The sequence below is a fragment of the Conexibacter sp. CPCC 206217 genome (genome assembly GCF_030646165.1).
GTDB lineage: Bacteria > Actinomycetota > Thermoleophilia > Solirubrobacterales > Solirubrobacteraceae > Conexibacter.
The window spans coordinates 452823-509349 of the sequence record NZ_JAUTDO010000002.1 but is presented as its reverse complement, the minus strand read 5'-3'; the positions used below and the strand labels follow the sequence as shown (position 1 = coordinate 509349).

The 56527-nt window shown below is 71.8% G+C and carries 52 protein-coding genes (2 of these 52 only partly in view); 37 read left to right on the top strand and 15 right to left on the bottom strand.

The genetic code is table 11. From position 1 onward, the window contains the following. Positions 1-2501, bottom strand: the 5' portion of a protein-coding gene (locus Q7L65_RS07070; protein ID WP_304719776.1) for a carboxypeptidase-like regulatory domain-containing protein. Its footprint begins 829 nt before the window's first position; 2501 of the gene's 3330 nt are visible here — the first part of the coding sequence; its start codon is at positions 2499-2501; the stop codon falls past the left edge of the window. 233 nt (positions 2502-2734) lie between these two features. Here Q7L65_RS07070 and Q7L65_RS07065 point away from each other — a divergent pair, with 233 nt between their 5' ends. Together Q7L65_RS07065 and Q7L65_RS07060 are read left to right on the top strand one after the other, a co-directional pair. Next, a complete protein-coding gene (locus tag Q7L65_RS07065; protein WP_304719775.1) occupies positions 2735-3046 on the top strand; it encodes a hypothetical protein in 312 nt (103 codons plus the stop codon). Then, positions 3043-4032 (top strand): hypothetical protein, encoded by a 990-nt coding sequence (locus Q7L65_RS07060; protein WP_304719773.1) that lies wholly within the window; start codon positions 3043-3045, stop codon positions 4030-4032. The genes Q7L65_RS07065 and Q7L65_RS07060 overlap by 4 nt, the downstream gene beginning before the upstream one ends. A gap of 242 nt (positions 4033-4274) precedes the next feature. Here Q7L65_RS07060 and Q7L65_RS07055 read toward each other — a convergent pair whose 3' ends face one another. From Q7L65_RS07055 to Q7L65_RS07040, 4 genes are all read right to left on the bottom strand, one after another. Beyond that, positions 4275-7982 carry an amidase family protein gene (locus tag Q7L65_RS07055; protein WP_304719771.1) on the bottom strand — a complete coding sequence of 1236 codons (3708 nt, stop codon included), beginning with the start codon at positions 7980-7982 and terminating at the stop codon, positions 4275-4277. Positions 7983-8988: 1006 nt separating this feature from the next. Continuing rightward, the gene (locus Q7L65_RS07050) at positions 8989-9777 is read right to left on the bottom strand and encodes a FadR/GntR family transcriptional regulator (protein ID WP_304719770.1); all 789 of its coding nucleotides are present in this window, start codon (positions 9775-9777) and stop codon (positions 8989-8991) included. Positions 9778-9784: 7 nt separating this feature from the next. Further along, positions 9785-10768: an alpha-ketoacid dehydrogenase subunit beta gene (locus Q7L65_RS07045; protein ID WP_304719768.1), complete on the bottom strand. Its 984-nt coding sequence runs from the start codon at positions 10766-10768 to the stop codon at positions 9785-9787. Beyond that, positions 10752-11759, bottom strand: coding sequence for a thiamine pyrophosphate-dependent dehydrogenase E1 component subunit alpha (locus tag Q7L65_RS07040; protein ID WP_304719766.1), 1008 nt, complete (start codon positions 11757-11759; stop codon positions 10752-10754). Before Q7L65_RS07040 ends, Q7L65_RS07045 begins: the two co-directional genes overlap by 17 nt. A gap of 135 nt (positions 11760-11894) precedes the next feature. Between Q7L65_RS07040 and Q7L65_RS07035 the strand changes: the two genes are divergently transcribed. From Q7L65_RS07035 to Q7L65_RS07010, 6 genes are read left to right on the top strand one after another with little or no spacing between them, the layout of a single operon-like run. Next, positions 11895-13208 carry a dihydrolipoamide acetyltransferase family protein gene (locus tag Q7L65_RS07035; RefSeq protein WP_304719764.1) on the top strand — a complete coding sequence of 438 codons (1314 nt, stop codon included), beginning with the start codon at positions 11895-11897 and terminating at the stop codon, positions 13206-13208. After that, complete coding sequence (locus Q7L65_RS07030) at positions 13205-13981, top strand: SDR family NAD(P)-dependent oxidoreductase (RefSeq protein WP_304719763.1); 777 nt, start codon at positions 13205-13207, stop codon at positions 13979-13981. Before Q7L65_RS07035 ends, Q7L65_RS07030 begins: the two co-directional genes overlap by 4 nt. Continuing rightward, positions 13978-15198 (top strand): M20 family metallopeptidase, encoded by a 1221-nt coding sequence (locus tag Q7L65_RS07025; protein ID WP_304719761.1) that lies wholly within the window; start codon positions 13978-13980, stop codon positions 15196-15198. Before Q7L65_RS07030 ends, Q7L65_RS07025 begins: the two co-directional genes overlap by 4 nt. Positions 15199-15221: 23 nt before the next feature. Further along, positions 15222-16031 carry an SDR family NAD(P)-dependent oxidoreductase gene (locus Q7L65_RS07020; RefSeq protein ID WP_370552530.1) on the top strand — a complete coding sequence of 270 codons (810 nt, stop codon included), beginning with the start codon at positions 15222-15224 and terminating at the stop codon, positions 16029-16031. Beyond that, positions 16028-17215, top strand: a complete 1188-nt coding sequence (locus Q7L65_RS07015) for an acyl-CoA dehydrogenase family protein (RefSeq protein ID WP_304719759.1) — start codon at positions 16028-16030, stop codon at positions 17213-17215. The genes Q7L65_RS07020 and Q7L65_RS07015 overlap by 4 nt, the downstream gene beginning before the upstream one ends. 11 nt (positions 17216-17226) lie before the next feature. Next, positions 17227-18312: a phosphotransferase family protein gene (locus Q7L65_RS07010; RefSeq protein ID WP_304719758.1), complete on the top strand. Its 1086-nt coding sequence runs from the start codon at positions 17227-17229 to the stop codon at positions 18310-18312. Between the two features lie 69 nt (positions 18313-18381). On the opposite strand, the gene Q7L65_RS07005 is transcribed toward Q7L65_RS07010, so the two are convergent. After that, entirely contained in the window at positions 18382-19410 is a 1029-nt protein-coding gene (locus tag Q7L65_RS07005; RefSeq protein WP_304719757.1) for a zinc-binding dehydrogenase, read from the bottom strand. Beyond that, positions 19407-21038: a class I adenylate-forming enzyme family protein gene (locus tag Q7L65_RS07000; RefSeq protein ID WP_304719756.1), complete on the bottom strand. Its 1632-nt coding sequence runs from the start codon at positions 21036-21038 to the stop codon at positions 19407-19409. Before Q7L65_RS07000 ends, Q7L65_RS07005 begins: the two co-directional genes overlap by 4 nt. Positions 21039-21282: 244 nt before the next feature. On the opposite strand from Q7L65_RS07000, the gene Q7L65_RS06995 reads away from it, so the two are divergent. The 3 genes from Q7L65_RS06995 to Q7L65_RS06985 are packed head-to-tail and all read left to right on the top strand — an operon-like array spanning position 21283 to position 24411. Further along, positions 21283-22197, top strand: coding sequence for a fumarylacetoacetate hydrolase family protein (locus tag Q7L65_RS06995; RefSeq protein WP_304719754.1), 915 nt, complete (start codon positions 21283-21285; stop codon positions 22195-22197). Further along, the gene (locus Q7L65_RS06990; protein WP_304719753.1) at positions 22194-23606 is read left to right on the top strand and encodes an amidohydrolase family protein; all 1413 of its coding nucleotides are present in this window, start codon (positions 22194-22196) and stop codon (positions 23604-23606) included. The genes Q7L65_RS06995 and Q7L65_RS06990 overlap by 4 nt, the downstream gene beginning before the upstream one ends. A 46-nt stretch (positions 23607-23652) precedes the next feature. Beyond that, positions 23653-24411 carry a GntR family transcriptional regulator gene (locus Q7L65_RS06985; protein ID WP_304719752.1) on the top strand — a complete coding sequence of 253 codons (759 nt, stop codon included), beginning with the start codon at positions 23653-23655 and terminating at the stop codon, positions 24409-24411. A 21-nt stretch (positions 24412-24432) separates the two neighbouring features. Here the strand turns inward: Q7L65_RS06985 and Q7L65_RS06980 are convergent, their stop codons facing one another. Genes Q7L65_RS06980 through Q7L65_RS06970 form a run of 3 tightly spaced genes read right to left on the bottom strand, consistent with a single transcriptional unit; the run spans position 24433 to position 26407 of the window. Continuing rightward, a complete protein-coding gene (locus tag Q7L65_RS06980) occupies positions 24433-24825 on the bottom strand; it encodes a nuclear transport factor 2 family protein (protein ID WP_304719750.1) in 393 nt (130 codons plus the stop codon). After that, positions 24822-25595, bottom strand: a complete 774-nt coding sequence (locus Q7L65_RS06975) for an IclR family transcriptional regulator (RefSeq protein ID WP_304719748.1) — start codon at positions 25593-25595, stop codon at positions 24822-24824. Before Q7L65_RS06975 ends, Q7L65_RS06980 begins: the two co-directional genes overlap by 4 nt. Before the next feature lie 32 nt (positions 25596-25627). Further along, positions 25628-26407: an SDR family oxidoreductase gene (locus Q7L65_RS06970; protein WP_304719747.1), complete on the bottom strand. Its 780-nt coding sequence runs from the start codon at positions 26405-26407 to the stop codon at positions 25628-25630. A 161-nt stretch (positions 26408-26568) separates the two neighbouring features. Here Q7L65_RS06970 and Q7L65_RS06965 point away from each other — a divergent pair, with 161 nt between their 5' ends. The 10 genes from Q7L65_RS06965 to Q7L65_RS06920 all read left to right on the top strand — a co-directional run bounded on the left by Q7L65_RS06965 (position 26569) and on the right by Q7L65_RS06920 (position 36748). Continuing rightward, on the top strand, positions 26569-27129 hold the full coding sequence (locus tag Q7L65_RS06965) for a cupin domain-containing protein (protein ID WP_304719745.1): 561 nt from the start codon (positions 26569-26571) through the stop codon (positions 27127-27129). Between the two features lie 8 nt (positions 27130-27137). After that, on the top strand, positions 27138-28061 hold the full coding sequence (locus tag Q7L65_RS06960; protein ID WP_304719743.1) for a zinc-binding alcohol dehydrogenase family protein: 924 nt from the start codon (positions 27138-27140) through the stop codon (positions 28059-28061). Continuing rightward, positions 28058-29137: a DUF3500 domain-containing protein gene (locus Q7L65_RS06955; RefSeq protein WP_304719741.1), complete on the top strand. Its 1080-nt coding sequence runs from the start codon at positions 28058-28060 to the stop codon at positions 29135-29137. Before Q7L65_RS06960 ends, Q7L65_RS06955 begins: the two co-directional genes overlap by 4 nt. Beyond that, on the top strand, positions 29134-30198 hold the full coding sequence (locus Q7L65_RS06950; protein WP_304719740.1) for a zinc-binding dehydrogenase: 1065 nt from the start codon (positions 29134-29136) through the stop codon (positions 30196-30198). Before Q7L65_RS06955 ends, Q7L65_RS06950 begins: the two co-directional genes overlap by 4 nt. Before the next feature lie 194 nt (positions 30199-30392). Then, on the top strand, positions 30393-31592 hold the full coding sequence (locus tag Q7L65_RS06945) for a substrate-binding domain-containing protein (protein ID WP_304719739.1): 1200 nt from the start codon (positions 30393-30395) through the stop codon (positions 31590-31592). Between the two features lie 45 nt (positions 31593-31637). Continuing rightward, positions 31638-33155 (top strand): sugar ABC transporter ATP-binding protein, encoded by a 1518-nt coding sequence (locus Q7L65_RS06940; RefSeq protein WP_304719737.1) that lies wholly within the window; start codon positions 31638-31640, stop codon positions 33153-33155. Further along, a complete protein-coding gene (locus Q7L65_RS06935) occupies positions 33155-34270 on the top strand; it encodes an ABC transporter permease (protein WP_304719736.1) in 1116 nt (371 codons plus the stop codon). Before Q7L65_RS06940 ends, Q7L65_RS06935 begins: the two co-directional genes overlap by 1 nt. Beyond that, complete coding sequence (locus Q7L65_RS06930) at positions 34270-35316, top strand: alcohol dehydrogenase catalytic domain-containing protein (RefSeq protein WP_304719734.1); 1047 nt, start codon at positions 34270-34272, stop codon at positions 35314-35316. The genes Q7L65_RS06935 and Q7L65_RS06930 overlap by 1 nt, the downstream gene beginning before the upstream one ends. Positions 35317-35668: 352 nt before the next feature. Continuing rightward, positions 35669-36079: an ester cyclase gene (locus Q7L65_RS06925; protein WP_304719733.1), complete on the top strand. Its 411-nt coding sequence runs from the start codon at positions 35669-35671 to the stop codon at positions 36077-36079. 234 nt (positions 36080-36313) lie between these two features. Next, complete coding sequence (locus Q7L65_RS06920) at positions 36314-36748, top strand: hypothetical protein (protein ID WP_304719731.1); 435 nt, start codon at positions 36314-36316, stop codon at positions 36746-36748. A gap of 103 nt (positions 36749-36851) precedes the next feature. Here the strand turns inward: Q7L65_RS06920 and Q7L65_RS06915 are convergent, their stop codons facing one another. Both Q7L65_RS06915 and Q7L65_RS06910 read right to left on the bottom strand, forming a co-directional pair. Next, on the bottom strand, positions 36852-38072 hold the full coding sequence (locus Q7L65_RS06915; protein ID WP_304719729.1) for an acetyl-CoA C-acetyltransferase: 1221 nt from the start codon (positions 38070-38072) through the stop codon (positions 36852-36854). A gap of 34 nt (positions 38073-38106) precedes the next feature. After that, entirely contained in the window at positions 38107-38835 is a 729-nt protein-coding gene (locus Q7L65_RS06910) for an SDR family NAD(P)-dependent oxidoreductase (RefSeq protein WP_304719727.1), read from the bottom strand. A gap of 177 nt (positions 38836-39012) precedes the next feature. On the opposite strand from Q7L65_RS06910, the gene Q7L65_RS06905 reads away from it, so the two are divergent. The 14 genes from Q7L65_RS06905 to Q7L65_RS06840 are packed head-to-tail and all read left to right on the top strand — an operon-like array spanning position 39013 to position 51591. After that, positions 39013-39909: a branched-chain amino acid ABC transporter permease gene (locus tag Q7L65_RS06905; protein ID WP_304719726.1), complete on the top strand. Its 897-nt coding sequence runs from the start codon at positions 39013-39015 to the stop codon at positions 39907-39909. Next, the gene (locus tag Q7L65_RS06900; protein WP_304719725.1) at positions 39890-40618 is read left to right on the top strand and encodes an ABC transporter ATP-binding protein; all 729 of its coding nucleotides are present in this window, start codon (positions 39890-39892) and stop codon (positions 40616-40618) included. The genes Q7L65_RS06905 and Q7L65_RS06900 overlap by 20 nt, the downstream gene beginning before the upstream one ends. Next, on the top strand, positions 40615-41382 hold the full coding sequence (locus Q7L65_RS06895) for an ABC transporter ATP-binding protein (protein ID WP_304719724.1): 768 nt from the start codon (positions 40615-40617) through the stop codon (positions 41380-41382). The genes Q7L65_RS06900 and Q7L65_RS06895 overlap by 4 nt, the downstream gene beginning before the upstream one ends. A gap of 40 nt (positions 41383-41422) precedes the next feature. Beyond that, on the top strand, positions 41423-42592 hold the full coding sequence (locus Q7L65_RS06890; protein WP_304719722.1) for an ABC transporter substrate-binding protein: 1170 nt from the start codon (positions 41423-41425) through the stop codon (positions 42590-42592). 22 nt (positions 42593-42614) lie between these two features. Beyond that, the gene (locus tag Q7L65_RS06885; RefSeq protein ID WP_304719720.1) at positions 42615-43511 is read left to right on the top strand and encodes a branched-chain amino acid ABC transporter permease; all 897 of its coding nucleotides are present in this window, start codon (positions 42615-42617) and stop codon (positions 43509-43511) included. Positions 43512-43519: 8 nt separating this feature from the next. Continuing rightward, complete coding sequence (locus Q7L65_RS06880; protein ID WP_304719719.1) at positions 43520-44701, top strand: hypothetical protein; 1182 nt, start codon at positions 43520-43522, stop codon at positions 44699-44701. A gap of 4 nt (positions 44702-44705) precedes the next feature. Further along, complete coding sequence (locus Q7L65_RS06875; RefSeq protein ID WP_304719718.1) at positions 44706-45128, top strand: Zn-ribbon domain-containing OB-fold protein; 423 nt, start codon at positions 44706-44708, stop codon at positions 45126-45128. Continuing rightward, entirely contained in the window at positions 45121-46749 is a 1629-nt protein-coding gene (locus Q7L65_RS06870; protein ID WP_304719716.1) for a class I adenylate-forming enzyme family protein, read from the top strand. Before Q7L65_RS06875 ends, Q7L65_RS06870 begins: the two co-directional genes overlap by 8 nt. Then, entirely contained in the window at positions 46746-47411 is a 666-nt protein-coding gene (locus Q7L65_RS06865) for a 3-oxoacid CoA-transferase subunit A (protein WP_304719715.1), read from the top strand. Before Q7L65_RS06870 ends, Q7L65_RS06865 begins: the two co-directional genes overlap by 4 nt. Next, on the top strand, positions 47408-48082 hold the full coding sequence (locus tag Q7L65_RS06860) for a CoA-transferase (protein WP_304719713.1): 675 nt from the start codon (positions 47408-47410) through the stop codon (positions 48080-48082). Before Q7L65_RS06865 ends, Q7L65_RS06860 begins: the two co-directional genes overlap by 4 nt. Further along, the gene (locus Q7L65_RS06855; RefSeq protein ID WP_304719711.1) at positions 48075-48488 is read left to right on the top strand and encodes a nuclear transport factor 2 family protein; all 414 of its coding nucleotides are present in this window, start codon (positions 48075-48077) and stop codon (positions 48486-48488) included. Before Q7L65_RS06860 ends, Q7L65_RS06855 begins: the two co-directional genes overlap by 8 nt. Continuing rightward, positions 48485-49579, top strand: a complete 1095-nt coding sequence (locus Q7L65_RS06850) for an iron-containing alcohol dehydrogenase (RefSeq protein ID WP_304719710.1) — start codon at positions 48485-48487, stop codon at positions 49577-49579. The genes Q7L65_RS06855 and Q7L65_RS06850 overlap by 4 nt, the downstream gene beginning before the upstream one ends. After that, positions 49576-50256: a GntR family transcriptional regulator gene (locus Q7L65_RS06845; RefSeq protein ID WP_304719709.1), complete on the top strand. Its 681-nt coding sequence runs from the start codon at positions 49576-49578 to the stop codon at positions 50254-50256. The genes Q7L65_RS06850 and Q7L65_RS06845 overlap by 4 nt, the downstream gene beginning before the upstream one ends. Before the next feature lie 21 nt (positions 50257-50277). Beyond that, entirely contained in the window at positions 50278-51591 is a 1314-nt protein-coding gene (locus Q7L65_RS06840) for a cytochrome P450 (protein WP_304719708.1), read from the top strand. Positions 51592-51616: 25 nt separating this feature from the next. Here Q7L65_RS06840 and Q7L65_RS06835 read toward each other — a convergent pair whose 3' ends face one another. The 3 genes from Q7L65_RS06835 to Q7L65_RS06825 form a co-directional block, all read right to left on the bottom strand. Next, positions 51617-51892 carry a hypothetical protein gene (locus tag Q7L65_RS06835; protein WP_304719706.1) on the bottom strand — a complete coding sequence of 92 codons (276 nt, stop codon included), beginning with the start codon at positions 51890-51892 and terminating at the stop codon, positions 51617-51619. Positions 51893-52255: 363 nt separating this feature from the next. Then, positions 52256-52633: a type II toxin-antitoxin system VapC family toxin gene (locus Q7L65_RS06830; protein ID WP_304719705.1), complete on the bottom strand. Its 378-nt coding sequence runs from the start codon at positions 52631-52633 to the stop codon at positions 52256-52258. Beyond that, entirely contained in the window at positions 52630-52827 is a 198-nt protein-coding gene (locus Q7L65_RS06825; protein ID WP_304719704.1) for a type II toxin-antitoxin system VapB family antitoxin, read from the bottom strand. Before Q7L65_RS06825 ends, Q7L65_RS06830 begins: the two co-directional genes overlap by 4 nt. Positions 52828-53718: 891 nt before the next feature. On the opposite strand from Q7L65_RS06825, the gene Q7L65_RS06820 reads away from it, so the two are divergent. Together Q7L65_RS06820 and Q7L65_RS06815 are read left to right on the top strand one after the other, a co-directional pair. Beyond that, positions 53719-55689 (top strand): GAF domain-containing protein, encoded by a 1971-nt coding sequence (locus tag Q7L65_RS06820; protein ID WP_304719702.1) that lies wholly within the window; start codon positions 53719-53721, stop codon positions 55687-55689. 198 nt (positions 55690-55887) lie between these two features. Continuing rightward, positions 55888-56527, top strand: partial view of a hydantoinase/oxoprolinase family protein gene (locus Q7L65_RS06815; protein WP_304719700.1) — the beginning only. Its footprint extends 1469 nt past the window's final position; the window shows 640 of its 2109 coding nt (coding positions 1-640); its start codon is at positions 55888-55890; its stop codon lies off the right edge, out of view.

Below are 56527 nucleotides of genomic sequence, written 5' to 3'. Positions count from 1 at the left end.
TTCAGGTCGATGTCGATCTGGCGCTGCGCGGAGGCGACGTGGCCGCCCGCGTCGATTGCCGTGCACCCGGCCGTGTGGCGGCCTTCGAGGCTGGCGTAGAAGGTGCCGCTGATCTGCGTCGCCGTTCTCGTGCGCGCGAAGGTCTTCGCGACGCCGTCGACGTCGCACGCGAGCGTGCCGATGTTGGCGTCGGTCACGGTCACGTGGACGGCGACTCTCGAGACCGTCCACCAGTCGCCTCTCACGAGCGGATCCGGTGTCAGCTCGAACGTGATCGCCGGCGCGGCGCGGTCGACCGCGATCGGCCCGAGCGGGCCGACCGCCACGCAGTTGCCGGCGGTGTCGCAGATCTCGCGGGCGTCGGTGTAGGCGTTCGCGTTCTCGCTGCCGGCGGGCACGTTCGTCGACAGTGTGAAGGCGCCGTCGTCCGGACGCAGCAGCCCGCTGCCGTCGTCGTTGGCGGTGCAGGCGATCGCAACGTCAGCGGTGTGCCAGCCGCTCGGGGCGGCGTCGCAGGCCACGACTGGTGGCTCCGTGTCGGACTGCAGAGCCGGCACGACCAGCGGATCGGACCAGGCGTCGACGGAGGGAGCGACGAATGAGCTGGTCGAGTAGCCGCTCCCGCTCGGCGGTTCGAGGCGACCGATGCCGCCCAATGCCGTGACGCCGCCGCCGGGCAGGCGGAAGACTGCGGTGCCGTCGGCACCGGTGGTGAGTTGCGGCGGCCGGATGCGCAGCGCCGTGCGGGCCGGCGAGGCCGGGTTCGACGGGGTGACGACGAACGCCGGCAGTCTCACCGGAATGCCGGGGACGGTGTCGCCGAGTCTGTCTGCGACGAGCGCTCGCACTTCGACGGTCCGTTCCTGCCAGCCTGCCCATCTGAGCGACAGGTCCCGGTCTTCCCTCAACTCGAGCGCGGAGTTCTCGAAATAGGCGTCGCTGCCTTCCGGCCCCGTCCAGCTGCCGCTGAAGGTGTACGTCCCGGGCGCGACCGTGAAGGAGAAGGCGCCGTCTCTGCCGGTCGTGGCGGTCTCGTCGCCGAGTGTCAGCGTCGCGCCCTCGACTGCCTCGCCGCCTGGGACGAGATGGCCGCTGAGCGTCACCTGCTCCGGCGGAGTCGCGTCGAGCACGATCGTCGTGACGCCGGTCACCAGCTCGAACTCCTGGTTGGCCAGGCCGCTGCCCTCCGGCGGCACGAGGGTGGCGAAGGGCGACGCGTCCGGTGCAAGGCCGGGAAAGATCCGGAAGGTGGCCTCGCCCGATGCGTCGGTCGCCGCTGACGTGCCGTTTTGGGACATCCAGCCTGTTCCCGCGCCGCCGAGCTCGAATGGCCCGCTGCGACCTGGCGTGATGACCGTCGCGCCGGCGACCGGTCTGCCCGCAGGATCGACGACGCGGATGGTCGCCGGCTCGCGGGCCGGGAGTGTCAGTGCCACCGTCTGATCGGTCTCGAAGTCAAAGGGGACTTCGCTGAGTGTCCACGCGTCTGGATCGTCATTGCCGCTGTCCATCGTCAGGACCGTCTCGCCCTGAGGGACGTAGACCTCGAAGCTGCCGTCAGCCGTCGTGTAGTCGTCGAGGCGGAGTCTGCCGCCGATACGAGCGTCCGCAAGTGGTTGGTCGCCCTCTCTGAGCGTTCCAGTGAGGCGCACGTGGTACTGCGGAGTCACGTAGACCGATGCATTTCTGTGAACGGGCGAGATCGAGAACTGGGTCTCGCGGTAGCGCGGCGATCTCGGCGTGACGAGCCCGCTGAGCCCGGCCGAGGCGCTGCCGACGAAGACCGGGAAGATCGCGTCACCGTCCACGTCGACGGAGGCGAGCAACGGATCGCTCTCCAGCCGGCCGCTCAGCGAACCGCCGGCGAGCGGCGTCTGGACCGACAGCGAGGGAAACGAGACGCCCGCGCCCGCGAGCGGCGTCTCGTCGCTGCCCCGCACGTGCAGCGTCAGCGACGTCCGCTCCGGCAGCTCCAGCGACAGGTCGCGATCGCCGTCGAGCGTGAATCTGTCGCTCTGCAGCGACCACCCGTCGCCGTCCAACTGCAGGTCGTAGGCGCCGAGCCAGACGTACAGGACGAAGCGGCCGTCGGCACCGGTCTCCGTCGTGAACCCGCCGAGCGCGACGGCGACGCCGCTCAGCGGACCGTCCGGATCGCTGACGGTCGCGCTGACGCGCGCCCATCCCTCCTGCACGAGCGTGACGTCGAGTTCGCGGGATCTCGACAGGTCGAGCGCTCTGAACGTCTGCGCATACGTCCAGAGCGGGTACGAGAAGGTCACGTCATAGCTGCCGTCGGCGACGGCGAGGGTGTAGCCGCCGAACGCGTCGCTGGTCGCGGTCGCGACGGTTCTCCCGCTGGCCGCGTCGACCGCGGTGACCGTCGCGCCGGACTGCGGTATCTCATGACTGTCTCTGCCGTAGTACACCGTCCCGCTCAGCGTCGCCGCCTGCGCAGCCCCTGCCGCGCACGCCAGCATCAGCACGCTCGCGATCGCCACTCCAACTGCACGCGTAACCGGCCCCGATCCTCGCATCCCCGTTCCCCTGATCGTCGTGTGCTGCACTTCCCGGCGGGAATCTAGTGGAATGGTGAGAGGCCCGAGCCGGCTGGTCTCGCCCGGGGTGCTGACCGCGACCCATTCGCGTCAATAGTGAATCCGGACCATCATTTGACTAGGAAGCGAAGTTCAGCTTGTCTTCCCGCCAACCGACCGGGGCAGAGGGGGCGAGGGTGCAGCCGATACGACTCGACGTGCGTTGGAGAAGCGGGCGCACGGTGACCGTGCTGTTGGAAGGGACGCCGATGCTGGAGGTCCGCACCGTCGAGAGACGGCAGCCGGTGCGCATCGGACCGCAGCTGGCACGCAGCGACATCGTCGACAAGGGGGCGTTCTACGAGGTGCTCGCCCGCTCAACTCGCGTGGTCGAGGACGGCGGCGTGGTCGAGATCGGGTACTTCGATCCGCTGCTGCCGGACCTGTTCGAGCTGCTGGCGATAGAACCGCCGCCGCCGCCCGCGATCGCGATCGAGCTGGGTCGATGAGCGGGAGAGCGCCGGCCGCGGCGGACGCGCCGCCGGCCGAGGAAGCGGCGCCGAAGGGACCCGAGCCGCTCTTCGACGACGCGATCGAAGCGGCCGAGGGGACGCGTAGAGCCGCGTTGTGGGTCGCCTCCGCGCTCGGGGCGATCCCGAGCATCGCGATCGTCGGCGCGATCGTGCGCGACCCGGGGAGAGGCGGCTTCGACGAGCTGGAGCTGATCTTCGGCGTGTTTGCGGCGGCCGTGGGCGCGTTGGTCGGTGTGCTCGGTCTGGCGAACGTGATAGCGCCGGTCGCGCTGAAGGAGGGCGACCTGAAGGGCTTCTTGCTTGCGCCGATACCTGGTGCGGGCTTCGAGACGTATGACGAGCTGCGGAAATCCACGGCGAAGCTGCGAACGCGGACCGCCGATGAGGCCTACACGGTCGCAACGTTGAAGGACGACGCGGCCACGGCACGCGCCGTCGCGGTAGCCGCGGCCGCCGACGCGTCTGTGGCAAGCGAGACGAGAGCGGAGCTGGCGCTGAAGTCCGCCGAGGCGGAAGCAACAGCGACGAGCGGCGAGACGACGCTGGCCACGATGCGGCAGCAGCTCGACGACCGCTACGCCGTCCGTCGCGCGGCCTACCGGCTGAAGGCCAGCCAGCGTGTGGGGGTCCGCTTCCGCTGGGCGTGGGCGACCTCTTTTGCAGCGGTCCTGCTCGTCGCAACCGGTGTTGCGCTGCTCGGGCTCGCGCCGCTTCCGGATCCGGAGTCGAGAGCCGCTCCCGCGCCCGTCCTGATGCAGCTGACGCTTGAAAGAGCGGGCCAGGACCGTCTCGGCTGCAGCGTCACTTCGCTTCAGGCGCTGCGCATCGGCGGCAGCGACGAAGCCCCGAAGGTGATCACGCTGCCACGCGACGGCTGCCCCGCACGGACGCTCACGTTCACGACGACGAGAGACACCGGCCTCGGTCGAGCGAAGCCCGTCGATCCGATCGAGGAGGACTGATCGAGGCCGGCGGGGTCGGCTCTGGGGCGAGTCATGGACCGGCGCAGGGCGTGCCGTGCGACGTCGCGACCGATCCAGCGCGGTGGTGGGTGGTTTCGCGGCGCTTGCGCGAGCGCCGGATATCGGCGGTTTCGGGTGGTTTCTCTCGCGATCAGCTGCCCGCGCTCACGGCGCTGTCGATTGCTGCCCGCGACGTCAGGACGCCGCGCGCCGGCCGTAGCCGGCGCGCGGCGGGGCGCCTCCTACATCCTCAACGTCACTCGCGCGCGGTCGGTTCGCACGACTCTGCCGCTGCGCATCCGCAGCGTCAGCTGTGCGCCGATTGACCGACCTCTGAGGTTGCGGCTTCTGAGCGCTCTGCGCGCTCTCGCCGTCGGTCTCAACAGCACCGAGAAACGTCCGCCTCTGCATCGGACGGTCGCGCTGGCGAGCGTGAACGAGCGGCGTCTGGCCGACAGCCCGGCTCGTCTGGCCGCTCTGCCACCGACCGTCAGCGCGATCGTGCCGCGCCCGACTGCGACGCATCTGCCCTGGATCCGTACGCCTCTGCGCAGGAAGCCCGCAACGGTCGATCTGTACGTGTTGCGACCGATCACTGCGCTCGGTCGCGGGGCCGGTCTGCCGGTCGGTGGGGCCGGCGGCGCGGGCGCAGCCGGGGGCTCCGGCGGGGCGGGCGGCGCGGGTGCAGCCGGGGGCTCTGGCGTGTCCGGCGTGTCGGGCACTGAAACGAACTCGCCTGGCGCGCAGGAGCGCGACCCGAACTCGCCGCCGGGCACGCAGCGCCACATGCTCGGGTTGATGAAGCTGGGCGGGCGCCGCATCAGCGACGCCTGCTCGTAGGCGTAGCCGTAGCCGATCAGCCTGTCCTCCGTGTACGGCGTGCTGATGAACGAGACGTTCACCGGGTCGCGCCCGATCGAGTCGTCGTAGCCGGCCGGGATCGTCAGCAGCGGGTAGCCGCCGACGGACGCGAACGCGCGCAGATCGCGACCCGGGAAGAAGAGCGCGTCGAAGTCGTCGCTCCCGTCGCCGGGCGTGCCGTTCTCGAGCGTCTCGTCGATACCGTCGTTGGCCTGCTGGATGCCGAGGTCGCGGGCGGCCTCGTACGTCGCTCTCGTCGTCGGGTCGGAGAGGTCGACTGCCTCGCCCGCCGTCAGCAACTCCTGCCCGTACTTGAGCGCCTCCGCCGGGTGCGCGGAGTTGTAGGCGACGATGTCGGCCAGGGTCTGGATCGGTGCCGTCGTCGGGAGCCGGTCGAGGTAAGCGTTCATGTCGCGCTTGAGCTCGTAGCCGAGGATCCCGGGTGCCGAGGGCAGCGCCGGGGTCGGCACCTCCTCGACGTCGGCCCCGAGTCTTCTCAGCACCGCGATCGCCTCGTCGTAGCCGACGGCGTCGGAGTCGATGACCGCGATGTGCGCGCCGTCGAGCGCGTCTCTGTCCAACGCGGCGACGTAGTCCGGCAGCGTCGGCGGCTGTGCCGTGCTGCCCGGGCTGTCGCCGGTCGTGGCCGGGTCCTCGGGATCCGGTCCGGCGATCCCCTCCAGCGTGTAGGCGGCATCGGCGACGGTGCGCGTGATCGGGCCGGCCGTGTCCTGCGTCGATGAGATCGGCACGATCCCGGTGCGACTGACGAGACCCTGCGTCGGCCGCAGGCCGACGACGCCGTTGGCGACCGCGGGACTGACGATCGAGCCGGAGGTGTCGGTGCCGATCGTCGCGGCCGCCAGGCCGGTCGCCGCGGCGACCGCCGAGCCGTTGGAGGAGCCGCGCGGAGTGAGGAGGCCGTTGTTGGGGTTGAGCACCTGCCCGCCGAGCGTCGAGTAACCGCTCGGCGCCGCGTCGGACATGTAGCCGGCGAACTCGTTCAGGTTGGCCTTGCCGAGGATCACGGCGCCGGCCTCGCGCAGCCGTCTGGTCAACGGTGCGTCACTGTCAGGGTAGGAAGTCTGCAGCGCGATCGAGCCGGCGGTCGTCGGCATCCCGACCGCGTCGACGTTGTCCTTGAGCAGGACCGGCATGCCGTGCAGCGGGCCGCGGATGCTGCCGGCTCTGCGCTCGGCGTCGAGCTGTGCGGCCTCCTGCAGCGCCATCGGGTTGATCGAGCGGACGGCGTTGGTGGTCGGGCCTGTCGCGTTGGAGTGGGCGATCCGGGCCATGTACGCCTTCGTCAGGGTCACGGAGTCGAGCGTGCCTTGCTGCATCCGTCTCTCCAGCTCCGGGATGCCGGCCGTCTCGATCGAGAACGGCAGCTGCGGCTGCTCGCCGATCAGCTCCAGCAGCTCGGCACCGGGGTTGCAGTCGCCACGACCGGCGAAGGCGCTCAGCGGCGAGGTTCTCGCGCAGCGGAAGAGGTTCGTGTTCAACTCCGACGGCGGCCGCCGCAGTCTCGTCGTCTGCTCGTAGGCATAGCCGAGCGCGAGCAGCCTCGCCTCGCTGTAGGCGGTGCCGACGAAGGAGATGTTGACGGGAAGTCGGCCCGGGTCGCTGTAGCCGGCCGGGACCGTCAGCTGCGGATATCCGGCACGCGCCCCGGTGCTCGTGAGCGTGCCGGACGGGGTCATGATCGCGGCGAAGTCGTCGCTCGTGTCGCCCGGGGTGCCGTTCTGCAGCGCGTCGTCGATCGCGGCGCGAGTCGCGACCTGGCCTCCGTCGCGGTCGGCCTCGTACTCGGCTCTGGTGGCCGGATCGGAGAGGTCGATCAGGTTGGCCGCGTCGAAGTGGACCTGGCCGAACTTCAGCGCCTCCTGCGCGTGCGCGTTGTTGTAGTCGATGATGTCCTGGAAGCTCTGGCGCGGAGCGTCGTCCGGCAGCCGATCCAGGTAGTGGTTCATGTCCCGCTTGAACTCGAAGTCAAGGATCGCGGGCGGCGCCGTGGCGGTCGGCGTGGCGATCTGGACAGTGACGGCGCCCGCAGCCTGGATGGCTCTGATCGCGGCCTGGTACTTCGGCTCCGGATCGTTGACGGTCGCGATCCGCGTGCCTCTGAGCGCGCCCGCGTCGAGCGCGGCCATGTAGTCCGGGAGTCTGGCCGGCTGTCCGATCGAGCCCGGCTGGGTGCCGTCCGTCGCACCGTCCTCGGGGTCGGGTCCGGCGATCGCGTAGAGCGTTGCGGCGGCGTCGGCGACGGTGCGGACGATCGGCCCGGCCGTGTCCTGCGAGGCGGAGATCGGAATGATTCCGGCGCGGCTGACGAGACCGACGGTCGGGCGCAGGCCGACGACGCCGCTGGCGGTCGCGGGCCCGATGATCGAACCGGAGGTCTCGGTTCCGATCGTGATCGCCGCAAGGCCCGCGGCGGCCGCGACGCCGGAGCCCGACGAGGAGCCGCGCGGACTGACCGTCGTGTCGTAGGCGTTGAGCACCTGCCCGCCGAGCGACGAGTAGCCGGCCGGCATGCCGGTGGTCGTGTAGTTGGCGAACTCGCCAAGGTTGGTCTTGCCGAGGATCACCGCCCCGGCTCTTCTCAGGTTGGCGACCACGGTCGAGTCGCGTGACGGGTAGGAGTGCTCCAGCGCGACCGAGCCGGCGGTCGTCGGCAGCCCGTCGTAGTCGAGGTTGTCCTTCACCAGTACCGGAATGCCGTGCAGCGGACCACGGGAACCGGAGGCCGCGCGTTCCGCGTCGAGCGCACGCGCCTGCTCGAGCGCTCTCGGGTTGAGGCTGCGGACGGCGTTGAGGCCGGCGGCGCGGTTGTTGAGCGCCGCGATCCGGTTGATGTACAGCGCGGTCAGCTGCTCGCTGCTCAGCTCGCCGGTGGCCATCATGTCCTCCAGCGAATCGACCGTCGCACGTTCGAGGTCGACGACCGGCGGCGCCGCGGCGCCGGCGCCGCTTGCGCCGATCAACGCTGCCGCAGCGCCGGCGGCGGTCAGTGCCGAGGCGCGCGCGAACAGGCGCCCAGCGAACGAAGCGCGTGGCAGCGGCCGCCGCGCAGGGGAGAGTTGGGGCACGGGGGAGACTTCCTGGATCGAGACTGGGACGAAGGATCGGTCCTACGTGCCAACCCCCGCGCCGGGGCTGCCACGCTCCGAGCGCCGCACGCTACGGTATGCATGTCCGGCTCGACCTATCCAACTGTCCAGAATCACCATAAACCAGTTTGGTCTCACGGTGAATTAGTTCTGCGACTGCCGCGTATGGATTTCACTGACCGGACATGAGGATGTTCTGCCAGCTCGTTTGCAGCGAAGGCGGGCGATTTCGGCGCCCGCCCCGGCGCGATGTCCGGGGAGGTAGGAGACCACACGCGCCAGCGCCCTCGGGCGCGAGCGTCAAGACGAACCGCTCGCCGTCGTCCTGCTCGCCCCAGCCGAGGTCGTCCAGCAACCGCAACAGGTCCCCAAAGCGCTGACCCGGCGTCCGCGCATATCCGAACTGCTAGCGGCGGATCGCGATCAGGATCTCGCCGAGACCCGTCAGCGCCGTGACGATCTCCTCGCGCAGCGCGTCACGCTGCGCCCGCGACAACATCACCCCTACCGGCCGCGCTCTCCGCCGTGGCACAACTCCCCGCGGTCGGTCGCGCGCGACGTTCACCGAGCACGCCGACGCTCGCGCTCCAATCGATCGTCGGGGCGATCCGCGTGAACGCGACCGGTGGCTCCGGTCGCTGCCGGACAGCTCCGGCAGCAGGTCGGCGTGCTACATCACGGGTCGGACCCTGCTGGCCCGGCCGGGACCCGTGCGGTCGGCGACCGCGTTGAGACCGGCAGCGACGCGGTCGCCGAAATCGGCCATTGGCTCGCCGCCGGGCACGACGTCCCAGCGCCGTCGACCTCGCCGTAGACGGCGTCGGGGTCGCCGGCCGCGGACGCGCCGTGGCGCACGAGCACCAGATCGGTCGCCCCGGGCGGCAGAGCGAACGGTCGTTGCGGATGCTGGCCCATGTGCGTCCTATCGGTCACTGCGCCGAGGCGGCCGCGCGGGGCGGGAGCGGGAACGCCGACCTCACGTGCTTCACAGCGCCGACACCGCCGCGTGCCCGGCGCGCGCGATCGCGTCGTCGCTGACCTCGCCGATCTGCAGGTCGACCGGGAGGCCGGCGCGCTCCCAGCCGACGAGGAAGTCGTTGATGTGCTTGCGCGTCATCAGCGCCGCAGCCTCGGGGTCGCCGCCGCGGATCTCTTCGAAGATCCGCTCGTGGAACGCGAGCCCGCGCGCGGTCAGCTTGTGCGACACCATGAAGCGGTGCAGCACGGGGATCAGCAGCTCTGAGATCGGCGTCCGCGCGATCACGAGCGCCGGGTTGCGGCTCATCTCGGCGATCTCCAGGTGGAACTCCTGGTCGAGTCGGTTCCAGGCGTCGAAGTCGTCGAGCTGCTGCGCCTGCGCGTCGAGGTTCGCGCGCAGGCGAGCGACGTCGTCCCTGTCGGCGCGCGCGGCCGCGAGCCGCGTCAGCTCGGGCTCCAACACGAGCAGCGCCTCGTGCAGGTCGCCGAAGGTCAGGTTGCCGCGCCGCATCGCGCGCGTCAGCGCGGCCGAGTCGTCGTCGGGGTCGTGTGCGCGCACGACCATGATGCGCGGGCTGGAACGCTCCAGGTAGCCGGCCTCCTGCAGCATCCGCAGGGCCTCGCGCACGGTCGAGCGGCTGACCTGCGCCTCCTCCGCCAGCGCGGTCTCCGGCGGCAGCCGGTCGCCCGCGCGCAGCTCGCCGGAGCGGATCCGCGCGCGGATCCGCTCGGCCAGCAGCTCGTAGGCACGCGCGGCCTGGACCGGCGCGTCGACGAAGCGGGGCTCGCTGCTCATCTCCACATCATCCCTCTTCGACAAGCTCCTCGGCGGCGCGGGCGATCGCGCTCGCAGCGGGCATCAGCGAACGCTCCAGCGCCGGGCTGAACGGCATCGGCACCGATGGCGCGCCCAGCCGCCGCACCGGCGCGCGCAGCTCGTCGAACAGCTCGCGCCCGACGCGAGCGGCGATCTCGCCGCCGGCGCCGAACGCCTCGACCGCCTCGTGCACGACCAGCAGCCGGCCGGTCCGCCGCACCGATGCGAGCACCGTCTCGATGTCGAGCGGCACGAGCGAGCGCAGGTCGATCACCTCGATCGATGCCGCGCAGGACTCCGCCGCCTTCAGCGACTCGCGCACCATCTGGCCCCATGTCACCACCGTCACGTCGTCGCCGCCGCGCGCGACACGCGCTCTGCCGAGCGGCAGCGGATCGTCGCCGAGCGCGCCCTTCATGCCGTAGAGGCGGCGGTTCTCGACGTAGACGACGGGGTTGGGATCGGCGACGGCGGCGAGCAGCAGGTCGCGCGCGTCGGTCACGGTCGCCGGCATCACAACCTTCAGCCCGGGGATGTGCGCGAGCATCGCCTCCAGGCTCTGCGAATGCTGTGCGCCGGCGCTGCGCCCGGCGCCCGTCTGCGTGCGGAAGACGATCGGTATCCGCAGCGCGCCCGCGGTCATGTACCGCAGCTTCGCGGCCTGGTTCATGATCGGGTCCAGGCAGACGCCGACGAAGTCCATGAACATGATCTCGACGATCGGCTTCAGGCCCGTCATCGCGGCGCCGACGGCCGCGCCGACGTAGCCCATCTCGCTGATCGGGGCGTCGATCACGCGCTCGGAGCCGAAGCGCTCGTGCAGGCCTCTGGTGACGGTGAAGATCCCGCCGCCGGCCCCGACGTCGATGCCGATCAGCACGGCCGCGTCGTCCTGCTCCAGCGCCGTCGCGATGCCGCTGCCGATCGCGTCGATGTAACGGGTCGTGGCGGCTTCAGTTGCCGAAGACATGCTGGTAGGCCTCCTCGTCGGCGGGTTCGCTCGCCGCGCGGGCGAGCTCGGTCGCGCGCTCGACGCGCGTCGCGGCGTCGGCGCGGACGGCGGCGAGGTGCGGCGCGTCGGCGTCCCCGTCGGCGAGCAGTCGCGCGGCGGCCTGCTCCAGCGGGTCGCGCGAGCGCCATTCGCTCGCCTCCTGCTCGCTCTTGTACGGCTGGCCGTCGCCCTCGTAGTGGCCGTGCCAGCGGTAGGTGGCGAACTCCAGCAGCACCGGGCCGGCGCCGGAGCGGCAGCGCTCGGCCGCGTCGTGCGTGGCGGCGTGGACGGCGGCGACGTCGTTGCCGTCGTGCGAGGAGGCCTCGATCCCGTAGCCGCCCGCCGTGCGCTGCGCGACGTTCGCCACGCGCGTCATCGTCGTGCTGTCGGTGAACTCGGCGTAGATGTTGTTCTCGCAGACGAACAGCACGGGCAGGTCCCAGATCGCGGCGAGGTTGACGGCCTCGTGGAAGGCGCCCTGGTTGACGGCGCCCTCGCCGAAGAAGGCGACGGCGACGCGGCCCTGGCTCAGCAGCTTGCTCGACAGCCCCGCGCCGACGGCGAGCGGGATGCTCGCGCCGACGATCGCGTTGGCGCCGAGGATGCCCTTCGACGGGTCGGCGACGTGCATCGAGCCGCCCTTGCCGCGGCAGAGGCCCGTCTCCTTCGCGAACAGCTCGGCCATCATGCCGTCGACGTCGGCGCCCTTGGCGAGCACGTGGCCGTGGCCGCGGTGCGTCGTGGCGACGTAGTCCTCGCCGGTCAGCGCGGCGCAGACGCCGGCCGCGACGGCCTCCTGGCCGAGCGAGGTGTGGACGAAGCCGGGGATCTCGCTGTCGCGGTAGAGCGCCGCTACGCGCGTCTCGAACGCGCGGATCAGCGCCATCGTCTCGTACAGCTGAACGAGCGAGGCGCGCTCGCCGCGTTCTCCGGGTGCGGGTGGCGCGCCAGTCGCGTAGCCGTCGCTCATCGTCTCTCCTCAGGCATTAGTGTCTGACAATCAGTTTACAATGACCGTTGAAACGGACGCAAGTAGTTGTTACGGTCTGACAATCAGTCGCCCAAGAGAGGGTGGCGCGTGCTTCGAAGGAGAGACGAGCGCACGGTGATCACTGCTGTCGTCATGCCGCAGATGGGCCTTGAGGTGACCGAGGGAACGGTCTCGGCGCTCCTCGTCGAGGTCGGTGCGCGCGTCTCCCAGGACGACGCGCTGCTCGAGCTGGAGACCGACAAGGCGACGACCGACGTCGTCGCCCCGTGTGACGGCGTCGTGCGCGCGTTCACGGTCGCCGTCGGCGACACGATCCCGGTCGGGGCCACGCTCGTGCAGCTCGCCGACAGCGCCGAGGAGTCGCTCGCCGGGACGGGTGAGGGCGAGCCCGCGAGTGCGAGCGGCACGGTTGCCGAGAGCGGCGCGCAGTCGGCCGGCATGGGCGTCGCCATCGCCGCGCTTGCGCCTGCCGAGAGCGTTTCCGCGCAGGCGCCCGGCGGGCGCGACCGTGCCTGGCGGCGGGCGGCGCCGGTCGCCCGCAGGGCCGCTGCCGCGCTCGGCATCGCGCTCGACCAGCTCGACGGCACCGGCCCGCGCGGGCGCATCACGTTGCGCGACGTGGAGCGTGCGGCTGCCGGGCACGGCGCCGCCGACGCCGACGGGACCGCTGTCGGGAACGGCGTCGCCGACGCCAACGCGATCGCCGTCACAGCGACCGCGACCGCTCCCCCGTCAGACGATGTCGCGATCGAGCAGCCGAGCGCGCTGCGGCGGGCGATTGCGCGGCGGATGAGCGAGAGCCAGACGATTCCGCAGTTCCAGCTCGTGCGCGACGTCGACGCGACGCACCTGCTGCAGCGGCGCGCCGCGCTGGTGGCGGACGTCGCCGCCGGGGCGGCGCGACCGGGCGTCAACGACCTGCTCGTGCAGGCGATCGCGGAGACCGCGGTGCGTCATCCGCTGTTGGCGACGAGCTGGGTCGAGCGCGACGGCGAGCTGCCGCTGCTGCAGCGGCGCCAGTCGATCGGCGTCGGCATCGCGGTTGCGACCGAGCGCGGGCTCGTCGTGCCGGTCGTGCGCGACGTGCCGCACGCCGGCATCGCCGAGATCGCCGCGCAGCGCACGCAGCTCGTCGCCGCCGCGCGCGCCGGCAGACTCGCGCTGGAGCAGATGCGCGGCGGGGCGATCACGCTGTCGAGCCTCGCCGGCTTCGGCGTCTCGCAGTTCTCGGCGATGGTCAACCCCGGCGAGTCGGCGATCGTCGCCGCCGGCAGAGTGACCGACACGGTGGTGGTCCGCGGCCGCACGCTCGCGATCGTCCCGACGTTGACGCTGACCGTCAGCTTCGACCACCGCGTCGTCGACGGCGCCGCGGGCGCCGAGGCGCTCACGACGCTCGTCGCGCTGCTGGAAGGCGAGTTGAGATGAGGGCCCGCGCCATCGTCGTCGGCGGCGCCTCCGGCATCGGCCGCGCCTGCGCCGAGCGGCTCGTCGCCGACGGCTGGGAGGTCGCGGTCGCCGATGTCAACGCCGACGCCGAGCAAGCCCCCGGCATCGCCGCCACCGCCGCCTTCGACGTGCGCGACGCCGATGCCACCGCCGCCGGCATCGACGCGCTCGCGGCCGACAAGCCGCTCGACGCGCTCGTCTGCGCCGCCGGCGTCGGCCGCGTCGCGCCGCTGGAGCAGATCCGCCCGCGCGACTGGCAGCTCGTGCTCGACGTCAACCTGACCGGCGCCTTCCATGCCGTCCAAGCGGCGCTGCGGCACATGGGCGCCGGCGCGGCGATCGCGCTGCTGTCGTCGATCGACGGCGTCGCGCCGGTCACCGGGCTGGCGCACTACTGCGCCGCGAAGGCCGGCGTCGACGCGCTCGGCCGCTCCGTCGCGCTCGAGCTGGGCCCGCGCGGGATCCGCTGCAACGTCGTCGCGCCCGGCGTCGTGCGCACGCCGATGATGGCCGCTCCGCTCGACGCCGATCCCGCGCTGTCGGACGCGTTCCTCGCCCACACCCCGCTCGGGCGGATCCCCGACCCGCGCGAGGTCGCCGACGTCGTCGCCTTCCTCGTCTCACCCGCGGCCGGTTGGGTCACCGGCACGCGGATCCCCGTCGACGGCGGGCTCTCGCTGCGAGAGCACCCGGCGATGGTGGCCGGCCGCACGGCCGCTCCCCTGACACAGAACGAAAGGACCGCCACATGAGCACTGGCCAGCAGATCGCGCTGCCATCCGTCGCCGTCGACCGCTGCGAGCAGCTGCTGAAGGAGTTCGTCTCGATCCGCAGCGTCGTCGGGGAGCCGACGACGGCCCACCTGTGGATCTCCGCGCGGCTGCGTGAGTTCGGCATGACGGTCGAGCACTACGCCGTCGAGGGCCGCAAGGCGCCGCTCGTGCTGGGCGTGCTGGAGGGTGACGGCGACGGCCCGGGCGTGATGTTCGACGGGCACTTCGACACCGTCGGCGCCAACCCGGCCGACTGGTCCCACGACCCGTGGGGCGCGGACGTCGTGGACGGCGTCCTGTACGGCCGCGGCGCGGTCGACTCGAAGGGCACCGACGTCGCGATGCTGACGGCGATCGAGGCGATCGTGAAGAGCGGCGCCCCGCGCAGCGGCCCGCTCTACTACATGTCGGACTCCGACGGCGAGGACTCCTTCCGCGGCTCGACGCTGATGACCGACCTCGGCGTGCTCGACCGGATCGGCACCGTCTTCTCGGCGGAGGCGACCAGCAACCAGGGCGTCGAGATCGCCTACCCCGGCATCTCGACCTGGAAGATCACGGCGATCGGCCGCACCGCGCACCCGACCGAGCCCGAGCAGGGCATCAACGCGATCGGCAAGATGGCGAAGCTCGTGCTCGCGGTCGAGCGCGGCGAGCTGGAGCTGCCGCAGGGCGACTCGCAGTGGTTCGGCCCGCGCGTGACGACCAACGCGATCCGCACGACGCCCGGCGGCGGTTGGGCGATCCCCGGCCGCTGCGACGCGGTCCTCTCGATCCTCTCGCCGATCGGCACGACGCTGTCGCAGACGCGCGACGCGATCAACGTCTTCCTGCGCCGCCTGGAGCAGGAGGACGGCGAGGTCAGATTCGAGCTGAAGGTGCTGCCGATGGGCGCCGGGCGCCTGTGGCTGCGCCCCGGCGAGGCCGACCCGGAGCACGCCGGCGTGAAGGCGCTCACCGCGGCCGTCGAGGCGGTCACCGGGACGCCGGCCGAGATCCGCCACTTCAACGGCGGCTGGGTCGACGCGGCCGAGCTGATGCGGCCCGACGCGCGCGGCTTCGGCGTGCCGGCCGCGATCACGTTCGGCCCGGGTGACTTCGAGCAGGCGCACACCGTCGACGAGCACATCGCGCTCGCCGACGTGGCCATCGCCGGCAACGTCTACGCGCGCGCGGCGCTCGAACTGTTGAGCTGAGCACGATGGCGGACGCTGACGGCATGAATACGGGGGCCGTCGCACTCGGAGACGACGCCCTCCTCGCGACAGCCCCGTCGTTGCGCCTCGACGGACGTGTGGCCTGGGTGACGGGCGCCAGTCGCGGGCTGGGCCGCTCGCTCGCGTGCGCGCTTGCCGGCGCGGGTGCCGAGGTCGTCGTGTCGGCCCGTGACGGCGACGCTCTCAGGGGCCTGGCCGAAGAGATCCGCGTGGGGGGTGGAACCGCCCACGCGATGCCCGGTTCGGTCTCCTCAGAGGCGGACGTGGAGCGCGCGGTCTCGACGATCGGCGACAGGCTCGGTCGGCTTGACGTGCTCGTCAACAACGCGGGGATCAGTCCGGCCTTCACGCGCTCCGAGAAGGTGCCCGTGGGCCAGTGGCGCGAGATCCTCGACGTCAACCTCACCGGTGCCTTTCTCTGCGCTGGGCACGCGGCCGAGCTGCTTGGGGAGGATGCCGGGGGCGCGATCGTCAACGTCTCCTCAATCCACTCGGTCTCGGCGCATGAGCGGTTGGCGGCCTACGGCGCCAGCAAGGCGGGCCTGGAGTCGTTGACGCGCACGCTTGCGATCGAGTGGGCGCCGCGGGGCATCCGCGTCAACGCGGTCTCGCCCGGCTACATCGAGACCGAGATGTCGAGCGGGCTGCGCGAGCATGAGCACTGGTCGCAGACGCTTCTGGACCGGATCCCGATGCGCCGCTTCGGTCGCACCCAGGAGATCGCGCCCGCCGTGCTCTTCCTCGCCAGCGACGCCGCGAGCTACCTCACGGGAGCGACCCTCTTCGTCGACGGCGGCTGGACGGCGCGATGATCGGCTTCGAGCCGGATCCACGCGCAGCCGACCTGCGCGATCGCGTCCAGCGTTTCGTCGTCGAGGTCGCGATTCCGGCGGAGGCGCGCGACGCCGGAGGGCATGGGCTCGACGACGAGCTGCGCGCCAGCTTGCAGGATGCGGCGCGGGCCGCGGGGATCTTCGCGCCACAGGTCTCCACGGCGCTGGGTGGACACGGACTGGACCACCGCGGCGCGGCGGTGGTGCTCGAGGCGGCGGGGTACAGCCTGCTGGGGCCGCAGGCGCTCAACTGCGCCGCACCGGATGAGGGCAACATCCACCTCCTCGACAGGGTGGCGGACGACGGACAGCGCGAGCGCTTCCTGCGGCCGCTCGCTGAAGGCCGGGTGCGGTCCTGTTTCGCGATGACCGAGCCCTCGCCCGGCGCCGGATCAGATCCCTCGATGCTGCGGACGGAGGCTCGCAAGGTCGACGGCGGATGGGCGATCAGCGGGCGCAAGTGGTTCATCACCGGCGCAGAGGGCGCCGCCTTCACGATCTGCATGGCGCGCACCGACAAGCAGATCGAGCGCGGGGACGGCGCAACGATGCTGCTCGTGGAGGCAGACAACCCGGGGATGCGCATCGAGCGCGTGGTGGATGCCGTCGACCGCAGCTTTCCCGGCGGCCATGCAGAGGTCGTCTTCGAGGAGTGCCGCGTGCCCGACTCAGCCGTCCTCGGAGAGGTCGGCCGGGGCTTCGACTACGCGCAGGTCCGGCTCGCGCCTGCGCGTCTGACGCATTGCATGCGCTGGCTCGGGATCGCCTGCCGCGCGCTCGACACGGCGCTCGACCGCGCCGAGACGCGAGAGGCGTTTGGGAGCAGACTCGCCGAGCTGGGCCAGGTCCAACAGATGATCGCCGACTCGGTGATCGACATCGAGACGAGCCGGCTCCTGATCTGGCGGTGCGCATGGGTCCTCGACCAGGGCGGCGCAGCCCGCAGCGAGTCCTCGATCGCCAAGGCCCATGTCGCGGAAGCCGTCTATCGCGTGGTGGACCGCGCGATCCAGATCTGCGGGAGCCTTGGCGTGTCCGGCGACGCGCCGCTCGCGCGCTACCTCACCGAGGTGCGTCCGTTCCGCATCTACGACGGGCCGACCGAGACGCACCGCTGGTCGATCGCTCGGCGAGCGCTGCGCAGACGGGCGGCGCGCAGATGAGCCGCGGCGCGGTGTCCCAGCCCGACGTCGTCGCGACCGTCGCGCAGGCAGCCGAGCTGTCGCGTCCTCCGTTGCTCGTGCTGGAGCCGCTGGAACGGTTCCTGGACGCGCGCGGGATCGGCTCGGGGCCGATCACGCCTCGTCCGATCGGGGACGGTCACTCCAACGTCACGTACGCACTCGAGCGCGGCGGGGTCCGCGTCGTCCTGCGGCGGCCGCCCCGTCCGCCGCTGCCGCCCTCCGCTCACGACGTCGTGCGCGAGGCGCGCATCCAGATCGCGCTCGCCGGACGCGTGCGCGTGCCGCGCGTGCTGGCGGTATGTGAGGAGACGAACGTGCTCGGGGTGCCGTTCTACGTGATGGAGCACGTCGACGCCCACGTCGTCGGACCGTCGCTCCCGCCGCAGGTCGACATCTCATCGGCGCAACGTGCCTGCTTCGGTCGCGAGCTCGTCGACGCGCTCGCTGAGCTGCACGACGTCAGCCTCGCGGCCGCCGGCCTCGAGGACATCGGCCGGCCCGACGGCTATCTGGCGCGCCAGATCCGCCGCTTCGCCGCGCTCTGGGAGCAGCACCGCACCCGTGAGCTGCCCGAGATCGACCAACTGACGAGCTGGCTCGGGGCGCGTGTGCCGAGCGCGGGCGACGCGACGATCGTCCACGGCGACTACCGCTTGGGCAACGTCATGTTCACGAGCGGCAGCGCCGGAAGCAAGGGCGGGCCCAGGCTTGCGGCGATCCTCGACTGGGAGATGGCGACGTTGGGGGACCCGTTGGCAGACGTCGGCTACCTCATCGCCACATGGGCCGAGCCAGGCGACGAGGAGACCCCGATGCTCGCGCTCTCCGCCGCGACGCGGATGCCTGGCTTCTCCACTCGCGCGGAGCTGCGCGAGCGCTACGCGCAACGGACCGGCCGCTCGGTGAACGCGCTCGGCTGGTACGAGACGCTCGCGCTGTGGAAGGCCGCGATCTTCCTTGAATGCAGCTACGCGCGATACCAGGCAGGTACCACGGACGACCCCTACTTCGCCTCCCTGGGCACCGGTGTCCCGGCGCTCGCGCAGAGCGCCCTGCAGCGGATGTCGCGCTGTTGACGCGCCATCGGTCAAAGGAGCCGATGGCGGTCGATCGCGCGGGCTCGCGCCCGCAGTGAGGCGTGAAGGTCAGCTCGGCACGATCACGACCCGAATGGGCGCGCCCGACGCTCTGCGGAAGTGCGCCAGCCCCGTGTTGATGGCCTCGAGCGGCTGGACCTCGCCGATCGCGCCGCGGACGTCGAGCTGACCCGAGGCGATCAGGCTCGCGACGCGGGCGCACTGGTCCTGCGCGTACCCGTAGACCCCGCGGAGCTCGATCTCGCCGCGCGCGAACGTGCTCGAGGAGGGCAGCAGCAGGTCGGCGCCGCCGATCCCTGCCAGTGCGGCGATGCCGCCGGGTCGCAGCAGCTCCACCGCCCAGCGCCCGGTTGCCGGCCGCCCCACCGTGTCCAGCACGACGTCGACGCCGCCGTCGGCGAGCCTCCGCACCGTCGTGACCGGATCGGAGGTGCGAGCGTCGACCGCTACGCAGTCGCTCGACGCGCTCGCGCGTCTCAGCGCGGCGGCGTCGATGTCGATCGCGAACACGCGCGTCGCGCCAAGCAGCTGCGCGATCTGCAGCGCGTGCGAGCCGAGGCCGCCCACGCCGATCACTGCGACGGCGTCGCCGGCTTGCACCGGGGCACGCCGCGTGAGCGCGTGGAAGGGAACCGACGCGGACTCGATCATCGCCGCCTGCTCGAACGGCAGCGCAGCTGGCAGCGGCACGAGGTTCGCGGCCGGGACGCTCATCAGCTCGGCGAAGGCGCCGTCGCGATGGATTCCCAGCACGCTGCGCTCGACGCAGATGTGCGACCGCCCGCGCCGGCACGGCTCGCAGCGCCCGCAGGCGATGAGCGGATTGACGAAGACGCGGTCGCCGACGGCTGCATCGGTGACGGCGCTGCTCGTCCGTCGCACGATGCCGGCGGACTCGTGGCCGAGCGTGATCGGCCGGAACGCCGGCGCCGTGACGCCGTCGAGGATGTGCAGATCCGAGCCGCACAGTCCGCAGGCCTTGACCTCGACGAGCACCTCGCCGGGCGCGAGCACCGGCTCGTCGATCTCGTCGATCGCGAAGGTCGACGCGCCATCATGCGCGCGGGCGGCCTTCATCGGGCGGCTCCGGTCCCCGGGCCACCGCCGAGGTGCGTCTTGACGACCTTGCCGTTGGCGTTGCGCGGCAGCTGGTCGACGAACTCGACGTGCTTGGGCACCTTGTATCTCGCGAGCCGCTCGCTCACGAAGGCGTGCAGCTCCTCGCGGTCGATGTGCTGGCCGGGCCGCGGCGCCACGACCGCCTTGACGGCCTCTCCGTAGCGCGCGTCGGGAGTGCCTACGACCGCCGCCTCCAGTACCTGGGGGTGCTCATAGAGGACGGCCTCGACCTCGACGCAGAAGACCTTCTCGCCGCCACGGTTGATCATGTCCTTGATGCGGTCCAACAAGACGACGAAGCCGTCCTCGTCGATCGTGGCGGTGTCGCCGGTGTGCAGCCAGCCGTCGCGGATCGCGGCGGCTGTCGCGTCGGGACGGTGCCAGTAGCCCGCCGTCACCTGCGGGCCGGCGATGCACAGCTCGCCCGGCTCGCCCGGCTCCGCATCCCGGCCGCTCTCGAGCTGCACCGTGCGGCAGGCCGTGACCGGCGTCGGCAAGCCGATGGTGTGGACCTTCGCGAGCGCATCGCCGAACGGGACCGCCGTCGCCAGCGACGACGCCTCGGTGAGGCCGTAGGCGTTCTGGAACCGGGCGCCGGGGATCCACTCGCGCAGCCGCTCGATCGTCGGGGGCGAGATCGGGGCGCTGCCCGAGACGATCGTGCGCACGGAGCTGACGTCGTAGGCGGAGCGGTCAGGATGCTCCATCATCGTCGCGTAGATCGTCGGCGCGGCGATCAGGTGCGTGATGCGCTGCTCGGCGATCGCTCGCAGGGCGGCGGTCGGGTCGTAGCGCGGCAGGATCACGGCCGTGCCGCCGACCTCGAAGATCAGGAACAGCTGCGCCAGCAGCCCGGTCACGTGGAAGAGGGGGACCGTCACGAGCGTCCGCTCGCCCTCGTCGAGCTCGGAGACCGTGGCGAAGTTGCGCACGTTGCTCGTGCAGTTGAAGTGCGAGGAGATCGCTCCCTTCGGGGTGCCGGTCGTGCCCGAGGTGAAACACATGAAGGCCGCGTCGGCCGGCTCGATCGCCACCGCGGAGAAGCGCGAGGGATCGCCGCCCACCAGCATGTCCAGCCGGGCGTGCCCATGCCCGTTCCCGCCGACGTAGACATACGGTGCGACGAGCTCCGGTGCGAGCGGGCCGATGCTGTCGGCCCACTCCTCGTCGCACAGCAGCACGCGCGGCGTCGCCTCCGTCAGCTCGAAACCCAGCTCGCGTGATCGCAGCTTCGTGTTGAGCGGCACGACGATCGCGCCGGTCATCAGCGCGGCGAGCGCGGCGACCGGGAACGTGATGCCGTTGGAGAGCAGCAGCGCGACGCGATCGCCGGGCCTCACGCCCGCGTCCTGCTGCAGGCTGCCGGCCATCGTGCGGGCCGCGTAGAGCAGTTCGCGATACGTCAGCGCCCCGCTCGCGTCGCGGACGGCCTCGCGCTCCGGGAACCGCTGCGCCGATCGCTCGACGGAGGCGACGACGGTCGGGCTGCGCGAGGCGAACGTGCGCAGCGGGCGCCCGTCGACGTGCAGCAGCTCGACGTCAGCCGTCGCCGCCGCCGGCCAGTGCCGCCAGCCTTCGCTCAGCACGGCGCAGCTCCGACCGCGGCGCGCGCGGTCGCGGCGGTCGCGGCGCGACGGGTCATGGCTCTCTCCGGTTTCGGGCTGGGATTGTGCGCGCAGGTTCCTGGGACCATGGTCGCCCACGATGACGGGAGGTCCACCGGGCTCGCCCCGATGTTCGTGAATGACGAATCTCCTGTCGATGCGGCCAGCGGATCCAAGAGACTGGGTCCATGCGCGAGTACGAAGTGGACAGCGAGGATCGGGTGCGATGCGACTGGTGAGCTACACGTCGTCGGCAGACTCGCCCGCCGTCGGTGGGCCGCGAGCGGGCGTGCTCGTCGACGGCGCGGTGGTCGACGCGGCGACCTGCGCCGCGCGCGCCGAGCTCGACCCGGCGGTCGGTTGGACGCGGCTGCGGCGGATCGTCGCGGACGCGTCAGCCGCCGACCGGCGGGCGCTGCAGACGGCCAGCGTCGAACTCGCCTCCGAGCTGGGCGTGCCGCGCGAGGACGTGCTGCTCGGACCGCCGATACCCGACCCGGGCAAGATCCTCTGCGTCGGCCTCAACTATCGCGATCACGTCGAGGAGTCCGGAGGCGAGCCGCAGGAGGCGGCTGATCCCGTCATCTTCGCGAAGTTCGCGACCGCGCTGCGCGGTGACCGCGAAGACGTCGTACTGCCCGCCGCGGCGCCGAGCCGGATCGACTACGAGGGTGAGCTCGCGCTTGTCATCGGCCGCGCGTGCACCCGCGTCGAGGAGGCTGCCGCGCTCGACCACGTCGCCGGGTACATGCCCTTCAACGACGTGAGCGCGCGCGACCTCCAGGTCGAGCATCACCAGTGGACGATGGCGAAGGGCTTCGACGGCAGCGCCCCCTGCGGGCCCGCGCTGGTGACGAGCGACGAGGTGCGGGACCCGCAGGCGCTGCAGCTGACCACGACGCTCAACGGGGAGGTCGTGCAGTCGACCTCGACGGCGCGGATGATCCATCCGATCGCGCGGGTGATCGCTTACGTCAGCTCGCTCATCACACTGCTTCCGGGCGACGTCATCGCGACCGGCACCCCTGCCGGCGTCGGTCACGCGCGCGATCCGCAGCGCTACCTGAGCGACGGCGACCGCGTCGCCGTCCGCATCGACGGCATCGGCGAGCTTTCCAACGTCGTGCGGGGTGCGCGATGAGCCCCGGCGCCGAGGAAGAGCTGCTGGCCCGTCTGGCCGCGTCGAGCGGTGACCCGAGACGCCGGCTGCTGCTGCGCGGCGGGACGGTGCTGTCGATGGATCCGGCGATCGGCGATCGGGAGGTCGCCGACGTGCTGATCGAGGGCAGGCGGATCGCGGCGATCGAGGCCGACCTCGAGGCGGCTGCAGCGGGGGCGATCGTGGTCGACGTCGCCGGCCGGATCCTGATCCCGGGGCTGCAGGACACCCACCGGCATTGCTGGCAGAGCCAGTTCCGCCACGCCTGGCCGGACGGGAGCATCCACGACTACGTCGCGACGATCCACGAAGGCCTCGGTCCCCACTACCGCCCAGAGGACATGTATGCGGCGACGCTGATGTCGGCGCTCGGCGCGCTCGACGCCGGCATCACCTGCGTGATGGACTTCTGTCACAACTCGCGTTCCGCCGCGCACACGGACGCCGCGATCGCCGCCTGGCGCGAGTCGGGCATCCGCGCGGTCCACGCGAGCTGCGGCGCGGTGGCGGGCGACTGGGACCGACAGTGGCCGCAGGATCTGCGCCGTCTGCGCGAGCAGATGCGCTCCGACGAGGATCTCGTGACGCTGCGGATGGGCATCGTCACGCCCGTCTACCCAGGCGTCGCCGACGAGATCGAGATCACGCCGCAGCGACTCGCGCTGGCGCGCGAGCTTGGGCTGGCGACGAGCGTCGACGGCGTCGTCGGTCCGCTCGCGGCGCAGCGGGTCGTGGAGCTGGGAGAGGCTGGACTGCTCGGCCCCGACTTGACCTTCATCCACTGTCTCGACATGCCCGAGGAGGCATGGCGGCACCTCGCGCATGCGGGATCGCACGTCTCGATGGCGCCGACCTCCGACACGAACCTGAGCCAGGAGAGCGCCATCCCCTCGATCCAACAGGCGCTCGACGCGGGCATCCGACCGTCGATCGGCGCGGACGTCGAGTGCTGCCTCTCGACGGACCTGTTCGCGCACATGCACGCCGTCTTGACGATTCAGCGGATGCTCGCCCAGAACCGGCGCCATGGCGGCGAGGTGGACCCGCCTGCGCCGCTGACCGCGCGCGAGGTGCTGGAGTTCGCCACGGTCCGCGGCGCCGAGGCGAACGCCGTGAGCGACCGCAGCGGTACGCTCACGCCGGGCAAGGATGCCGACATCGCCGTGATCGACGGTCAGCACCTTCGGACGCTGCCGCTCAACAACGCGATCGGGACGGTTGTGCTCGGAACCGACCCCAGCACCGTCGAGTCCGTCTTCGTCGCAGGCGACGTGCGGAAGTGGTCGGGGCGGCTGGTCGGACACGACGTCGCCCGCCTGCGGCGGATCGTCAGAGCCTCGCGCGACCACGTGCTGGAGTCCAGCGGCATGCGACTGGACGTGCTTGCCTAGCATGTCATCCGATGGCAGAGCATCGACAGCGGTGGTCACGACGACCATGACCCTTCCCGCAGAGTCGGACGTACCGGCCGCCGAGACGATCGCGGACGAGAGCGGCTCGACCGTCGCCGAGGCGTACGCGAGCATGCGGAGAGCGATCCTGCACGGCGACCTCGAGCCGGGGAAGGCGTACTCGCAGGCGAGTCTCACCCGGCTGCTCGGCATCGGCCGCACGCCGCTGCGCGAGGCGACGCGGCGCTTGGAGAGCGAGGGCTTCCTCGTCTACGAGCCCAACCGCCGCCTGCGTGTCGCCCCGCTCAAGCGCGAGGATCTCGACCAGCTCTACGCGATGCGCGTCACACTCGAGTCGCTCGCTGTGCGGCTCAGCGTGCCGCAGCTGACCGAGACCGACATCGCACGCATCGCGGAGTCGATGGAGGAGCTCGAGGCGGCCTCTGCCGCGATAGATCACGAGGCGACCCGAGCGCCGCACCGCTCGTTCCACCAGGGGCTCTTCATGCATGCCGGCGAGCGGCTCGAGCGCCAGGTGATCGAGCTGCGCGACCACGCCGAGCGCTATCGCCGCCACCACTTCCAGCGCAGCTCCGATGAGCTTGCCCTGCTGCAGCTCGCTTCGGCTGATCACGCGGAGATCTTCGCCGCAGCTGCGAGCGGGGACGCCTTGCGCTGCTCGGAGCTGACCGCGCAGCATCTCGCGCGCAACGCGCTCACGACCTTCGCGCAGCTCGAGGGCGAGTTCGACCCCTTGGCCGCGCGCGTCGCGCTGCGCATGGTCCGCTTCGGCAGCGCTCCGTAGCCGCTGCGGCGCGAGGCTGCCTCAGCTGAGGATCCGCTCGATCGGCTCGGTTGGCGTGACCTGCAGCGCCGCCAGCTGCCAGGTGGACCCGAGGCTGCGCACCCAGGTCTGGGTCGCGACGCCGGTGATGCGGTGGCCGGGTCTGCCGCCGGCCGGCGCGATCGTCGTGACGATGCCCCCGACCATCAGCGCCGCGTCACCCCAGACGCGCAGCCGCACGTCGGAGCGCGTGGTGCGGCGCGGGGGACCGCCGGCAAGCGCGCTCAGCAGCGAGCCGCGCTCTTCCAGGCGCCCGGTCGCATGGACGTGGACGTAGTCCGGCGCCAGCAGCGCCTCGAGCACCGCGAAGTCGCCTGTCGCCAGCGCGGCGCAGCGCCGCTGCTCGAGCGCCCGCAGCTCGTCCTCGGCGCTCACGCCGCCACCGCCGTGCAACGGGGCGACGGCACGTCCTCGGAGCGCGGGCGCAGCCAGCGGGAGAGGCGGACCGCCTCGCCCCGCAGGACGGTCGTGCAGTCGCGCTCGCGCTGCTGCCAGCGGGCCGCCGTGCTCGTCGCCGTCAGCGCCGCGAGGGGGCGCCCGGCGGCGTCGAGGATCGGCACCGCGACGGCGCGACGGGCCGGCGCGGACTCGCCGAGGTCGACCGCGAGCTGGCGCTGCCGAACGCCCTCCAGGTGTTCGTGCAGCACGGCACGGTCGACGATCGTTCGCTCGGTGAAGGCGGGCAGACCGTAGTCGCGCACGATCGTCTCGAGAACGTCGGGCGCCTCCATCGCGAGCAGCACCTTCCCGGCGGCGGTGCAGTGCAGCGTCCCGTCGCCCAGCCCGGAGTCCTGCGTGTCCTCGCGACCGCGGCAGCGCGCCAGCACGACGACGCTCGCGCGGTCGAGCGCGACGAGGTGGCTCGTCTCTCCGCACGCCGCCGTCACGCGTCGCACCGACCGCTCGGCCTCGCCGCGGAACTCGTGGCGCAGGAGGTCCCCGCCAAGCGAGACGGTCCGCCAGCCGACTCGGTAGCGGCCGCGGCCGGAGCGGCGCAGCAGGCCGATCGCGCAGAGGCTCGTGAGCAGCTCGTGCGCCTGGGACTTGGAGATCGAGAGCTCCGTCGCGACAGCGGTGACGCCCCATTCCGCCTGGTGGCGGAAGAGGTCGAGCATCCGCCCCGTGCGCTGTACCGTGCCGAGCATCTCAGCGCTCCCGGCCCGCGTTGCGGCGCCGATCAGATGAGCCCGACATAGCTGCCGCCGTCGAGGTGGATGTTGTTGCCCGAGATGAAGCCGGCGGGCTCGCTGCAGAGGAAGGCGCAGGTCGCCCCGAACTCCTCTGGCCGCCCGAGCCGGTTCGCGGCGATGGACGCCTCCTGCCGTTGCCGCGCGGCCGAGTAGGAGATGCCCTCCTCGTCCATCACGCGCTGCGCCATGAACAGCTGACGATCGGTGTCGAAGCGCTCGGGCAGCAGGTTGTTGATCGTCACGTTGTGCGGCGCGACGGTGCGCGAGAGGCCCTTCACCGCAGCGGTGAGGCCCGCCCGTGCGCCGCTGGAGAGGCCCATCACGGGGTGCGGCGAGGTGACCATCGCGGAGGTGATGTTCACGATGCGGCCGAAGCGGCGCGCTGTCATGCCGTCGAGCACCGCGCGGATCAGCAGGAGGGCGGAGACCATGTTGCCGTCCAGCGCCGTGAGCCAGTCGTCGCGGTCCCAGTCGCCGAAGGCGCCGGGCTCGGGTCCCGCGTTGTTGGTCACGAGGATGTCGGGATCCGGGCAGGCGCGCAGCAGCGCGGCGCGGCCCTCGGCTGTGGTGACGTCGCCGACGACGCCACGCGCGTGGATGCCATGCGCGTCGCTCAGCTCCTCGACGGCCTGCTCGACCGTCGCGGCGGTCCGGCCGTTGATCGTCACCTGCACGCCCTCCGCCCCGAGCGCCTCGGCGCAGGCGCGGCCAAGCCCGCGGCTGGAGCCGCACACGATCGCGCGCTTGCCGGCAATTCCAAGGTCCATCGTCTCTCCTCTTTCGGCGAGCAAACTATATCCAGAATACTCACGTGACTCGCGCTCAGAGTGTACAAGTGGCGTAAATCAAGCAATTCTGGATATATTTTGAGGTGGTACTAGAGAGATCTGTATCGTGAGAATCATCGTCGTGCCACCGGAGGAGAGCCGTGAGCGAGCAGGCGCAAGCAGGAAACGTCGGGGCAGCGCGAGCTGCCGACCCGTCCGTCCCGGACCGACTGGTCGGCTTCGGTCCCGGCGAGGGGCTGCCCCTGGCGATGGGACCCTTCCTGAGAGGGCGGGCGGAGTGGACCGCCGGTGCGTACTGCATCACCGATCAGGTGATCCCGCCGCGCTTCTTCGCTCCGATCCACCGGCACGCGCACGAGAGTCAGGTCGTCCTCGTCGTCAGCGGGAGGGTCGGCTTCTACGTCGAGGGCAGCGACGAGATCGAGCTGCCCGGCGGCTCTTACGCCTACCGCCCGGCCGGCTTGATGCATGCGCTGTGGAATCCCACTGACGAGCCTGCGCACGTGATCGAGCTGACGAGCCCTGGGGCGGGCTTCCAGGCATACATGCTGGCGGTCTCCGAGCTGATGGCGACCGGCAGGGGAAGTCGTGAGGCGGTGCAGGCGCGGGCGCGGGAGGCCGGCATCGAGTTCTCCGACGCACAGCAAGATGAGCTCTGCGCTCGCCATGGCGTCAGCCCGAGCGCGGCGTTCTGGAGATGAGGGCCGCGGTGCTGCACGAACTCGGGACGATGCCCCGCGTCGAGCGATTCGACGAGCCGGTCCCCGGGCGTGGCGAGCTGGTGCTCGACGTGCTCGCCGCCGGCGTCAACCACCTCGACCTGGGCAAGGCGTCCGGTCGCTTCTACGGCGACACCCCCGCCCTGCCCGCCGTGGTCGGGACCGACGGGGTCGGTCGCGATCCCGACGGGCGGCGCGTCTACTTCGACGAGACGATCGCGCCGTTCGGCGCCTACGCGGAACGCACGCTCGTCGATCGCGAGCACCTCGTCGCGGTGCCGGACGGGGTCTCCGACGAGGCTGCGGCGGTGCTCGGCAACGCGGGCGTCGCGGCGATGACGGCGCTGTCGTGGCGTGGGCGGCTGCAGGCGGGCGAGTCGGTGCTCGTGCTTGGCGCGACCGGTGCCGTCGGCCACCTCGCGGTGCAACTCGCGCGGCTGCTCGGCGCGGGACGGGTCGTTGCCGTCGGCCGGGACGCCGAGCGGCTCGAGCGTCTGCGCGCGCTTGGGGCCGATGACGCGCTCGACCTCGACGACCACGCGGATCCAGGCGCGCGGCTGGCCGCGGCGGGCGCCCCGTTCGACCTGATCGTCGACCTGTTGTGGGGGACACCGGCGATCACGGCGATGGGCGCTGCGGCGTCCGGGGCGCGGCTCATTCAGCTCGGCCAGCTCGCGGGCGCCGAGGTGACGCTGCCCGCGGCGCTGCTGCGCAGCCGGATGCTGACGTTGCATGGCCTCGCGGGCGTGAACGTCGCCGCGCCGGTGCGCTCCGATGCCTATGCGCAGGTCACCGCGTTCGCCGCCGCCGGGGAACTGGATGTCGACTTCGAGCGCGTCGCGCTCGACGACATCGCCGGCACCTGGGTCAGGCAGCAGAGATTGATCGGCGTGAAGATGGTCGTCGTCCCATGAGCGGGTCGGCGATCACCTCCGACTACCAGGCGGCGACGTTGATGACGTTCAGCGCGATGGCGCTGTTCGACGCGCTCGACCCGCAGCAGCGCCGCCGGGTCGTCGTGCCCTTCGCGCACGACAATCGCAGGCACTGGCGATTCCTCCCCGAGTCCGGCCGCGGCGACTGGGGGATCTCGCTGCGGGAGATGTCGTGGGAGCAGCAGATCCTCGCTCATCGGCTGATCGCGGCGAGCGTCTCGCACGAGACCTACGCGCAGGTCCTCGCGACGTTCAGCCTCGAGCATCTGCTGCGCGAGCTGGACGAGAGAAGACTCGGGCACGTCGCGCCCGAGTTCCGCCACCCGGGCAACTACTTCCTGACGTTCTTCGGCCAGCCGCAGCCCGACACGACGTGGGGCTGGCGCCTGGTCGGCCACCACGTCTCGCTGAACTTCACCAGCGTGGGGCAGGAATGGATCTCCCCGACGCCGCTGCTGATCGGCGCCGAGCCCGCGCGCTTCGGCGTCTTTCGGACGTTGGCCCAGGAGGAGGATCTCGCGTTCGCGCTGTTGCGCACGCTCGACGACGAGCAGCGCGCCCAGGCGCTGATTCACGACGTCGCGCCGGCGGACTTCGTCACGCGCACCGTGCCGGTGCTCGGGAGCCGCGAGCTGCCGGACCGTCACGGCGTCGGACGGCGCGACGTCGTGATCGAGGACGCCGACCGGGAGGCGCTCTGGTATGAGCGCGAGCGGCCGCGCGGCGTTGCGTATGCGGCGTTGACCGACGCCCAGCAGGCCGCCTTCCGCGCGCTCCTCGACTGCTACGTCGCTCGCGTCCATCCCCTGGCGCGGGAGCGCGAGGCGCGGCGGATCGAACGGGCGGGGATCGGTGCGCTGCACTTCGCCTGGGCCGGCGCGACCGACTGCGAGGGCGGTCACTACTACCGCGTTCAGGGGCCCGTGACGCTGATCGAGTTCAACAACACCGAGGACGAGGCGAACCACGCGCACAGCGTGTGGCGCGACCCCGTCGGCGACTTCGGAGGTGCCGCGTCCGACGACGCGACCCCGCGACGAGAGGACAGAGGATGAAGGCAGCGCTGCTGCACGGGCCCGGCGACCTGCGCATAGAGGAGGTCCCGAGACCGGCGCCGGCCGCCGGCGAGGTGCTGCTGGAGGTCACAGGCGTCGGCGTGTGCGGATCGGACGCCTCGCTGTACACGAAGGGGATTGAGGGACTGCCCGCGAAGGAGCGCGGCGCCTCGCCGTTGGTTCCCGGGCACGAGTTCGCCGGGCGCGTCGTGGAACGCGGCGTCGGCGTGACGCTGGCCGAGGGCGAGCTCGTCGCATGCGGCGCCGGCATCTCCTGCGGCAGATGCCAGCCGTGTCTCGCCGGCCGGACGAACCTCTGCCGCAACTACCGGACACTGGGCGTCTACCGTCACGGCGGACTGGCCGAGTACGTCGCAGCGCCCGCCGAGATCTGCGTGCCGGTCGGCCCGCACGGCGTCAGCGGCGACGACGCGGCGCTCGCGCAGCCGATGTCGATCGCCTGCCATGCGCTCGCGCGCGGCCGGGTCGAGGCGGGGGATCGCATCCTGATCCTCGGCGTCGGCGGCATCGGCGCGTTCGCGACCTGGGCGGCGAGCCGGATCGGCGCCGAGGTCACGGTCGTCGACGTCGACGAGCGACGGCTCGCGCTCGCCCGCACGCTCGGCGCGACCACCGCGATCACCGCGGCGCGCGATCGGCCGATGACCGAGCTGCTCGCGTCGCGCGGCCCGTGGGACGTGGCGCTCGAGACGACGGGCCACGACGGTCCGCTGCAGGCGGCCCTCGCCTCGCAGCAGCGTGGCGGCCGCGTCGTGCTGCTGGGCATGCACCACCAGCCGCGCGCCGTCGACTTCTCGTGGGTCACCTACGGCGAGCTCGACGTGCTCGGCACGCAGGCTCACGTCTGCGCCGTCGACCTGCCTGCCGCGCTCGACCTGCTCGGCCAGCGCGCCGAGGGCTGGGCCGACGTCGCGCCGGTCGCGCTGCCGTTGGAGCAGCTGGTGGAGGAGGCGCTGAAGCCGCTCGCGGAGGGGCGGTCGGCGCAGATCAAGAGCGTGATTGATCCGCATCTCGCCGAGCCGCGTCCGTATCAGCGCTGATCAAAAACAGTATCCAAAAGTGAGATTTCTATCGGTCGGCCTGCGAGCAATTCGGGGAATATGCCACGGTTCTGGATATTGTTCGTCACTCAAGAACAATGATCAGACGGCCCAGCCAGGCCCGTATGTTGCGTCCAGATCACGTCAACCGGCGACGTGGCGAACCAGTCGTGGTTCTGCCGGAGGAGAGAGACATGGACATGTTGCTTGCAAAGGCTGGCATGCGCGGTCGCGCAACGGCCCTGCTGCTCGTCGGAGCGCTCGCCGTCGTCGGATGCGGATCGTCCTCCGACGACTCCACGACGGCGACGAGCGCGGGCCAGAGCACCGCCGGTACATCGACGGCGGCCTCGTCGTCGGCGCCGATCGCCGAAGCACAGAGAATCGCCGCCGAGGCCGAGGCGATCCCCGGGGTCCCGTTCGAGGTGCCGGCGCTGAAGGAGGCCGCGCCGAGAGGGTTGAACGTCGCGTACGTCACCTGCACCTTGCCGGCATGCGGCGCCAACGACGCCGACGCGCCGGCGAGACGGCTGGGATGGAACCTCGACGTGATCCCGTACGACATCGCCAAAGGCCCGACCGACGAGGTGCGCGCTTTCCAGCAGGCGATGACCAAGGGCGCGGACTACATCGTCTACGGCGCGGCCTTTGAGCCGAACGCGCTCGCGGGCTCGATCGCGCAGGCGCAGAAGCGGGGCATCAGAATCGTCTCTCTCGGCTTCCCCGGTCCGCCGAGAGACGGGATCGACGCGGTCCTCGCAGGTCCCGTCTACTTCAAGCAGCTCGCGAGCCTCGCCGCGATCGGCGCGATCGCCGACGCCGGCGAGCCGACCAGCATCGCCTACCTCACGGATCCGAGCATCGTCTCGTACAAGGTCGGCTACGAGGGTGTCGAGGAGGCCGTCTCCAGATACGGGGACGGGACAGAGCTCAAGCAGGCGACGTTCAGCGCTGCGGCTGCCCAGCAGCAGATCGTCGCGGCGGTGCTGAACTTCGTCCGCCGCAATCCGGACGTGAAGTACATCGTCTCGCCGTCCTCCGCCGCGCTCGCCGGTGTGCCGCAGGCGCTCAGCCAGGCGGGGCTCACCGACAAGGTCAAGCTGATCGTGCTCGAACCGCAGGGCCCGGACGTCAAGCTGATCGCCAGAGGGCAGCTGTTCGCCGGTGCGGCGGGTGAGAACCACGTGCTGTTGCAGCGTTCGCTCGACATCTTCGCGCGGCTGGCGCAGGGCGAGAAGCTGACCCCCGAGCAGGCATACCAGGCGGGCTGGGCGCGGCTGATCACCAGCGAGAACGCCGGCAAGGTCACGGGCACCTCGGCCACCGCCAACGGCGCCCCGATCCCCGCCGACGCCGACGCCAAGTTCAACGAGGCGTGGGGCGTCACCGGCTGAGGCATCGGCCGCCGGGCGACTCCCACCCGTCAGGAGCATGCAGACATGAACCAACGATCGCCACAGAGCACGACCGTCCTGGAGGTCGCGTTGGTCTCGAAGGCATTCGGGGGGCAGCTCGCCCTTGACAATGTGGATCTCGCCCTCGATGAGGGCGAGGTCCACGCGCTGCTGGGCCAGAACGGCTCCGGCAAGTCGACGCTGATCAAGGTCCTCGCCGGCTTTCACAAGCCGGAGAGGGGGGCTCGCGGCGCGGTGCGCGGGACTGCGTTCGAGCTCGGGGATCCGAGCGCGGCGCACCAGGCCGGACTGCGCTTCATCCACCAGGACCTCGCGCTGATCGGCGAGCTGAGCGCCATCGACAACCTCGCGCTCGGCGAGCGCTACGCCGGCGGGTGGTTCATCTCCGACCGGCGCGAGCGCGCCCGCGTCCGCGAGGTCTTCGCCGCCTACGAGGTCGACATCGACCCTGACACGCCGCTGCGGGAGCTCAACCGCGCGCAGCAGACGATGACGGCGATCGTGCGCGCGCTGCACCACCAGGCGGCGTCCGACGGCATCCTCGTGCTCGACGAGCCGACCGCGGCATTCTCGGCCCACGACACCGAGCTGCTGTTCCGGCTCGTGCGGCGCGTGGCGCAGGCGGGCGGCACGGTCCTCTACGTGACCCATCGGCTCGAGGAGGTCTTCGCCATCGCCGACCGCGTGACCGTGCTGCGCGACGGCCGCAAGGTCGCCACCAGGCCGACCGCCGAGCTGACGCACGGCAGCCTGGTGAACCTCATCATCGACCGCCCGCTCGAAGAGCTCGAGCTGGAGCCGACCGCACCCACGAGCACGGTCGTGGTCGAGGTCCGCGGGCTCGTGGGCGAGAACGTCGCGTCGGTCGACCTCGACGTCCACGCCGGCGAGATCGTCGGGCTGACCGGACTCAAGGGCTCGGGCGCCGACGACATCCTGCACCTGATGTTCGGCTCGCGCACGCGCGACGCCGGTGAGGTGCGGGTCAACGGCAAGCTGGTCGGCCAGGCACCCGACGCCGCGATCAAGGCCGGGCTGGCGCTCGCGCCGGCGGACCGCAAGGAGCTCGGCGGGATCCTGACGTGGACGTTACGCGAGAACCTGACGCTCCCGCGTCTGACGACCGACGGTCCGGTCGGCTGGCTCGGGGAGCGCTCCGAGCGACGCGACGCACAGCAATGGCTCGATCGCGTCGGCGTCGTACCCGCCCACCCTGAGGCGCTCTACTCGTCGCTCAGCGGCGGCAACCAGCAGAAGGTGGTGCTGGCGCGCTGGCTGCGCTGCGGCGCAGCGGCATTCCTGCTCGAGGAGCCGACAGGCGGCGTCGACGTCGGCGCCCGCCACACGATCTACGCCGCCCTGCGCGAACTGGCGGCCGGCGGCGCCTGCGTCCTGATCAGCTCCTCCGACACGGAGGAGGTCTGCGCGGTCTGCGACCGCGTGCTGGTGGTCCGCGATGGCCGCCTCGTCGCCTCGCTCGAAGGCGAGCGGCGCACCGTCGACAACGTTCTCGTCGAAATGATCCGTGAGGAATCCCACTGATGCGCGCGTCCACCAATGCCCCCTCCGACGATGTCCAGCCGGCGCTCGAAGCGCCCAGACCGGGGCAGCTGCTCGAGAGCCCGCACGGGATCGCCAGACTGCTGGGCGGGCTGAAGCTCGACCGCTACAGCGGGATCCTGATGATCCTCGTCTTCATCGTCGCGTACTCGATCTGGCTGCCGGACATCTTCCCGACGACCTCAACGGTGCAGACGGTCCTCAGCAGCCAGGCGGTCGCGGGCCTGGTGGCGCTCGCGGTGCTGTTTCCGCTCGCTGCCGGCGCCTTCGACCTCTCGGTTGCGCAGAACGTGACGTTCTCCTCGCTCGTCTGCGCCGTCCTGATGACCAGAGGGCCTCACTTCTCGCCGCTGCTGGCGATCGTCATCACGATCGGCGTCGGCGGCCTCATCGGCGTCGTGAACGGATGGCTCGTGGCGCACATCGGCCTCAACAGCTTCATCGCCACGCTCGGAACGACGTCGCTGCTGACCGCGGGCGCGTCGATCCTCGGCAACGGTCAGTACCTCGGCCCGTTCCCCGAGTCGTTCACCGACATCACGTCGGCGACCGTCCTGGGCATTCCGATCACGGCGATCTACCTGCTGGTCGTCGCCGGGTTCGCCTGGTACGTGCTCGAGCACTCCAAAGCGGGCCGGCGAACGGCCGCCACGGGGCTCAACCCCGAAGCGGCGCGCCTGGCCGGCATCAACACCAGACGGATCCTCTTCATGCAGATGGTGGTCTGCGGCGCGCTCACGGCGCTTGCGGCCGTGCTGCTGACGTCTTCGATCAACACCAGCAGCGAGTCGGTCGGCAGCGCCTACCTCCTGCCGGCTTACGCGGCGGCGTTCCTCGGCACGACGCAGATCAAGCCGGGTCGATTCAACGTGTGGGGAACGCTGATCGCAATCTACCTCCTCGGCGTCGGCGTCACCGGGCTGCAGCTGGGTGGCGCGAACGTGTGGGTGACCTACGCGTTCAACGGCGTCGCGTTGCTGGCCGCCGTCAGCATCGCGGCGCTCGCCGCGCGACGTGCGGCGAGCGGGAGAACCCGCCAGCGACGACGGGCGCTCCGTGCCGCCGGGGACGCCGCGCGGACTCCGGAGGCCAACTGATGCGCGCGAGAGACGCGCACGCGGCGGGAACGGTGGCGACGATGCGCGCCGCGGTGCTCCGCACGTTCGGTGAGCCGCTGCGAATCGAGCAGGTGCCGATTCCCTCGCCGGCGGAGCACGAGGTGCTGGTCCGCGTGCGCGCCGCCGGCATCTGCGCTACCGACCTCAAGCTCGCGGCCGGGAGAACCGCGCCGCCCCCGTCGCTCCCGCACATCCCGGGTCACGAGGGCGCCGGGGACGTCGTGCGTGACAGCGGGCACCTGCGGGCGGGCCAGCGTGTCGCGTGCCACATCCTCGACGCCTGCGGCGTCTGCGGCGAGTGTCGTCGCGGCTTCCCCGTCTTCTGCGCCGACGCCACGCGGATGGGGCTTGATCGCGACGGCGCGATGGCCGAGTACGTCGTGGTCCCACGTGCGCTGGCATTGCCGTTCCCGGACGCGATGCCGTACGCGCATGCTGCCGTCGCGATGGACTCGATCACGACGCCGTGGCACGCATTGCACGGAGTCGGCGCAGTGAGGGCGGGGGAGCGGGTCCTGATCGCGGGCATCGGCGGACTCGGCATCAACGCCGTCCAGATCGCCGTTGCGGCGGGTGCGCGGGTGGCCGCTGTCGACGTCGACGCCAGCCGTTTGGAGCAGGCGCGGCTCGTCGGCGCTGAGCTCGCGGTCGCGCCGGAGTCGATCGAGCGCGTGCGCGCGTGGGCTGACGGCGCGGGCGTCGACGTCGCAGTCGAGTTGTCCGGGCGGCGCGAGGGCTTCGACGCCGCCGCGACGGCCGTTCGCGCCGGCGGGCGCCTGGTCTGCTGCGGCTATGCGCCGGGCGTCGAGTACGGCATGGACTCCGCTCGCCTCGTGCTCGACAACATCCAGGTGCTCGGATCGCGCAACGTCACCGTCGCGGAGTCGGTCGCCTCGCTTGCAGCGGTCGCCGACGGAGACGTCACCCCGCAGATCGCCGACACGTACGCCCTGGAGGACGTCAACGACGCGCTCGAGCGCCTGCGGGCGGGTCGCGCCGGCGGGCGACTGGTGATCGAGCCGTGATCGCTCGATCGGCGCGGCAGGGACCGTCGCGCGCGCGGGCGCAGCGACGGTCGCCGGGTGAGCGCTTCGGCGATGAGCGGACGAGCGCGCTCGCCGGCAACGGGCTCGCGCGAACTCCGCCGCGTCGGGGCCGGCGAGCGCGACCGCCTCGACCCACCGCCGTACGCCGCCGCTGTTGCGCGCTGTCACGACCCGCTCGCCCGGGGTGCCGACCGCAGCCGTGACGCGACGGCCATGCGGCCTCTCGTCATCATCGGAGAGAGCGGCGTCCAGCTCCCCGTCGCGGAGTCCCAGCGCTCAGCCGTCGCGAGGAGTGCGAGACTGTCGCGCTCATACGAACCGAGGAGCGGGCATGGCAGCAGCAGGCGACGTGGTGCAGCGGCACATCGAGGCGTTCAACTCCAGAGACGTCGACGGCGAGCCGTGGGCGGCCGATGCGGAGATGACGGCGCCCGGCGCGAGCGTGAGCGGGCGCGAGGCCGTGCTCGGCTTCCTCGGCGTCTTCCACGAGGCGTTCTCCGACGGCCGGCTCGTGGTCGAGAAGCTGATCGCCGACGGCTCGTCGGCCGCCGTCGAGGGAAGGTTCGTCGGGACGCACGACGGCGTCCTGCACACGCCCAACGGCGACGTTCCCGCCACCAGCCGGCCGGTCGACTTCCGCTGGGCGGCGGCGTACGAGGTCCGCGACTCGGAGCTGCTCTCCGAGCATCTCTACTTCGACCAGCAGGATTTCCTCGCGCAGCTCGGGCTGCTGCCGGACTGACCGGGCCGCTCGCGCTCGGCGGACGGGCGCAGCCGGTCGCGCTGCGCCCAGCCGATGGAGGGCGTCCGCCTCCCGGTCCCGCTCAGTACCAGCGCTCGCGTCCGCCGACCGCCCGTCCGGTTGCGCCGAGCACCCAGAGGACCGACGAGAGGAGACGCCGATGATCGTGCTGGGACTGATCCTGTTGCTGATCGGGGTGCTGGTGACACGCTGACACTCCGCCAGACCGCGCTCATGACGATCCTCGCAGGCCCACTCCAACCCGGCCGCCTGCGACTCGTCGGCCTCGTCGAAGGCGTCAACCCCTTCGGCGTCCTGCTCGCCTACGACGGCACGCTCACGACCGCCCGGCCGCCCTACGGCGGCGCGATCACGATGACGCTGCCGCCGATCCCCGACCTCCCCTACGACGACGCGCGCGTCGCACTGCTCGGCGTCGACGCCACCATCGCCGCCCCGACCATCCTTTACCGCCGCACCGTCGCCGGCGAAGTCCGCCGCTACCGCCCCGACGGCATCGGCCTCCCAACCAGATGCCCCGCCGCAGGAATGCGATTCCGCGCCGACTTCACCTTCGAGGACGGCACGACGGCCACCGCGACAGCACGCACGTCCTGCCCCGCGTCGACGAGCGAAGAGGACGACAACGACGACGCCGCAAGGAAGTAGCGCTGGCGCTGCCCGACGGGCGCGATCCGAGGGTTCGGCCCAGGCGTCCATCGACCCCCCGCCCGTTTCTGCTGGTCACCCATGTCCGGCTGGAGCTCGAGCGCTAGACGGGCGCGAAGATCGCCGCGAGGCCTTGGCCGCCGCCGATGCACATCGTCTCCAGGCCGTAGCGGGCGTCGCGGCGGCGCAGCTCGCGCAGCAGCGTGGCGAGGATGCGCGTGCCGGTCGCGCCGACTGGGTGTCCGAGCGAGATGCCCGAGCCGTTGACGTTGAGGCGGGCGAAGTCGGATCTGCCGAAGCCCCACGCGCGGGTGCACGCGAGCACCTGCACGGCGAAGGCCTCGTTGAGCTCGATCAGGTCGAGGTCGCTCATCGCGAGCCCGGCCTGCTCCAGCGCGCGCGCCGTGCTCGGCACCGGGCCGATTCCCATCGTCCTCGGCGCGACGCCCGCGACTGCCCACGACACGAGGCGCCCGAGCGGTTCGAGCCCCAGCTCGGCTGCGCGCTCGGGTGTCGTGACGATGCAGGCCGAGGCGGCGTCGTTCTGGCCGCTCGCGTTGCCGGCGGTCACCGTCGCGGCGGCGTCCTCGCGGCCGAGCACCGTGCGCAGCCGGCCGAGCGACTCGAGCGTCACGTCGGGGCGCGGGTGCTCGTCGGTCGCGAACGTCGTGGTCTCGCCGCGCCGGCCCGGCACCTCGACGGGCACGATCTCCTCGGCGAAGCGCCCGTCCGCGGCGGCGGCGACCGCGCGGCGGTGCGACTCCAGCGCGAAGGCGTCCTGCTCCTCGCGTGGGATCGCGTACTCGCGCCGCAGGTTCTCGGCCGTCTCCAGCATGCCGCCTGGCACCGGGTGGTCGCGCCCGCCCGCGGTGACCCGGGCTCGCACGAGCCGGTCGTGCAACGTGCTGTCGCCGCCGCGCGCGCCCCAGCGCAGATCGTTGCTGTAGTGCTCGACGTTGCTCATGCTCTCGGCGCCGCCCGCGACCACGACGTCGGACGCGCCCGACTCGACCTGCATCACCGCGTAGATCACGGCCTGCAGGCTCGACCCGCAGCGGCGGTCGATCTGGATGCCCGGCGACTCGACCGCCAGGCCGGCGTCGAGCGCGGCGACGCGGCCGATCGCCGGCGCCTCGCCGCTCGCGTAGCACTGGCCGAAGATGACGTCGTCGACCGCCTCGCCTTCAAGACCCGCCCGGCGCGCAAGCTCGCGGATCACGGTCGCGGCGAGGTCGACGGCGGGGACGTCGCGCAGCGTGCCGCCGTAGCGGCCGACGGCGGTGCGCAGCGGCTCGCAGATCACTGCGGTGCGGGATGCGATCATGGGGTGCTCCTCGGGGTCGAGATCGTGCGCAGGGTCAAAATGCCGTCCAGCCGCCGTCGACGGGGAGGACGACGCCGTTGAGGTGCCGGGCCGCAGTTGTCGTGAAGAACATCGCGACGGCGGCGACGGCCTCGGCCGGCAGCGCCTCGGGACGGTCGGCGGCGTCGCGCAGGCGACGCGCGACAGCGCTCGGGGCGACGTCGATGCCGGCCGTCATGTCGGTCGCGATCGGGCCGGGGCAGACGGCGTTGGCGCGGATGCCGTCGGCCGCGTAGGTGGCGGCGAGGTTGAGGGTGAGCCCGACGAGCCCGTACTTCGACGCGGTGTAGGCGGCGCCGGCGCGCCCGCCGCGCAGGCCGGCGATCGACGCGCTGGTGACGATCAGGCCCTCGCCGCGCTCGACCATGCCGGGCAGCACGGCGCGGGCGACCAGGAAGGCGCCGCGCAGATTGACCGCGAGGAGGCGGTCGAAGTCCTCCACGGAGGTCTCGTCGGCGCGCCCGAGGCCGTCCATCACGCCGGCGTTGCTGAACAGCACGTCCACGCGCTGGTCGGCGGCGGCGACCGCGCGCGCGACGTGGTCCGCGTCGGACACGTCGCCCGCGACGCACGTCAGCTCGAGCGCGTCCGGGAGGGCGCGCAGCGCGCCCTCGTCGCTGTCGAAGGCGACCACGCGCGCGCCGCCCGCGAGGCACTGCGCGACGAGCTCACGGCCGACGCCGCGAGCCGCGCCGGTGATCAGGACAGTGCTGCCGGACTGCATCGCCGCATCCCTTCCTCTGGTCGTTGGATCCAGGATACGACATTGGCTCTTGTCTTGGTGATCGGATCGCCTGAAGGAATAATCTCCCTGCAAAATCGATGATTATCGCGCCAAGAAGACCATCGGCAAGCGTGGGATCCTTGACTCGCGCATTCCGGATCCTGTATCCATTGAAATATGACAGTCGCTGACTCGACAACCTTGCTGATCACGGTCTCGATGGCGTACGCGATGTGCCTGCCGCTGCGGACCGGGCTCTTCTCGGTCGCTCCGGCCGCGTTCGCCTCGATCGGCGGCTACTGCTCCGCGCTGCTGATGATGAAGTCGGGCCTGAGCTTCCCGGCGGCCACGCTCGGGGCGATCGCGATGTGCGCCGTGATCGGTGCGCTGCTGACGATCCCGCTCGCCCGGATCACCGGCCTCTATACGGCGATCGCGACGCTCGCGGTGCTCGTCGTGACCCAGGGCGTGATCTCCAGCATGGGCATCACGGGCGGGTCCAACGGACTGATCGGCATCCCCAACGGGGACTCGCGCTGGCTGCTGCTGCTGATCATCGCGATCAGCGCGGCGGGATGGTTCTGGCTCGACCACTCGCAGACCGGGCGGCGGGTCGACGCCGTCGGCGGCGACGCGATCCTCGCCGCCGCGCGGGGCATCGACGTCGCCCGCATCCGCGCAATCGGCCTCACGCTCAGCGCCGCCACGGCGGGCGCGGTCGGCGCCGCCTACGCGCACGCCTTCTTCGTCCTCACGCCGACGATCTTCGGCTTCAACTTCGCGATCCAGATCGCCGCCGTCGCGGTCGTCGCCAGCGCCGGCCATTGGGCGAGCCCGCTGCTGGCCGGGATCCTGCTCGGCCTCGTCAACCAGCTGATGTCGGACTACGCCAACTGGGGCCTGGCCGTCAACGGCGCGATCATGGTCGCCGTCATCGTGCTCGTCCCGTCCGGCCTCTCCGGCCCGCTGCGGCACACCTTCCGCGGACGCGGCCTGCGTGGCCGGCTCACCGCCCGCCGCAACGGCGACGACTCGATCGACCGGGAGGGTGGGCATGCCGCCGCTCGTGCTTGAGATCGAGTCCATCTCCAAGCGCTACGGCGGCGTGCAAGCGCTCAGCGCGGTGACCGCGCGGCTGGAGGGTCCGGGCATCATCGGGCTGATCGGGCCCAACGGGTCCGGCAAGTCGACGCTGCTGGGCGTGCTCTGCGGGCTCGTCCAGCCGACGACGGGCAGCGTCGCCTTCGACGGCCGCCCGCTGCCGCTGGGCTCCTCGCACCGCGTCGCGCGGCGCGGGGTCTCGCGCGCGTTCCAGGCCGCGCGACTGATCCCGGACCTGCTCGCGTGGGAGAACATCTGCGTCGCGATGACGGGCGGGCGCCGCGCCGAGCTGCGCGCCCGCAGCGCCGAGATCGCCGAGGCGCTCGACCTCGGCCACGTCCTCGACGCCTGGCCCGACCAGCTCACCGCGGCCGAGCGCCGCCGACTGCAGGTCGCCTCCGCGGTCGCCTCCGACTCGCGGGTGCTGCTGCTCGACGAGCCGGCGGCGGGGCTGACGGGCGCCGAGGCGCACGCGCTCGGCGAAGCGGTCACGCGCCTGGCCTCCGACGCGCTCGTCGTGATCGTCGAGCACAACATGCAGGTGATCTACTCGCTCGCCAGCCGCGTGCTCGTGCTGATCGACGGCGAGCTGGCCGCGGACGGACCGCCGGAGGCGATCACCGCCGACGCGCGCGTCCAGGCCGCCTACCTCGGCGTCGCGGCGACGGAGGCGGCGGCATGACGCAGGCAGCTCCCACCGGACACGACGCGACCGCCGCCGACGGGGCGGGCACCGTCCTGGCGCTGCGCGACGTCTGCGTCGCCTACGGCCGCGTGCAGGCGGTCCGCTCCGTCAGCCTCGACGTGCCGGCCGGGCGCGCGCTCTGCGTCGTCGGCCCCAACGGCGCGGGCAAGACGAGCCTCGTGCGCGCGGTCGCCGGGCTGGAGCGCGTGAGCGGCGGCGAGGTCCGCTGGCGCGGCGAGCCGCTCGGGCGCCAGAGCGTGACGAAGCGGATCGCGGCGGGGATCGTCTACGTCCCCGAGGGGACCCAGGTCTTCGGCGGGATGACGGTCGAGGAGAACCTCGCCGTCCCGCTGATCGCCACCCGCCGGCCGATCGCCAGCGACACGTTCGCGAAGGTCTACGCGGCCTTCCCGATCCTCGAGCGTCGCGCCACGCAGGACGCGGGCACGCTGAGCGGCGGCGAGAACCGCATGCTGGCGGTTGCCCGCGCGCTCGTGCTGGAGCCCGGGCTGCTGATCGTCGACGAGCCCAGCCTCGGGCTCTCGCCGCAGGCGACGGCGACGCTCGCGGCCGCGCTGCGCGCGCTCGCGGAAGGCGGGCAGACCGTGCTCGTCAGCGAGCAGAACCTCGCCTGCGCGACGGCGGTCGGCGGCGACGCGTGCCTGATGGTGCGCGGGGAGATCCGCTGGAGGGGCCCGAACGCCGACCTCGCCGGGGTGGAGCCCGTGCGGGCGGCGGTCCTCGGACAGGGGTTGTCGTAGGTCTGTGCACAGTTCACGCAGCAGGAGGAGAGAGAGCACCATGAGGTTCACCCCCAGGGCCGTGACCGGCCTTGCCGTGACGGCGGCATGCACGCTGACGCTGATGGCGTGCGGTTCGTCGGACGACTCCGGCGCCGAGACCCAGGCGGCGGGCGGCGACGGCACGCTGTCGGCCAAGGTCGCCGTCATCAACGACGTCAGCGGCGCGCTCGCGTTCGTCGGCGGCGAGCAGCAGAACGCGGCCAAGCTCGCGATCGAGGACGTCAACGGCTCCGACCTCGGGGTCGAGCTGACCGGCGACTTCAAGGACTCGCAGTCCAAGCCGGCCAGCGCCGTCAGCCAGACGCAGTCCGCGCTGTCCGACGGCGCGGACGCGATCCTCGGCTTCAACTTGACCGAGGCCGGCAACGCCGTCCAGCCGCTCGTCGGATCCGACGGCGTGCCGACGATCTTCTTCCAGGTCACGCAGCTGCCCGACCGCACCGACAACGTCTTCTCGATGGGCCCGCCGACCAGACGCGTCAGCGAGCTCGGCGCCAGAGCCGTGCTCGACGCGGTGAAGCCGAGAACGGCCGCGATCCTCTGGGTCCAGCAGCCGACGCTGACCGAGGCGGCCGAGGCTTTCAGATCGACGTTCGAGGCGGCCGGCGTGAAGGTCCCGGTGTACGAGGGCGCGTCGCTGGAGACGACGAACTTCGACACGCAGGTGGCCAAGGCGGTCGCCGCGAATCCCGACGTCGTCGCGATCGCCGGCACCGGCCCGCAGGACGGCGCGATGCTGCCGGCGCTGCGCAGCCGCGGCTTCAGAGGCGCGATCCTCGCGCAGCAGGCGGCCGACGCGCCCTCGACGCGCAAGGCCGCGGGCGACGCCTTCGACGGCCTCTACGTCGGCACCTACTGGAACGCCGCGGCGTCCAACGCCGACGCGAGAAAGTTCCTCGACCTCTACGCGAGAGCGTATCCCTCCGATCCGCCGCCGGACGTCTACGCCCTGCAAGCGTGGGATGCGGTGCACGCGTACGCGCAGGCCGTCAAGAGAGCCGGGTCGACGGACCACGAGAAGGTCAACGAGGCGCTCGCGTCGGAGACGTTCCCCGCCGCGATGCAGGACGAGATCAGCTTCGCGTCCGACGGCTTCGCCGACCTCGGCGGCTACGTGGTGCGGATGACTCCCGACGGCGCTGACGTGCTCGTCAGACGCCAGGGCTGACGGGAAGCGAGGCTCTGACGCGATGACCGAGTGGATCAACCAGATCATCATCGGCCTCGGACTGGCGGGACCGATCCTGCTGATGTCCGTGGCGTTGTCGACGGTGCTCGCGACCTCGCGGGTGCTCAACGTGACCGTCGGAGCCGTCTTCTCCGTCAGCGGCGTGCTGGCGGTCGTGGCGGCCGACGCCGGCGGCACGCTGCTGTTCCTCGTCGTCGCGCTCGTCGTGCCGGTCGTGCTCTACGTGCTGCTCGACGCTGTCGTGCTGCGGCCGCAGCGGCGGCGCAGCCACGGCGAGGACGAGATCGGCGCGTTCGCCGCGACGCTCGGCGTCGCGATCATCATCACCGCGCTGCTGGCGGAGGCGACGCACTCCGACATCAAGGCGCTGCCGGCCACGTTCCTGCGCATCGACCACGTATGGAACGTCAACGGCGTGCAGGTCACCGAGCAGGCGGCGATCCTCTTCGGCGTCGCGGTCGTGCTCGCGTGCGGCTGGGGCCTGGCGCTCAAGCGCACGGGCATCGGCAAGCTCTGTCGCGCGGTCGCGGTCAACGAGGAGCTGGCGCGGACGCTCGGCGTGCGGACCGGCCGCGTGATCCTCTTCAGCTGGGTGGTCAGCGGCCTGCTGACCGGCGTGGCGACCGTCCTGATCGTGCTCGCCGGGCGCTCCGTCAGCGTCGAGTCGGGCGCGGTCTACCTGCTCGTCCCGTTCGCGGCGGTCGTCGCGGGCGGCATGGGCAGCATGCTCGGGGCGGCGCTGGCGTCGATCTTCTTCGGCCTCGCGCAGGCGATCGTCGCGAACCTGACGCCGTGGCCCGGCACCCAGGAGGCCGTCGTCTTCGGCCTGCTGTTCCTGCTGCTGCTCCTCCGGCCCGAGGGGCTCGTCCCCACGCGCCAAGCGATCCGCCCCTACTAGAAGGACCCATGACCGAACGCACGCTCAAGCGCCGCGCCGCGATCACCGGCGCCGCCCAGACCAAGCTCGGACGCACCCCCGGCAAGTCCGCGATGGACCTCAACGCGGAGGCCGCCAAGGCGGCCGTCGCCGACGCCGGAATGGGCATGCACGACGTCGACGGGCTGCTGGTCTTCGGCTCGCGCGCCGACGACCACATGCGCTACCAGGCGCTCGTCGCCGAGCACCTCGGGATGCCGAAGAAGCGATTCACGGACGTCACGAAGACGGGCGGCGCGTCGTCGGCCAGCGCGGTGCGCACGGCGACGTCGCTGATCGCGACCGGCCAGTGCGACAACGTGCTGGTCGTCTTCGGCGACAACATCGCGACGGGGATCGACCACGAGGCGATGCTGCTGAAGTACATCGAGCACCACCACCCCGAGTTCGAGGTGCCGTACGGGCCGCTGATCATCTCGCTCTACGCGCTCGTCGCGCGGCGGATGATGGAGCAGTACGGCTGGACCGAGCGCGACCTCGCGCAGGCGGCGGTCTCGGCGCGGGCGTTCGGCGCGCGCAACCCCGACGCGCAGTTCCGCGACCCGATCACGGTCGAGGACGTGCTCGCCTCGCGGATGGTGACCTCGCCGCTGCACCTGTTCGACTGCGCGCCGATCTCCGACGGCGCGGCCGCCGTGCTCGTCTCCCGCCCCGAGGACGCGGAGGCGGCGGGCAAGCCGCCCGTCTGGGTCGAGGGCGCGGCGAGCTGCTTCTCCTACTACTTCATCCACGACCTGCCCGACTACACCGACTACCTGCTCGGGATGGCCCGCCAAAGCGCCGACGAGGCGTTCGCGATGGCCGGCATGCAGCGCTCCGACGTCGACGTCGCGTTCCTCGGCGACCCGACGACGATCTGCGTGCTGGCCAACCTCGTCGGCACCGGCTTCGTCGAGCCCGGCGAGCTGAGCGCGCTGCTGGAGTCCGGCGGCATCGGTCCCGACGGCCAGCTTCCCGTCAACCCGCATGGAGGCAACTTGTCCTGCTCGCATCCCGGCACGCCCGGCCAGCTGCTGCACATCGTCGAGGCGGTCCGCCAGCTGCGCGGCGAGTCGGCGGCGCACCAGGTCGCCGACCCGCACGTCGCCTTCGTGCACGGCCAGGCCGGCGTCTTCACCTCGCACTGCTCCCTGCTGCTCTCGCGAGACTGACGTCATGCCCTTTCCACGCAGCAACCTCGCCGAGATCTCCACGCCGTTCTTCGACGCCTGCGAGCGCGGCGAGCTGATCGTGCCGCGCTGCGACGCCTGCGGCAGGCTGTTCTTCTACCCGACGGTGCTCTGCCCGCACTGCCACTCCGAGGAGTGGGGCTGGCAGCAGGTCAGCGGCGAGGCGACGATCTACTCGTTCACCGAGGTCCACCGGCCGCTGGGCTCGCAGATGCCGGCGCCCTATGTCGTCGCCGTCGTCGAGCTCGCGGAGGGCGGCGTGCGGATGATGACCAACATCCTCGGCGTCGAGCCGGGCGGACTCGCGATCGGCGATCCCGTTCGCGTCCAGTTCGGCACGAGCTGGGACGGCCGCACGGTGCCGCTGTTCGTCCGCGCCGGTCACGGGGACGGTGACGGCGGTGCCTGAGGCGGTTCCCCCGCAGGCCGCGACCAATCCGCTCGGCTCCGGCGCGCAGCCGCCGCAGCTGACCTACGGAGACCTCGTCCACGACGCGGCGACGCGCCACGGCGACCGCACCGCGCTCGTGCTCGGCGAGGAGAGGCTGACGTTCGCGCAGCTCGCGGCGCGCGTCGAGGAGGCGCAGGTTCGGCTCGCGCGCGCCGGCGTCGTCGCGGGCGACCGCGTCGGCGTGCTCGGCACGAACTCGTCGGAGTGGCTCGCGGCCGTGCTCGCGACGATGGCGTCGGGCGCGGTCGCCGTGCCGCTCAACGCCCGCGACCGCGCCGACGGCTTCGCGCACGCGCTGATGGCGAGCGAGGCGAGCCACCTCTTCCACGCCACGCAGGTCGCGCGGCGCGACCTCGCTGGCCTGCCCGCCCAGCTGGCCGAGCGCGGGTGGGCGGGACGCGCTGTCGCGCTCGACCGCGAGCGGCTGCGCGAGGCGGCGCCCGGCGCCGGGCCTGCCGGCGGTGCCGGCGACGGCGGTGGCGCGGCGCCAGAAGACCTCGGCATGATTCTCTTCACCTCCGGGTCGACCTCGCGGCCGAAGGGCTGCATGCTCACCCAGCAGGGGCTGATCCGCAACGCGCTGCTGCACACCGCGCGCCTGGGCATCACGCACGAGGACCGCTGGTTCTCGCCGATGCCGTTCTTCCACGCCGGCGGCTTCGTCTGGGGCGTGACGAGCATGCTGGTGACCGGCGCGACGCTCGTCTCGCAGGAGCGCTTCGAGGCCGGCGCCGCGCTCGACCTGATCGAGCGCGAGCGCTGCACCTACCACCACGGCATCGACGCGATGTTCGTCGCCGAGCTCACGCACCCGGCGTTCTCGCCCGCGCGCGTGGCGAGCCTGCGGGTCGCCAACAGCACCGGCTCGGTCGAGCTGCTGGGGCGCATCCACGAGCAGATGGGCGTCGAGGGCGTCGTCTCGAAGTGGGGGCTGAGCGAGGCCTACGGCAACCTCACGCTGTCGAGCCCGAAGGACCCGCTGGCCAAGCGGCTGCGCACGGTCGGCCGCGGCTACGAGGGGATCGAGTACCGCATCGCCGACCCGTCGAGCGGGGGGGCGCTGAGCACCGGCGCGACCGGTGAGATCCAGATCCGCGGCGCCGCGATGGAGGGCTACTGGCGCGACCCCGAGGCGACGCGCGCGATGTTCACCGCCGACGGCTGGCTGCGCTCCGGCGACCTCGGCTCGTTCGACGCCGACGGCTTCCTGACCTACTCCGGGCGGCTGAAGGAGATGCTCAAGGTCGGCGGCGAGAACGTCGCGATCGCCGAGGTCGAGGATGTGCTGATGACCCACCCGGACGTCCAGCTCGCCGTCGTCGTCGGCGCTTCCCACACGCGCCTGGACCAGGTGCCGGTCGCGTTCGTCGTCCCGCGCGCCGGAGCGCGCCCGACGCGCGCCGGGCTCGACGGCCACGCGCGCGAGCGGCTCGCGGACTTCAAGGTCCCGCGCGACTACGTCGTCGTCGGGATCGGAGAGATCCCGACGACGGGCAGCGGCAAGGTCCAGCGGATCGAGCTGACCCAGAGCGCCGAGCGGATGCTCGCTGCCGGCGACCTGAGCCTGGAGCGGGCATGAGTCCCGCCGTGCTGCGCACTGACGCCGACAGCGCCGTCGCCGACGTCTTCGACGGCGCGACCGTGATGGTCGGCGGCTTCGGCCTGGCGGGCCTGCCCGCAGTGCTGCTCGACGCGCTGCTGGACCAGGGCGCCCGTGAGCTGACGGTGATCTCCAACAACGCCGGCGCGGGCGACGACCCGCTGGAGGAGCTGATCGCCAGCGCCCGCGTGCGCAGGATCATCTGCTCGTTCCCGCGCTCGGTCGGCAGCGTCGCGTTCGAGCAGCGCTACCGCGCCGGCGAGATCGAGCTGGAGCTGGTGCCGCAGGGCACGCTCAGCGAGCGGATCCGCGCGGGCGGCTCCGGCGTGCCCGCGTTCTTCACCCCGACCGGTGCGGGCACGACGCTGGCGGAGGGCAAGGAGGAGCGGATGTTCGACGGCGGGCCGTGCGTGCTGGAGTCCTCGCTGCGGGCGGACTTCGCGCTGATCAGCGCGGCGCGCGCCGACGCGTACGGGAACCTCGTCTACTCGAAGGCGGGGCGCAACTTCGGGCCGATCATGGCGGCGGCCGCGAGCACCACGATCGTCCAGGTCCGCGAGATGGCTGGCGAGCCGATCGATCCCGAGGTCGTCGTCACGCCCGGGGTCTTCGTCGACCGTGTTGTCGAGGTCGGCGGATGAGCGGCCTGACGGTCGACGCGCTCGCGCGCCGGCTCGCGCGCGACATCCCCGCGGGCGCGTGCGTCAACCTCGGGATCGGCCTGCCGACGGCGCTCGGACCCTACCTCGGACATGCGATCTGCCACAGCGAGAACGGCGTCCTCGGCATGGCGCCGCTGGACGGCCACGAGCCCGACGTGGACCTGATCAACGCGAGCAAGGAGCCGATCGGCCTCGCTCCCGGCGGGTCGTTCTTCGACCACGCGACGTCGTTCGCGATGATCCGCGCCGGCTACGTCGACGTCTCGGTGATGGGCGCGTTCCAGGTGTCGGCTGGTGGCGACCTCGCCAACTGGAGCACCGGCGACCCGGCCGCGATCCCCTCGGTCGGCGGTGCGATGGACCTGGCGGTCGGGGCACGGGCCGTCTGGGTCATGATGCGTCACATGACCCGCGACGGCACGCCGCGCCTGGTGCGCGAGTGCACCTACCCACTGACCGCTCGCCGCGTCGTGAAGCGGATCTACACCGACCTCGCGGTGCTCACGCCCGCCGGCGACGGGTTCGTCGTCGAGGAGCTGGCGCCCGGCGTGGACGTGGACGCGGTCCGCGACGCGACCGCCGCGCCCGTCAGCTCAGCCGCTGCCGAGCTGGCCGTGCCGCCCGAGGACGAGAGGCGCGTCGGTGCCTGAGATCCCCGCCGACCTCTGGGCCGCGGCCGACCCGGTCACCCGCTTCGTGCTGGCGCTCGACGCGCGCGACGCCGAGCGGATCGCCTCGGCGTTCGCGCCAGAGGGCGTCTTGCATGCGCCCGACGGCTCCGAGCAGGTGGGCCGAGACGCGATCGCCGGGTACTACGCGGTGCGCGCCGACCCGTCGGTCGAGGCCAAGCACGTGCTGACCCGGCTCGCGAGCTGGGCCGGCGACGACGGCGTGCGGCGCACGGCGTGCGACGCGCTGATCGTGCTCGGCGGCGAAACGGAGGGCAGACTGATCACCGGCCGCTACGACTTCGCCGCGACCGACGCGGGCGTCGCCTGGCTGCGCGTGCGACTCGGCAGCACATGGCGGCTGGTGCGCGAGGGAGCCGCGAGATGAGCGCCGCGATCGACCATGCGCTCGCCGCGCTCGGCCGCGACGACGCGGCGCCGCGGTTCGCCGTCACGCTCGACGCCGGCGGTCCTGCGGTCCGCTTCGGCCGCGGGTCGCTCGGCGAGGCCGGCGTCTTCGATCGTCTCGCGCGGCCGGTCGGGCTCGTCGCGAGCGCCGGGCGGCTCGCCGGCGCGCGCGCGGCGGGCCTCGACCTCGGTGACGCGATCGTGTTCGCCGACATCCAGCCGCACGCGACCGACGAGCTGATCGCGCGTGCGAGCGAGGCGCTCGCCGGAGCCCGCGCGGTCGTCGCGATCGGCGGCGGCTCGGCGATCGGGATCGGCAAGGCCGTCGCGGCCGCGCGTGGCGCCGAGCTGGTCGCGGTCGCGACGACCTACTCCGGCAGCGAGCTGACGATGCTCTACGGCGTCACGCGCGAGCGAACGAAGGCCGTGCGCCGCGATGCGCGCGCGCTGCCGCGCGCCGTCGTCTACGACCCCGCGCTGACGGACGACCTGCCCGCGCGCGCGGGCGCGGCGAGCCTGATGAACTGTCTCGCGCACCTGCTGGAGTGCGGCTGGAACGACGCGCCGGACGGTCCGGTGCGCGCGATCGCGCACGCCGGAACGCGCCAGATCGGCGGCGGGCTGGAGGCCTGCGCGGCCGGCGACGCCGACGCGGCGCGCGACCGCCTGATGGCCGCCGGGATGTGCGGCGGGCTCGCACTGGCGAGCGGCCGCATCGGCCTGCACCATGCGATCTGCCACGCCGTCGGCGGGCTCACCGGTGCGTCGCACGGAGAGATCAACGGCGTCGTGCTGCCGGCCGCGATGCGCGCGCTCGCACCGCGCACCGAGGACGCCCAGGAAGCTCTCGTCGCCCCTTTTCGCGGCGACGACGCGGCGCCCGAGCCGCCCCATGCGACGGTCGCCCGGCTGCGCGACCGGTGGGGCCTGCCGAGCAGCCTGCGCGAGGTGGGGCTCGCCGCGTCCGACATGGGTAGTGTCGTCCGCCAGGTGCAGGGCCATGCCAACAGCCAGGGCGATCTCGCGCTCACGGACGCACAGCTGACGACGCTGCTCGGGGAGACGTGGTGAGCTCGACCGGTCAGCGCCCCAGGCTGGAGACGGTCTCGCGCTCGCGGCTGGTCGAGCAGATCGTCGAGCAGATCACCGAGCAGATCCTCAGCGGCGAGATCGCGGCGGGGACGCCACTGGGCCAGGAGCAGCTGTCGGCCGAGCTGGGCGTCAGCCGCACGCCGCTGCGGGAGGCGCTGCGCGTGCTGAAGTCGCGCGGCTTCGTCACCAGCGGCGCGGCGAACGGCTCGCTGAGCGTCGTCTCGCTGACGCGCGAGCGCGCGGCCGACATGTACGAGGCGCGCTCGATGGTCGACGGATTCGCCGCGCGGCTCGCGGCCGAGCGCGCGACCGACGAGCAGATCGCCGGGCTGGAGGATCTGGCGGAGGCGGTCAGGTCGGCATCGCGCCCGTTCCATCCCAAGCGCTATCTCGAAGTGCACGCCGAGTTCCACCTCAGCGTGCTGCGCGTCGCGGGCAACGAGACGCTGATGACGTTCGAGCCGATCGTGCAGATCACTGCCCGCCTGCTGTTCGCGCAGCTCAACCGCAACCGCGAGCGCACGATCGCGTCGGCCGGCGAGCACCTCGAGATCTGCAAGGCGATCAGAGCGCGCGATCCCGCGCGTGCGGAGCGCCTCTCGCGCGAGCACGTCCAGAACGCGATCGCGGCCTGGCGCGCCGACGGCCGCAGCTGACACAACCGAGAAGGAGAGACCATGACGGCTTCCCAGGCGCAGGCGCGCCTCGATGACGCGATCGCGGCTCTGCTGGCCTCCGAGCCGGCGGCGCTGGCGGATCCCTACAGCCTGTTCGAGCGGATGCGGCGCGAGGACCCGGTGCACCCGCACGGCCGCTTCGTCTTCCTGACCCGCTACGACGACGTCCACAGGCTGCTGCAGGACACGTCGGACCGCTACACCAAGCGCTATGACCGCAGCGCGCACCTGACCGAGTTCGTCGCATCGCTCTCGCCCGCCGACCAGGCCGCCGTCGAGGAGTACTACGCGTTCGTCAACCTCTGGATGCAGCGCGCCGATCTCGACGTCCACGCGCGCCTGCGGCGGATCTCGCACCGCGCGTTCACGCCGCGCCGCGTCGCGCAGATGCAGGCGGCGGTCGAGCGCTACGCCGACGGCCTGATCGCGAGCTTCGCGGGCGAGGAGGTCGTCGACCTCACGACGTTCGCGTTCGACCTGCCGCTGATGGTGATCGTCGACATGCTCGGCTGCCCGGGCGAGGACCGTCTGCTGATCCGCGACTGGTCGGCCGCGATCGGCGAGCACCTCGACCGCGACAGCGTCACGACGCTGTCGGCGGCCGTCAGAGCGATCCGCGAGTTCGGCGTCTACGTCGACGAGATCATCGCCGGCCACCGCGGTCGCCGCGAGGAGGACGACCTGATCGCCGCGCTGCTGGCCGCCGACGAGCAGGGCGGCCTGACGACCGAAGAGCTCAAGGCGATGTTCATCCTGCTGCTGTTCGCCGGCCACGAGACGACGGCCAACCTGATCGGCACCGGCACGCTGCAGCTGCTGACGCACCGCGAGCAGTGGGAACGGCTGTGCCGCGAGCCCGGGCGGATGCCGGGCGCGATCGAGGAGCTGCTGCGCTTCGTCTCGCCCGTGCAGTGGATCACGCGCGTGGCGGCGAAGGACCACGAGATCGCCGGCGTCCCGGTCCCCGCCGGCCACGTCGTGCTCGGCATCGTCGCGGCGGCCAACCGCGACCCCGCGGTCTTCGAGGACCCCGAGGCGCTCGACGTCGCGCGCACCGGCCGCCACCTCGGCTTCGGCTTCGGCACCCGCTTCTGCCTCGGAGCCTCGCTCGCCCGGCTCGAGGGCGTCGTCGCGCTGTCGCTGCTGACCGCCCGCTTCCCCGACATGCAGCTGGTCGACGACACCCACGCCTTCACCAGCAACGCGGTCCTGCGCCGCCTCGTCCGCCTCCCCGTCCGCCTCGGCCCCGACCGCGGCCCAGGCGCCTACCGCGCCGTCGACCCGACCCAGTTCGCGCCGGGCAGCGCCGCGTAGCCGTCGCGTCGGCCCGATCGCCCGCTCAGGCGTTCGGCCGCGGGATGCCGCCGCGGGCTGAGTTGAGTCGGGCTCGGCTGTGCCAGCCGACCCGATGGGCAGGGTCGACGACGAGCAGCACCACCGCGAAGACGAACACCAGCAGCACGAATCCGTACGCCCGGTGGCGGAGTGCGGGCGCCGTCCAGACAGCCCGCATCGAGACCGCCAGGCCCAGCACGCAGAGGCCGCAGACGGTCGCCAGCACCGCCCGGGCGAACTGCTGGGTCGGTGTCGTGCAGAACGGATCTCGTTGCCGCACGCCGCGCCGTTGATGCGCTCGATCAGCCCGGTCGCGAGCACGCCAGAGATGACTGCGGCGGCGCCCGCGAGCAGGGTCGCCGCCAAGCGCTCTGCTCGACCGCGCTCTGGAAAAAGAAAACCCTGCAATATGCAGGGATTTCGAACAATGGCGACTCCCAGATCCGAACTGGGGACACCACGATTTTCAGGTACCAGGAGTGTGTGGTGTTCTGGCAGCTTGTTTGCAGCGGTGGCGGGCGATCCCGCAGGGCGGGCGTCGAGGCTGGATGTCGGCGGTTTCGGGCGGCTTCTCGAGGGTTTGGGCCACGAGGTCGGGGTTGGTGGCCCGATCGCGCGGGTGGCTGGGGCTGGATGTCTGCGGTCAGGGTGTGGCGGGTGGCTGGAAGCGGACTCTGAGGCGGGTGGCGACGGCGGCCAGGCGCTTGTCTCTTGTCCAGAGCGTGGCGTCGGGGCTGAGGCGGCTGGCGGCGAGCAGTTGAGCGTCGACGTAGCCGATGCCATGGCCGTGGAGCGTCTCGTCGGCGATCAGCCGCAGGACCTCGTCGTGCTCGGCGACGATCGCCTGAGGAAGGTCGCGCAGGAGCCCGATCACCTCGTCGCGGCTGCGCAGGTTCCCCAGCGCAAGCTCGCCGGTGACGCACGGGTGCGCGAGCACGGCGCTGCGGTTCAGCAGATCGGTCAGCGTGGCGTTGCCGGCACGGAGGTGGTCGATCCAGATCGAGGTGTCGACGAGGATCACCGCGACGCGCTCTGACGCCGGGGGATCGCCCGCAGCTCGGGCTCGCTGCCGCCGAGCCGGGCGAGGCGTCGCGCGCTCTCGCGCTCGATCAGCGCGCCGAGCGCCTGTCGCACGAGCGCGGTCTTCTCGGTCGTGCCGGTCAGGCGCTGCGCTTCGGCGAGCAGATCGTCGTCCAGAGCAAGTGTCGTGCGCATGGGGCCTCCCGCTGATGCATCAGTATGAGCATCGAATGATGGCAGATGTGGTGCGTCTCTCAGCGGTTGCCGACGGGGCGGGCCGAGATCTCGTCGTCCGCGGCGCGGTCGACCATCGAGTTGCACGACGCGACGACCGGTGCGCTCGTTCGCCGGTTGGCGGACGGCGGCGGCGATCCGGCCTTCTCGCCCGACGGCCGGCGGCTCGCTTACGCCGGCGGCGATGGCTTCATCCATGTCGTCTCGACGGCGGGCGGCAGAGCGCGCAGGCTGGTCAGAGGTGGTCACCCGTCATGGGGCGCGGGCGCCGGTCCCGGCCCCGTGGTGACGTCGAGATCTCTGCGGCTGCGGCGCGGGCGGATCCCAGTTGCGGTGAGTTGTGAGGGCAGCGCCACCTGTCGTGGAACGGTTCGGATCTTGAAGGGGCCGCACGACACTCGGCCGTCGCGCTTACCGCATCGCCCATGGCAGACGGGCGATGGTGGCCGTCGCGCCGAACAGACGCGGTCGCACCGCGCTCGCCCGCTCCGTCCGCCACAACGTCACGGTTGAATTACAGCTGGCTGGCGGGTCGGATGTCAGCGCGCGGACGACACTGCGACTCAGCCTCGCTCCACTGATGCATGACCGGCGCCCCCCGGCTCGCGCTCAGCACTTGCCGGTGACGGCGCGCGTGCCGTCCCGCCGAGCCGGCGTTCGCGGCTGAGCCCCGCCGCCCTTGAGGTCGCGGACTGGGTGCGGGAGACTGCCGCAGCATCTCGCCTGCCGAGGAGAGAGGAGACTGATGGGTGACGACCCCACGGGGCGCCCGGTTGACGTCGCGGCCCGTTGCTGCGCCAGGCCGACATACTGCCGCTGCCACAGCCGTCGCCGTCGGGGGCGGTGGCAACCATGACGGTGACCTCCGACCGCGTAGAGATGGAGTCGACGGTCCTCTTTCTGCGGCTGTTGGCGGAAGGAGCGCCCGTCGCCGCCTTCCAGGAGGCGGTCGCCTCGGCGCGTGCGGCGGGGCTGAGCGAGCAGGCGTCGACCGCGTTGCGGCGCCAACTGCCGTGGGCGTTGCGCGTGCATGAGGTGATCGAGCGGCGGCGACGACACGAGCAGGAGCTGCAGGCCCTGTTCGAGACCGCCGGGGACATCTCGGCGCTGCGCGCGACGGACGCGGTGCTGTTGGCGATCTGCCGGCGGGCGCGGTCGCTGCTGAGAACAGATGCCGCCTGGATCAACCTCGCCGATCCCGAGCACGGCGACAGCTACATCCGCGCGACGGACCAGACCGCGTCGGGACCCGGCCTGCGTCTGGTCAGCGGCGCCGGGCTCGGCGGCTTGGTGACGAAGACGGGCCGTCCGCAGTGGACGCTCGACTACGTCAGCGACCATCACCTCCACCATTTCGACGAGGGGGACGACTGGGTCAGGAGAGCCGGGCTGCGTGCGATCGTCGGCGTTCCGCTCAGGCGCGGCGAGGAGATCCTCGGGGTCGTGCTCGCGGGGGAGCGCTCGCAGCGTCGCTTCGACCACGACGAGATCGTGTTGCTGCAGTCTCTGGCCGACCATGCTGCCGTCGCGATCGAGAACGCGCGGCTGTTCGAGGACTCGCAGCGGGCGTTGGCGGAGCTGCACGCCGCCAACGAGTTGGTGCGGACGCACAGCGAGCTGATCGAGCGATCGGTCCTGCTGCATGAGCGGCTCACGACGCTGGTGCTCGACGGGGCGGAGCTCGGCGAGGTGATGGCGGCGGTCGTCGACGTGCTTGGCGGCCGGCTGCTCGCCGTCGACGCCGAGCGGCGCGTGCTGAGCGGGGCCGGCGAGCCGCAGGACGACGTCGACCTGGCGATCGCCGAACGCGGTTCGCTGCCGGAGCCGGCGCTGGCGGCGGGGCTGACGGCCGCGTTCGCGGAGGCCGAAGCCGACATGCGCACGGTGGTGCTGCAGATCGACGGCCGCTGCGTCAGCCGTGTGATCGTGCCGTTGCCGCCGCGTGCCGACACCCCCGGCTTCCTCGTGCTGAGCTCGGCCGAGGCGGCGCACGGCGCCCAGCGGCTGCTCGAGCGCGCCGCGATGGTCGTTGCCGTGCTGCTGCTGAACGCCCGTGTGCTCAACGAGGCGGAGGAGCGCGTGCGAGGCGAGTTCCTGGAGCAGCTGCTGCGCACGGGAGGCGGCGACGATGGCGCGCTGCGCCGGCAGGCTCCGCTGCTGGGCATCGACCTCGAACAGCCGCACAGCATCGTCGTCGCGGTCCCGGCGCAGGAAGGAAGTCGTTGGATGGCGTTGCGTGCTCGTCGCCTCGCCGCACGGCTGGATGGACTGGCGACTGAGATCGACGGCGCCACCGCTGTGCTGCTGCCGCGCGTCGATGCCGAGGATGCGGCGCGGCTGGTCGCCGAGGAGCTCGGCGACGCGAGCTGCCCGCCGACGGTCACGGCCGCGGGGCCGGCCGTCGGGTGCGCGGCGCTGGCGGGGGTCTTCACGGAGGCGCGCGACGCCCAGCGGCTGCTGACGGCGCTGGGACGCTCCGGGGCCGTGACGACCGCTCAGCAGCTCGGCTTCTTCGGCCTGCTGCTGCGCCATGCGCAGGCTCAGGACGTGCGCGCCTTCGTGCAGCGCACGCTGGAGCCGCTGGTGAGCCATGACGAACATCGCGGCGGCGCGCTCGTGATCACGCTACGGGCGTACTTCGAGCACCAGGGACATCTGGCGAGAACCGCAGCGGCGTTGCAGGTTCACATCAACACGCTGTACGCGCGGCTGGGACGAGTCGACGCGCTGCTGCCGGAGTGGCGCGCCCCGGAGCAGCAGCTCGAGCTGCAGTTGGCGATCAAGCTCAGCGACGTGATCGAGAAGCTGGCGGACGAACGCTGAGCGAGGCGCCCGGAGCGGCGCGACGTTGGAGATAACTTCCAACGGCCCGCGGCGACATCGTGGGGAATCTCTCTAGAGCGGCGTGAGTCCCTCGCCGTAGTGTCGTCGCAGGAGATGAGCCGCTCGCCCCCCCGCGGTCGGCCAGCGTCGAACTGACCGCTTCCGTGGTCAGGCCGCGAGAGACAGAGGAGAAAGACGTTGACACGACTTGGCGTCGACATCGGCGGTACGCACACCGATGCGATCTTGGTGGACGACGGTGGCACGATCTGGCGCGGCAAGGCGCTGACGACCCACGAGGACTACTCACAGGGGATCCTGGCTTCGGCCGAGCACATCGCGCAACGGATGGGCCGCGAGCTGCCGCAGGTGCTCGCGGACGTGACGCACTTCGTCAACGGCACGACCGTCGCCACCAACGTCGTCGCAGAGCTGCATGGCGCCAACGTCGGACTGCTCACGACGAGAGGCTTTGAGTACACGCTCTTCATCGCGCGGATGCCGCGCGGCAAGACGCTCGACCTGCACCGCCAGCTGCCGCTCCCGGAGCTGGTCCCGATGCAGCGCGTCCGCGGCGTCGCGGAGCGGCTGGACCGCGCCGGAGCGGTCGTCGTGCCGCTGGACGAGGACGAGGTCCGGGCCGCGATCACCGACCTCGCCGACAACCACGGCGTCACCGAGATCGCCGTCTGCTTCCTGTGGTCGTTCCTCAATCCCGCGCACGAGCAGCGCGTGCGGCAGCTGGTGGAGGAGATGGGCCTGGCGGTCCAGACGACGCTCTCCGCCGAACTGATGCCGGTTGTGCGCGAGTATGAGCGCTTCGTCCCGACGGTCCTCA

Coding starts and splice junctions, on each gene's coding strand:
- Q7L65_RS07060 (WP_304719773.1), top strand. CDS start 3,043: ATGAGCGGGAGAGCGCCGGCCGCGGCGGACGCGCCGCCGGCCGAGGAA.
- Q7L65_RS07050 (WP_304719770.1), bottom strand. CDS start 9,777: ATGAGCAGCGAGCCCCGCTTCGTCGACGCGCCGGTCCAGGCCGCGCGT.
- Q7L65_RS07045 (WP_304719768.1), bottom strand. CDS start 10,768: ATGTCTTCGGCAACTGAAGCCGCCACGACCCGTTACATCGACGCGATC.
- Q7L65_RS07040 (WP_304719766.1), bottom strand. CDS start 11,759: ATGAGCGACGGCTACGCGACTGGCGCGCCACCCGCACCCGGAGAACGC.
- Q7L65_RS07030 (WP_304719763.1), top strand. CDS start 13,205: ATGAGGGCCCGCGCCATCGTCGTCGGCGGCGCCTCCGGCATCGGCCGC.
- Q7L65_RS07025 (WP_304719761.1), top strand. CDS start 13,978: ATGAGCACTGGCCAGCAGATCGCGCTGCCATCCGTCGCCGTCGACCGC.
- Q7L65_RS07020 (WP_370552530.1), top strand. CDS start 15,222: ATGAATACGGGGGCCGTCGCACTCGGAGACGACGCCCTCCTCGCGACA.
- Q7L65_RS07015 (WP_304719759.1), top strand. CDS start 16,028: ATGATCGGCTTCGAGCCGGATCCACGCGCAGCCGACCTGCGCGATCGC.
- Q7L65_RS07005 (WP_304719757.1), bottom strand. CDS start 19,410: ATGAAGGCCGCCCGCGCGCATGATGGCGCGTCGACCTTCGCGATCGAC.
- Q7L65_RS06995 (WP_304719754.1), top strand. CDS start 21,283: ATGCGACTGGTGAGCTACACGTCGTCGGCAGACTCGCCCGCCGTCGGT.
- Q7L65_RS06990 (WP_304719753.1), top strand. CDS start 22,194: ATGAGCCCCGGCGCCGAGGAAGAGCTGCTGGCCCGTCTGGCCGCGTCG.
- Q7L65_RS06985 (WP_304719752.1), top strand. CDS start 23,653: ATGACCCTTCCCGCAGAGTCGGACGTACCGGCCGCCGAGACGATCGCG.
- Q7L65_RS06975 (WP_304719748.1), bottom strand. CDS start 25,595: ATGCTCGGCACGGTACAGCGCACGGGGCGGATGCTCGACCTCTTCCGC.
- Q7L65_RS06970 (WP_304719747.1), bottom strand. CDS start 26,407: ATGGACCTTGGAATTGCCGGCAAGCGCGCGATCGTGTGCGGCTCCAGC.
- Q7L65_RS06955 (WP_304719741.1), top strand. CDS start 28,058: ATGAGCGGGTCGGCGATCACCTCCGACTACCAGGCGGCGACGTTGATG.
- Q7L65_RS06950 (WP_304719740.1), top strand. CDS start 29,134: ATGAAGGCAGCGCTGCTGCACGGGCCCGGCGACCTGCGCATAGAGGAG.
- Q7L65_RS06945 (WP_304719739.1), top strand. CDS start 30,393: ATGGACATGTTGCTTGCAAAGGCTGGCATGCGCGGTCGCGCAACGGCC.
- Q7L65_RS06940 (WP_304719737.1), top strand. CDS start 31,638: ATGAACCAACGATCGCCACAGAGCACGACCGTCCTGGAGGTCGCGTTG.
- Q7L65_RS06935 (WP_304719736.1), top strand. CDS start 33,155: ATGCGCGCGTCCACCAATGCCCCCTCCGACGATGTCCAGCCGGCGCTC.
- Q7L65_RS06930 (WP_304719734.1), top strand. CDS start 34,270: ATGCGCGCGAGAGACGCGCACGCGGCGGGAACGGTGGCGACGATGCGC.
- Q7L65_RS06925 (WP_304719733.1), top strand. CDS start 35,669: ATGGCAGCAGCAGGCGACGTGGTGCAGCGGCACATCGAGGCGTTCAAC.
- Q7L65_RS06920 (WP_304719731.1), top strand. CDS start 36,314: ATGACGATCCTCGCAGGCCCACTCCAACCCGGCCGCCTGCGACTCGTC.
- Q7L65_RS06915 (WP_304719729.1), bottom strand. CDS start 38,072: ATGATCGCATCCCGCACCGCAGTGATCTGCGAGCCGCTGCGCACCGCC.
- Q7L65_RS06910 (WP_304719727.1), bottom strand. CDS start 38,835: ATGCAGTCCGGCAGCACTGTCCTGATCACCGGCGCGGCTCGCGGCGTC.
- Q7L65_RS06905 (WP_304719726.1), top strand. CDS start 39,013: ATGACAGTCGCTGACTCGACAACCTTGCTGATCACGGTCTCGATGGCG.
- Q7L65_RS06900 (WP_304719725.1), top strand. CDS start 39,890: ATGCCGCCGCTCGTGCTTGAGATCGAGTCCATCTCCAAGCGCTACGGC.
- Q7L65_RS06895 (WP_304719724.1), top strand. CDS start 40,615: ATGACGCAGGCAGCTCCCACCGGACACGACGCGACCGCCGCCGACGGG.
- Q7L65_RS06890 (WP_304719722.1), top strand. CDS start 41,423: ATGAGGTTCACCCCCAGGGCCGTGACCGGCCTTGCCGTGACGGCGGCA.
- Q7L65_RS06885 (WP_304719720.1), top strand. CDS start 42,615: ATGACCGAGTGGATCAACCAGATCATCATCGGCCTCGGACTGGCGGGA.
- Q7L65_RS06880 (WP_304719719.1), top strand. CDS start 43,520: ATGACCGAACGCACGCTCAAGCGCCGCGCCGCGATCACCGGCGCCGCC.
- Q7L65_RS06875 (WP_304719718.1), top strand. CDS start 44,706: ATGCCCTTTCCACGCAGCAACCTCGCCGAGATCTCCACGCCGTTCTTC.
- Q7L65_RS06865 (WP_304719715.1), top strand. CDS start 46,746: ATGAGTCCCGCCGTGCTGCGCACTGACGCCGACAGCGCCGTCGCCGAC.
- Q7L65_RS06860 (WP_304719713.1), top strand. CDS start 47,408: ATGAGCGGCCTGACGGTCGACGCGCTCGCGCGCCGGCTCGCGCGCGAC.
- Q7L65_RS06850 (WP_304719710.1), top strand. CDS start 48,485: ATGAGCGCCGCGATCGACCATGCGCTCGCCGCGCTCGGCCGCGACGAC.
- Q7L65_RS06840 (WP_304719708.1), top strand. CDS start 50,278: ATGACGGCTTCCCAGGCGCAGGCGCGCCTCGATGACGCGATCGCGGCT.
- Q7L65_RS06825 (WP_304719704.1), bottom strand. CDS start 52,827: ATGCGCACGACACTTGCTCTGGACGACGATCTGCTCGCCGAAGCGCAG.
- Q7L65_RS06820 (WP_304719702.1), top strand. CDS start 53,719: ATGACGGTGACCTCCGACCGCGTAGAGATGGAGTCGACGGTCCTCTTT.